At 70.4% G+C, this 57,671-nt stretch carries 51 protein-coding genes (2 of these 51 running past the window's edge); 29 read left to right on the top strand and 22 right to left on the bottom strand.

The annotated features are described in order from the left end of the window. Positions 1-1,404 carry the 5' portion of a phosphoribosyltransferase gene (locus tag OG206_RS22850; protein ID WP_327119014.1) on the bottom strand. It extends 1,101 nt beyond the left edge of the window, so only the first 1,404 of its 2,505 coding nucleotides appear in the window; the start codon lies at positions 1,402-1,404; its stop codon lies off the left edge, out of view. An 8-nt stretch (positions 1,405-1,412) separates the two neighbouring features. Continuing rightward, on the bottom strand, positions 1,413-2,573 hold the full coding sequence (locus tag OG206_RS22845) for an HpcH/HpaI aldolase/citrate lyase family protein (RefSeq protein ID WP_327119012.1): 1,161 nt from the start codon (positions 2,571-2,573) through the stop codon (positions 1,413-1,415). 210 nt (positions 2,574-2,783) lie between these two features. Here OG206_RS22845 and OG206_RS22840 point away from each other — a divergent pair, with 210 nt between their 5' ends. Beyond that, entirely contained in the window at positions 2,784-3,656 is an 873-nt protein-coding gene (locus OG206_RS22840; RefSeq protein ID WP_327119010.1) for a TerD family protein, read from the top strand. 33 nt (positions 3,657-3,689) lie between these two features. On the opposite strand, the gene OG206_RS22835 is transcribed toward OG206_RS22840, so the two are convergent. From OG206_RS22835 to OG206_RS22810, 6 genes are all read right to left on the bottom strand, one after another. Beyond that, a complete protein-coding gene (locus tag OG206_RS22835) occupies positions 3,690-4,424 on the bottom strand; it encodes a TerD family protein (protein ID WP_327122366.1) in 735 nt (244 codons plus the stop codon). A 161-nt stretch (positions 4,425-4,585) separates the two neighbouring features. Beyond that, positions 4,586-5,734 (bottom strand): DUF475 domain-containing protein, encoded by a 1,149-nt coding sequence (locus tag OG206_RS22830; protein WP_327119008.1) that lies wholly within the window; start codon positions 5,732-5,734, stop codon positions 4,586-4,588. Between the two features lie 48 nt (positions 5,735-5,782). After that, positions 5,783-6,358 carry a TerD family protein gene (locus OG206_RS22825; protein WP_327119006.1) on the bottom strand — a complete coding sequence of 192 codons (576 nt, stop codon included), beginning with the start codon at positions 6,356-6,358 and terminating at the stop codon, positions 5,783-5,785. A 148-nt stretch (positions 6,359-6,506) separates the two neighbouring features. Next, positions 6,507-7,082 carry a TerD family protein gene (locus OG206_RS22820; protein ID WP_327119004.1) on the bottom strand — a complete coding sequence of 192 codons (576 nt, stop codon included), beginning with the start codon at positions 7,080-7,082 and terminating at the stop codon, positions 6,507-6,509. A 215-nt stretch (positions 7,083-7,297) separates the two neighbouring features. Next, the gene (locus OG206_RS22815; RefSeq protein WP_327119002.1) at positions 7,298-7,765 is read right to left on the bottom strand and encodes a peroxiredoxin; all 468 of its coding nucleotides are present in this window, start codon (positions 7,763-7,765) and stop codon (positions 7,298-7,300) included. A gap of 167 nt (positions 7,766-7,932) precedes the next feature. Then, positions 7,933-8,370: a DUF3052 domain-containing protein gene (locus tag OG206_RS22810; protein ID WP_056784969.1), complete on the bottom strand. Its 438-nt coding sequence runs from the start codon at positions 8,368-8,370 to the stop codon at positions 7,933-7,935. A 482-nt stretch (positions 8,371-8,852) separates the two neighbouring features. Between OG206_RS22810 and aceE the strand changes: the two genes are divergently transcribed. Beyond that, positions 8,853-11,594 (top strand): pyruvate dehydrogenase (acetyl-transferring), homodimeric type, encoded by a 2,742-nt coding sequence (aceE, locus tag OG206_RS22805; protein WP_327118998.1) that lies wholly within the window; start codon positions 8,853-8,855, stop codon positions 11,592-11,594. Between the two features lie 92 nt (positions 11,595-11,686). Here the strand turns inward: aceE and OG206_RS22800 are convergent, their stop codons facing one another. Together OG206_RS22800 and OG206_RS22795 are read right to left on the bottom strand one after the other, a co-directional pair. Then, positions 11,687-12,115 carry a peptidase inhibitor family I36 protein gene (locus tag OG206_RS22800; protein ID WP_327118996.1) on the bottom strand — a complete coding sequence of 143 codons (429 nt, stop codon included), beginning with the start codon at positions 12,113-12,115 and terminating at the stop codon, positions 11,687-11,689. A 208-nt stretch (positions 12,116-12,323) separates the two neighbouring features. Beyond that, entirely contained in the window at positions 12,324-13,811 is a 1,488-nt protein-coding gene (locus OG206_RS22795) for an MFS transporter (protein WP_442805956.1), read from the bottom strand. Between the two features lie 238 nt (positions 13,812-14,049). On the opposite strand from OG206_RS22795, the gene OG206_RS22790 reads away from it, so the two are divergent. From OG206_RS22790 to OG206_RS22780, 3 genes are all read left to right on the top strand, one after another. Beyond that, positions 14,050-14,715: a TetR family transcriptional regulator gene (locus OG206_RS22790; RefSeq protein WP_327118992.1), complete on the top strand. Its 666-nt coding sequence runs from the start codon at positions 14,050-14,052 to the stop codon at positions 14,713-14,715. A 236-nt stretch (positions 14,716-14,951) separates the two neighbouring features. Then, entirely contained in the window at positions 14,952-16,172 is a 1,221-nt protein-coding gene (locus tag OG206_RS22785; protein ID WP_327118990.1) for an alpha/beta hydrolase, read from the top strand. Between the two features lie 97 nt (positions 16,173-16,269). Further along, positions 16,270-17,172 (top strand): DUF4429 domain-containing protein, encoded by a 903-nt coding sequence (locus tag OG206_RS22780; protein ID WP_327118988.1) that lies wholly within the window; start codon positions 16,270-16,272, stop codon positions 17,170-17,172. A gap of 68 nt (positions 17,173-17,240) precedes the next feature. Here OG206_RS22780 and OG206_RS22775 read toward each other — a convergent pair whose 3' ends face one another. Both OG206_RS22775 and OG206_RS22770 read right to left on the bottom strand, forming a co-directional pair. Continuing rightward, entirely contained in the window at positions 17,241-18,257 is a 1,017-nt protein-coding gene (locus OG206_RS22775) for an aldo/keto reductase (protein ID WP_327118986.1), read from the bottom strand. A gap of 5 nt (positions 18,258-18,262) precedes the next feature. Continuing rightward, complete coding sequence (locus OG206_RS22770; protein WP_327118984.1) at positions 18,263-18,718, bottom strand: MerR family transcriptional regulator; 456 nt, start codon at positions 18,716-18,718, stop codon at positions 18,263-18,265. A gap of 75 nt (positions 18,719-18,793) precedes the next feature. Here OG206_RS22770 and OG206_RS22765 point away from each other — a divergent pair, with 75 nt between their 5' ends. Further along, positions 18,794-19,612: a serine hydrolase domain-containing protein gene (locus OG206_RS22765; protein WP_327118982.1), complete on the top strand. Its 819-nt coding sequence runs from the start codon at positions 18,794-18,796 to the stop codon at positions 19,610-19,612. Positions 19,613-19,628: 16 nt separating this feature from the next. Here OG206_RS22765 and OG206_RS22760 read toward each other — a convergent pair whose 3' ends face one another. Beyond that, a complete protein-coding gene (locus OG206_RS22760; protein ID WP_327118980.1) occupies positions 19,629-20,300 on the bottom strand; it encodes a pirin family protein in 672 nt (223 codons plus the stop codon). A 78-nt stretch (positions 20,301-20,378) separates the two neighbouring features. Between OG206_RS22760 and OG206_RS22755 the strand changes: the two genes are divergently transcribed. The 5 genes from OG206_RS22755 to fabF all read left to right on the top strand — a co-directional run bounded on the left by OG206_RS22755 (position 20,379) and on the right by fabF (position 25,281). Further along, positions 20,379-21,578 carry a PucR family transcriptional regulator gene (locus tag OG206_RS22755; protein WP_327118978.1) on the top strand — a complete coding sequence of 400 codons (1,200 nt, stop codon included), beginning with the start codon at positions 20,379-20,381 and terminating at the stop codon, positions 21,576-21,578. A gap of 89 nt (positions 21,579-21,667) precedes the next feature. Further along, positions 21,668-22,582, top strand: coding sequence for an ACP S-malonyltransferase (locus tag OG206_RS22750; RefSeq protein ID WP_327118976.1), 915 nt, complete (start codon positions 21,668-21,670; stop codon positions 22,580-22,582). Between the two features lie 13 nt (positions 22,583-22,595). After that, entirely contained in the window at positions 22,596-23,627 is a 1,032-nt protein-coding gene (locus OG206_RS22745) for a ketoacyl-ACP synthase III (protein WP_147963269.1), read from the top strand. A 63-nt stretch (positions 23,628-23,690) separates the two neighbouring features. Then, positions 23,691-23,939, top strand: coding sequence for an acyl carrier protein (locus OG206_RS22740; RefSeq protein ID WP_028439857.1), 249 nt, complete (start codon positions 23,691-23,693; stop codon positions 23,937-23,939). Positions 23,940-24,018: 79 nt separating this feature from the next. Further along, positions 24,019-25,281: a beta-ketoacyl-ACP synthase II gene (gene fabF / locus OG206_RS22735; RefSeq protein WP_327118966.1), complete on the top strand. Its 1,263-nt coding sequence runs from the start codon at positions 24,019-24,021 to the stop codon at positions 25,279-25,281. A 200-nt stretch (positions 25,282-25,481) separates the two neighbouring features. Here fabF and OG206_RS22730 read toward each other — a convergent pair whose 3' ends face one another. Next, entirely contained in the window at positions 25,482-25,976 is a 495-nt protein-coding gene (locus tag OG206_RS22730; protein WP_327118964.1) for a DUF3145 domain-containing protein, read from the bottom strand. Between the two features lie 363 nt (positions 25,977-26,339). Here OG206_RS22730 and OG206_RS22725 point away from each other — a divergent pair, with 363 nt between their 5' ends. Together OG206_RS22725 and OG206_RS22720 are read left to right on the top strand one after the other, a co-directional pair. Continuing rightward, positions 26,340-27,251 (top strand): SGNH/GDSL hydrolase family protein, encoded by a 912-nt coding sequence (locus OG206_RS22725; RefSeq protein WP_327122365.1) that lies wholly within the window; start codon positions 26,340-26,342, stop codon positions 27,249-27,251. 5 nt (positions 27,252-27,256) lie between these two features. Beyond that, on the top strand, positions 27,257-28,255 hold the full coding sequence (locus tag OG206_RS22720) for an aldose epimerase family protein (RefSeq protein ID WP_327118962.1): 999 nt from the start codon (positions 27,257-27,259) through the stop codon (positions 28,253-28,255). Between the two features lie 10 nt (positions 28,256-28,265). Here OG206_RS22720 and OG206_RS22715 read toward each other — a convergent pair whose 3' ends face one another. Next, entirely contained in the window at positions 28,266-29,057 is a 792-nt protein-coding gene (locus OG206_RS22715; RefSeq protein ID WP_327118960.1) for an EI24 domain-containing protein, read from the bottom strand. Between the two features lie 112 nt (positions 29,058-29,169). On the opposite strand from OG206_RS22715, the gene OG206_RS22710 reads away from it, so the two are divergent. The 7 genes from OG206_RS22710 (at position 29,170) to OG206_RS22680 (ending at position 37,683) form a co-directional block, all read left to right on the top strand. Further along, positions 29,170-30,324: a mandelate racemase/muconate lactonizing enzyme family protein gene (locus OG206_RS22710; protein ID WP_327118958.1), complete on the top strand. Its 1,155-nt coding sequence runs from the start codon at positions 29,170-29,172 to the stop codon at positions 30,322-30,324. After that, positions 30,321-31,340: a zinc-dependent alcohol dehydrogenase gene (locus OG206_RS22705; protein ID WP_327118956.1), complete on the top strand. Its 1,020-nt coding sequence runs from the start codon at positions 30,321-30,323 to the stop codon at positions 31,338-31,340. The genes OG206_RS22710 and OG206_RS22705 overlap by 4 nt, the downstream gene beginning before the upstream one ends. Before the next feature lie 109 nt (positions 31,341-31,449). After that, positions 31,450-32,433: a hypothetical protein gene (locus OG206_RS22700; protein ID WP_327118954.1), complete on the top strand. Its 984-nt coding sequence runs from the start codon at positions 31,450-31,452 to the stop codon at positions 32,431-32,433. Positions 32,434-32,563: 130 nt separating this feature from the next. Beyond that, positions 32,564-33,673, top strand: coding sequence for a multiple monosaccharide ABC transporter substrate-binding protein (chvE, locus tag OG206_RS22695; RefSeq protein WP_327118952.1), 1,110 nt, complete (start codon positions 32,564-32,566; stop codon positions 33,671-33,673). A gap of 32 nt (positions 33,674-33,705) precedes the next feature. After that, entirely contained in the window at positions 33,706-35,256 is a 1,551-nt protein-coding gene (mmsA, locus tag OG206_RS22690) for a multiple monosaccharide ABC transporter ATP-binding protein (RefSeq protein ID WP_327118950.1), read from the top strand. After that, positions 35,253-36,497 carry a multiple monosaccharide ABC transporter permease gene (mmsB, locus tag OG206_RS22685; protein ID WP_327118948.1) on the top strand — a complete coding sequence of 415 codons (1,245 nt, stop codon included), beginning with the start codon at positions 35,253-35,255 and terminating at the stop codon, positions 36,495-36,497. Before mmsA ends, mmsB begins: the two co-directional genes overlap by 4 nt. Before the next feature lie 28 nt (positions 36,498-36,525). Beyond that, positions 36,526-37,683 (top strand): aldose epimerase family protein, encoded by a 1,158-nt coding sequence (locus tag OG206_RS22680; RefSeq protein WP_327118946.1) that lies wholly within the window; start codon positions 36,526-36,528, stop codon positions 37,681-37,683. A gap of 105 nt (positions 37,684-37,788) precedes the next feature. Here the strand turns inward: OG206_RS22680 and OG206_RS22675 are convergent, their stop codons facing one another. Continuing rightward, a complete protein-coding gene (locus OG206_RS22675; RefSeq protein WP_327118944.1) occupies positions 37,789-38,217 on the bottom strand; it encodes an organic hydroperoxide resistance protein in 429 nt (142 codons plus the stop codon). An 89-nt stretch (positions 38,218-38,306) separates the two neighbouring features. Then, complete coding sequence (locus OG206_RS22670; RefSeq protein WP_327118942.1) at positions 38,307-39,329, bottom strand: NADP-dependent oxidoreductase; 1,023 nt, start codon at positions 39,327-39,329, stop codon at positions 38,307-38,309. Positions 39,330-39,445: 116 nt separating this feature from the next. Between OG206_RS22670 and OG206_RS22665 the strand changes: the two genes are divergently transcribed. Then, complete coding sequence (locus OG206_RS22665) at positions 39,446-39,880, top strand: MarR family winged helix-turn-helix transcriptional regulator (RefSeq protein WP_327118940.1); 435 nt, start codon at positions 39,446-39,448, stop codon at positions 39,878-39,880. A gap of 12 nt (positions 39,881-39,892) precedes the next feature. On the opposite strand, the gene OG206_RS22660 is transcribed toward OG206_RS22665, so the two are convergent. Further along, positions 39,893-40,618, bottom strand: a complete 726-nt coding sequence (locus tag OG206_RS22660) for an SCO2400 family protein (protein WP_327118938.1) — start codon at positions 40,616-40,618, stop codon at positions 39,893-39,895. A gap of 123 nt (positions 40,619-40,741) precedes the next feature. On the opposite strand from OG206_RS22660, the gene OG206_RS22655 reads away from it, so the two are divergent. The 3 genes from OG206_RS22655 (at position 40,742) to OG206_RS22645 (ending at position 43,999) form a co-directional block, all read left to right on the top strand. After that, positions 40,742-41,314, top strand: coding sequence for a hypothetical protein (locus OG206_RS22655; RefSeq protein ID WP_327118936.1), 573 nt, complete (start codon positions 40,742-40,744; stop codon positions 41,312-41,314). Between the two features lie 132 nt (positions 41,315-41,446). Then, positions 41,447-42,484: a rod shape-determining protein gene (locus OG206_RS22650; RefSeq protein WP_327118934.1), complete on the top strand. Its 1,038-nt coding sequence runs from the start codon at positions 41,447-41,449 to the stop codon at positions 42,482-42,484. An 18-nt stretch (positions 42,485-42,502) separates the two neighbouring features. Then, entirely contained in the window at positions 42,503-43,999 is a 1,497-nt protein-coding gene (locus tag OG206_RS22645) for a sensor histidine kinase (protein WP_327118932.1), read from the top strand. On the opposite strand, the gene OG206_RS22640 is transcribed toward OG206_RS22645, so the two are convergent. Beyond that, a complete protein-coding gene (locus OG206_RS22640) occupies positions 43,977-44,408 on the bottom strand; it encodes an Lrp/AsnC family transcriptional regulator (protein WP_327118930.1) in 432 nt (143 codons plus the stop codon). The genes OG206_RS22645 and OG206_RS22640 overlap by 23 nt on opposite strands. Positions 44,409-44,676: 268 nt before the next feature. On the opposite strand from OG206_RS22640, the gene OG206_RS22635 reads away from it, so the two are divergent. From OG206_RS22635 to OG206_RS22625, 3 genes are all read left to right on the top strand, one after another. Next, the gene (locus OG206_RS22635) at positions 44,677-46,143 is read left to right on the top strand and encodes an acyl-CoA synthetase (protein ID WP_327118928.1); all 1,467 of its coding nucleotides are present in this window, start codon (positions 44,677-44,679) and stop codon (positions 46,141-46,143) included. Between the two features lie 19 nt (positions 46,144-46,162). Next, positions 46,163-47,491 (top strand): carboxyl transferase domain-containing protein, encoded by a 1,329-nt coding sequence (locus OG206_RS22630; protein WP_327122364.1) that lies wholly within the window; start codon positions 46,163-46,165, stop codon positions 47,489-47,491. A 271-nt stretch (positions 47,492-47,762) separates the two neighbouring features. After that, positions 47,763-48,551 carry a VOC family protein gene (locus tag OG206_RS22625; RefSeq protein ID WP_327118926.1) on the top strand — a complete coding sequence of 263 codons (789 nt, stop codon included), beginning with the start codon at positions 47,763-47,765 and terminating at the stop codon, positions 48,549-48,551. 40 nt (positions 48,552-48,591) lie between these two features. Here the strand turns inward: OG206_RS22625 and OG206_RS22620 are convergent, their stop codons facing one another. After that, positions 48,592-49,749: an LLM class flavin-dependent oxidoreductase gene (locus OG206_RS22620; RefSeq protein WP_327118924.1), complete on the bottom strand. Its 1,158-nt coding sequence runs from the start codon at positions 49,747-49,749 to the stop codon at positions 48,592-48,594. A gap of 318 nt (positions 49,750-50,067) precedes the next feature. Further along, complete coding sequence (locus tag OG206_RS22615) at positions 50,068-51,339, bottom strand: MFS transporter (RefSeq protein ID WP_327118922.1); 1,272 nt, start codon at positions 51,337-51,339, stop codon at positions 50,068-50,070. Positions 51,340-52,116: 777 nt separating this feature from the next. Here OG206_RS22615 and OG206_RS22610 point away from each other — a divergent pair. Continuing rightward, complete coding sequence (locus OG206_RS22610; RefSeq protein WP_327118920.1) at positions 52,117-52,566, top strand: DUF2690 domain-containing protein; 450 nt, start codon at positions 52,117-52,119, stop codon at positions 52,564-52,566. Positions 52,567-52,980: 414 nt separating this feature from the next. Continuing rightward, a complete protein-coding gene (locus tag OG206_RS22605) occupies positions 52,981-57,465 on the top strand; it encodes a golvesin C-terminal-like domain-containing protein (RefSeq protein ID WP_327118918.1) in 4,485 nt (1,494 codons plus the stop codon). Positions 57,466-57,526: 61 nt separating this feature from the next. Here OG206_RS22605 and OG206_RS22600 read toward each other — a convergent pair whose 3' ends face one another. Continuing rightward, positions 57,527-57,671: the end of an SMI1/KNR4 family protein gene (locus OG206_RS22600; RefSeq protein WP_327118916.1), read on the bottom strand. The gene runs 464 nt beyond the window's last position; the window shows 145 of its 609 coding nt (coding positions 465-609); the start codon falls outside the window, past its right edge — the gene reads right to left on this strand; the stop codon is at positions 57,527-57,529.

Here is a 57,671-nt window from a genome sequence, read left to right as displayed (position 1 = left end):
CAGCCAGCCGACGTCTTCTGCCGCGTAGGAGGAGAAGGCGGGGCCCCGGAGGGGTTCGGGCAGCATGGCGGCTTCCTGCCTGTGGGGGGTCGGCGACGGGACGTACGAGGGGACCACCGCGAGCAGTACCCGGTCGGTGTGCGCGGCGAGCGTGGCCAGCAGTCCGCCGGGGGCGTGCAGGGCCTCGGTGTCCGCGGTGGAGTCGACGACGGCGACGACCGCGTCGAAGCCGCCGCCCGCGACGTTGTAGGCGTAGCGGTCGCCGGGGCCGTCGGCCGGATCGTCGTGGGCCGGGAAGACGAGGCGGCTGCGTATCGCGTAGCCGGGGTCGTCCACGGCGAGGACGGGCGAGCGGGTGGTGGTGGAGTAGCGCACGTCGGCGGTCGTGGCGTCCTCCAGTGCGGTGCCGAGCCGCAGCGGCGCGTACATCAGCTCCTCGAAGCCGAGGACGAGCACGTCGCGGGCGTCGCCGAGCGCGTCGGCGACGCGTCCGGCCATGGCGGGCAGTGCCGCCTCCAGGGCCGCGCGGTGGGCGGGGGTGAAGCCGTGGCGTCCGCCGTCGGGTACGCCGGCCGGCCAGTCGAGACCGACGCGCACGGGCTCGGTCCGCGGCGCGGGGGCCTCGCGCGGGGCCGGCTCGGTCTCGTGTTCGGCGACGAGGCTCCGGCCCTTCTCCAGGACACCGTCCGGGAGGAGCACGGTGCCGCGGGCGCGGGCGATCAGGTCGACGCGGGCGCCGATCTCGGCGGCGAACTCGGCGAGCCGCCCCTGGTCGGCCTCGGAACGCATGTCGACCAGCGCCACGATGACGTAGCGGTCCCGCGGGAACCGCGCGTGCAGGGCGCGGATGGTGTTGAGCACGGTGTTGCCGGTGGAGAACTCGTCGTCGACCAGGACCAGCGGCGCACCGTCCTCGGTGTTCCTGAGCAGGCCCGGGTTCTCGGGCAGCAGCAGGTGGGAGGTGGCGTGGGAGTGCGACTCCTCGAAGCCGCCGGCCGGCGCGACGCCGGCGACGGGCCGGCGCGTCGAGTGGAGGTACGGGGCGGTGCCGAGCCCGTCGGCCACGGCGTGCCCGAGTCCGGTCGCCGTCTCCGCGTAGCCGAGGACGACCGCCCGGCGGGCCTCGGCCTCGCCGAGCAGGTTCCTCACCCGTTCGCCCAGCTCGAAGCCGGCGCCGTAGACGACGGACGGCCGCTGGGGCACGTGCTTGCCCAGGATGTTCGACACGAGCAGATGGGCGCGCTTCGGGTTGCGGCGCAGGGCGAGGCCCAGCAGCTCCCGGAGTTCCCCGTCGCCGACGAGCTCGATCCCGAGCCGTTCCGCGACCCAGTTGCCCGACCACTCCACGTCCACTGCGTCTTCTTCCGGTATGTGCACGGCTTCTTCCGGTGTGTGCTCGGCCATGTCCGTGATCAGTCCGTCACGCCCGCGGCCAGGAGCTCCACGAACCCGACGTCCTCCCGGGCCACACCGAAGACCTCTGCCCGCTGCAGGGTCCGTTCCGCCCAGGCGCGGTGGGGTTTCACTTCGTTCATCTTGTTCGTGTAGGCGGAGCGCAGCACCCCGCCGCCGCCCCGTTCGGGCCGCAGGATGTCCTGGGCGTCGCTGTACTCCTCGTGGCTGACGACGGACAGCGCGTGCACGGGCAGCACGTGGGAGGGGTGGATGCACGTCTTGCCGAGCAGTCCGTTGGCGCGGTCCAGCTCGATCTCCCGCAGCAGCCCGTCGAGGTCGTGCTCGATCAGGGCGGTGCGCAGCTTCTCGGCCTGTCCCACGAAGGGGCTGCGGCGCAGCTGGGGTTTGAACATCCGCTCCTGGAGCCGGAAGTACTCCCACACGGGCCCGGTGATGGTGAAGCCGGTGCCGTCCGCCCTGCCCAGGACGTTGACGACGTCGCCGATGACCGCGCCGACGATCTGGACGTCGTACGCCGTCATGTCGGGCGCGCGGCGCAGCCCGTAGGCGGAGCAGAAGTCGGTGACGCCGAGCCGTAGCGCGAGGACCCGCTCCCGGTACTTGTCGACGGTGCGCGCGATTCCCCGGAGGGTCTCGCTCCGGGTCTCGAGGTGCAGCAGCTCCGGCGATTCGAGGACGGGCATGGCGAAGAGCCGGTGCCCACTGTCCGCCTCGGCCCCGGTGAGGGCTTCGAGGAACAGCTCGCCCCGCCCTTCCGTGAACTTCGGAAGTACGAATCCGGACAACAACCGGACGGAGCTGCCGAGCCGGCGGACGAGGTCGGAGATCTGCTGCGGCTCACGGACCCTGATGAAGAGCAGCGGCACGTCGACGGCCCGCTTCTCGAGGTCGGCGAACTGCCGGACGAGGTTGGCCTCGGCGCCCACCACTTCGGCGTCGTCGATGGAATCCTCCAGGCAGAGCACCATGGAGACGACGCCCCCGCTCACCTGTTTGATGACGTCGTCGGCGAGCCTGGGCCGCGTGGCCGGGCTGTAGAGAGTGGCTCCCAGGGCGGCGGACAACACCTGGGCCGAGGAGCCCGCGGTGAAAGCGCACGGCTCTCTGAAGAACAGGCCCTCTCGGACAGCGGGCGAGATATGCCCGAAATGACGCATGCGTTTCCCCCGTACTGCCTGATAGACCGGACATCGTATGGCCGGTAATAGTACGTTCGGACAGGTGTCGCCGGTTCCCCGCGCATATGAACTTCGGGTAACCCTGGTGTATCCCGTACCCGCCCGGCGCGCCATCGTGCCGCGTACCGGCATCGCCTGGCCTACTGGTTCGTACCCCCGCGTTGTCCGGGCACCCCACCAGCAGGCAGGATGACCGCCATGACGCACGCGATGCTGAAGGGCTCGAACGTCCCCCTCGACGCCATGGCCGTACGGGCCGTGCTGCACTGGACACCGGGCACGGGCGTGCCGGACGTGGACGCCTCCGCGCTTCTGCTCGGTTCCTCCGGTCGGGTGCGTTCCGACGAGGACTTCGTCTTCTACAACCAGCCGCGGCACCCTTCCGGCCTCGTGCGGCGGCTGCCCAAGCGCAGCTCGCCCGAGGGGCTCACGGACACCATCGAGGCGGACCTCTCCGCCCTCGACCCGTCCGTGGACCAGGTGGTCATCGCGGCGTCCTGCGACGAAGCCGCTTTCGAGAACGTGCGCGACCTGCGGATATCGCTGTACGACGCGGCATCGGCGGACGGTGAGCCGCTCGCGGTCTTCGACGTGCGGGCGGAGACCGGCGAGGAGACGGCCGTCATCTGCGGCGAGCTCTACCGGCGCGGCGAGGGCTGGAAGTTCCGTGCCGTGGGCCAGGGCTACCCCACGGGCCTCGTCGGACTGGCCACCGCGTTCGGCATCTCGGTGGACGAGGCCGAGGCGGCCGCAGAGCCGGGTCCCGGGAGCGACGCGTCCGCGTCCGGCCGGACCCTGCCGGAGACCGGCACGCCCGAGCCCGACAGTCAGGCCACGGTGCAGCATCAGCAGCCCGCCTACGGCTACCCGCAGCCGGCCGCCGCGCCCCAGGGCTCCTACGGATACCCGCAGCCCTCCACGGCGGCCCAGCCCGCGTACGGCTACCCGCAGCCCGCCGCCCAGCCGGCGTACGGCTACCCCCAGCCCGCCGCGGCCGCGGCACACGCGGCAGACCCGAATTTCGTGCTGCCCCCGCAGGGCCCGCAGTTCCTCCGGTCCTGAACCGGCGCCGCGGGTGCCCTCGACGGTGCGCACTCAGGCCCGCGTCTTGTAGCCGCGCCCCCACTGCATGCCGAAGCCGTACATGCGGTCCAGCTCCGACTGGAAGCCGTAGACGAACTTGACCTCGCGCCGCACGACCAGCTCACCCTTGGTGTTGTCCACGGTGAACACCGCGCAGGAGCGGGCCTGCGGGGCGCGCTCGTCCAGCTCGATCTCGATACGCGGGCCGTTGCCCGGGTAGAGCGTCACCTTGGCGTGCGTGCGGTCGAAGGCCGGGGTCTGGTCGTAGATGTAGACGAAGAACAGCAGGCGCTTGATCTCGTCGCGCTTGTCGAGGTTCACATAGACGGTCTCGCCCGACGGCGCCCCGAACCGGTCGTCCCCGCTGAGCCGGATGTACGGCGCCGAGTTCAGGTCACCGATGAGGTTGCCCAGCGGCTGCACCACACCCTTGGTGCCGTCCGCGAGTTCGTACATGCAGCCCAGGTCCAGGTCGACGTTGACCATGCCCTGGGTGTGGGCCTGGACCACGTCGGGCTTGAAGAGCTTCAGCGGGCGCAGCAGCCGGCCGCTCTGCCGCGACCTGCCCCCGATGTCCGAGGTACGCATGCGCCACGACAGGTTGACGCGCAGATTGCCCGACAGCGCGCCCTGCTTGGTCAGCGAGACCGTCGCGTTGCGCCGGGAGAGCACGATGGAGTTCGTCGCGGAGTTACCCGACTCGAACTGCGCCGCGCGTCCCGGAAACAAGCCGTCCCAGAAGGCCATCCCAACCCCCATGCATCCGTAGTACTTCCCGACCCCGCGCCCCTACGGGCCGGGCCGCCCCGCACATCACTGCGGGGCGGCCACCGGGCCGGTTCCGGGCGCTCCCGGAACCGCCGACGTGGGCCGCCCCGCAGAGAGAGCGTTCCTCAATCCCTACCGGGTCACACCCCGGAGGAGACTTCCGCCTTGGAATCGGAGCCGCCGCCGTCACCGCCGGCCGCCTCGATCGCCTTGTTGCGCCGGACCGAGGACCAGAAGGACCAGGCGATCAGGACGACGCCGACGAGACCGGTGATGATCTCGTTGATCTCGTACTGGATGGTGACGAGCAGGATGATCGACAGGGCGCCGATCGCGTAGTGCGCGCCGTGCTCCAGGTAGACGTAGTCGTCCAGGGTGCCCTGGCGCACCAGGTACACGGTGAGCGAACGGACGTACAGGGCACCGATACCGAGGCCGAGGGCCATCAGCACGATCTCGTTGGTGATGGCGAAGGCGCCGATGACGCCGTCGAACGAGAAGGACGCGTCGAGGACCTCGAGGTAGAGGAACATGAAGAACGCGGCCTTGCCGGCCAGTGCCACCGCGGCAACCGGCTTCCCGGACTTCTTGGCCTCTTCCTCGGCCTCCTGCTCGCGCTCCTCCTCCTCTTCCAGCTTGTTCTCGAAGAACCCGGACAGGCCGCCGACCACGAGATAGGTGATCAGACCGGCGATCCCGGAGAGCAGCACGGTCGACGTCTTGTCGGCGTGCCCGCCACCGTGCTGGTGGGCGTGGGTCGCGAACGTGAGCGCGCTGATCAGCAGGACGATGAGCGCGACGCAGACCGACAGCATGTCGACCTTGCCGAGCTTGGCGAGCGGGCGCTCGATCCAGCGCAGCCACTGGATGTCACGGTCCTCGAAGATGAAGTCGAGGAAGATCATGAGCAGGAACATGCCACCGAAGGCGGCGATCGACGGATGGGCGTCCGTGACCAGTTCCTTGTACATGTCGGGGTCGTTGAACGAGAGGTCGACGGCCTCGATCGGACCCAGCTTGGCGCTGATGGCGACGATCACGACGGGGAAGACCAGCCGCATACCGAAGACGGCGATGAGGACACCGATGGTGAGGAAGATTCTCTGCCAGAAGGCATTCATCTTCTTCAGGATCCCGGCGTTGATCACCGCGTTGTCGAAGGACAGCGAGATCTCGAGGACCGACAGGATGGCGACGACGCCGAATGCCTGCCACCCCCCGTAGAACACCGCTGCGACCAGGCCGAGCGCGGTGAACGCGATCGACCAGCCGAAGGTTTTCAGAAGCACTGGCTACCCCATCGTGTATGTAACGGGTCCCCCGCGCCGTGCGCGGCTTTACGAAACGTTGACCCCGAAGTCTAGAGCGATGCCCCGGAGCCCTGACGCGTACCCCTGTCCCACGGCACGGAATTTCCACTCCCCGCCATAGCGGTAGAGCTCGCCGAAGATCATCGCCGTCTCCGTCGAGGCGTCCTCGGTGAGGTCGTAGCGCGCCAGTTCCTGACCGTCCGCCTGATTCACCACACGGATGAAGGCATTGCTGACCTGTCCGAAGGTCTGCCCACGATTGTCGGCTTCATGGATCGAGACCGGGAAAAGAATCTTGTCGCAGTGCGCGGGCACCTGCGCCAGGTTCACGAGGACGGACTCGTCGTCGCCGTCACCCTCACCGGTGAGGTTGTCGCCGGTGTGCTCGACGGAGCCGTCGGGGCTGGTGAGGTTGTTGTAGAACACGAACCACTCGTCGCCGAGGACCCGGCCCGACTGGCACAGCAGCGCGCTGGCGTCGAGGTCGAAGTCGGCTCCGGTCGTGGATCGTGCGTCCCAGCCGAGCCCGACCAGCACCTGCGTGAGATTGGGTGCGGCCTTGGAGAGGGAGACATTGCCTCCCTTGGCGAGCGTGACGCCCATGGTGTGTCCTCCCCGAGTCGATGGACAGTCGTTCTGGCGGCAGGCGCCTGCCGGACGCGGGGCGCTCTGCCCAGCGCGTCCGGCGCCGCACGTGGTGCGACGCCGGACGCGGTGGAGCCGAAGGGACCGGAGCTGCCTCCGGACCGGATCAGACGTTGACGCCGAAGTCCTGCGCGATACCGCGCAGCCCCGAGGCGTACCCCTGGCCGATGGCACGGAACTTCCACTCCGCGCCGTTGCGGTAGAGCTCGCCGAAGACCATCGCGGTCTCCGTCGAGGCGTCCTCGCTCAGGTCGTAGCGCGCGAGTTCGGTGTTGTCCGCCTGGTTCACCACGCGGATGTAGGCGTTGCGCACCTGGCCGAAGCTCTGCTGGCGGGTCTCGGCCTCGTAGATCGAGACCGGGAAGACGATCTTGTCGACGTCGGCCGGGACGCCGGCGAGGTTGACCTTGATGACCTCGTCGTCGCCCTCGCCCTCACCGGTGAGGTTGTCACCGGTGTGCTCGACGGAGCCGTCGGGGCTCTTGAGGTTGTTGAAGAAGACGAAATTACCGTCGCTGCCGACCTTGCCCTCGGCGTTCGTCAGCAGAGCGCTGGCGTCGAGGTCGAAGTCACCGCCGGTGGTCGTACGGGCATCCCAGCCCAGACCGACGATGACCGCTGTCAGGTTCGGCGCGGCCTTGGTCAGCGAGACGTTGCCGCCCTTGCTGAGGCTGACTCCCACGAGTCCTCCAAAAGTTTTGAGAGGGCCGGCAGACACCAGCACCCCGTCGTGCGTTGGCATCGGATCAACGATCGGATCCTAGTGACCGGTTCCCGGCCAAAACAGGCTTTTGGCCGGTCGCCGCCAGGAGATCCCCGGATCCGGGAGGTCACAAACCCCGGACCCGCACGTCACGGACCCCGGTCACCGCAGCGGGCGGGCGGGGGCTCCACCGGTCAGATGGAGTCGAGCGCCTTGACGTAGTCGTTCAGGTCACGCGCGTCCGGGAGGCCGTTGACGACGGTCCAGCGGACCACGCCCCCCTTGTCGATGACGAAGGTGCCGCGCACCGCGCACCCCTTCTCCTCGTCGAAGACGCCGTACGCCCGCGAGGCGGCGCCGTGCGGCCAGAAGTCCGACAGCAGCGGGTACTCCAGGCCCTCCTGCTCGGCGAAGACGCGCAGGGTGTGGATCGAGTCGTTGGAGACGGCGAGCAGCTGGGTGTCGTCGTTCTCGAACCGCGGCAGCTCGTCGCGGAGCGCACAGAGCTCGCCCGTGCAGACGCCGGTGAAGGCGAACGGGTAGAAGACCAGCACCACGTTCTTGGCGCCGTGAGAACCCTGGAAATCAGAGAGCCTCACGGTCCGCCCGTGGTTGTCCTTCAGCTCAAGATCCGGAGCCCGTGTACCGACCTCGATCGCCATGGAGACGCATCCCTTCACCGGCGTCGCGACTTCCCCGGCATGGTCCGTCCGGGTGACACCCACCCTACGCAGCGGCCCCTCGGAACCCGGTCAGGCCCCACCGGCGCGTACGAAGGCCCCCGGCGGCGTGATGCCGTCCGGGGGCCCCGGTGGTGTTGGAAGAGCCCTCAGCGCTTGGCCTTGGCCCCCTTGGGGGTGACCAGACGGCTGCCCGTCCAGTCCTTGCCCGCGCTGATGCTCTTGGTCTGGGCGAGACCAGCTGTCTGGGCAGCCTCGTTGATGTCGCTCGGTTCGACGTATCCGTCGCGGCCGGTCTTGGGCGTCAGCAGCCAGACCGCCCCACCGTCCTCGATCAGACCGATGGCATCCACCAGCGCGTCCGTAAGGTCGCCGTCCTCGTCACGGAACCAGAGCAGGACGACGTCGGCGACGTCGTCGTAGTCCTCGTCGACGAGTTCCTGGCCGATTGTGGCCTCAATGCCCTCACGGAGCTCCTGCTCGACGTCGTCGTCGTAGCCGATCTCCTGGACCACCTGTCCGGGTTCGAACCCAAGCCTCGCGGCCGTGTTGGTCCGTTCCTCCGCGTGGTCCGCGGTCGCGCTCACGGGTTGCCTCCTGATCATGTTTCGGAAAATGCTTCAGCCACGCGCGTGCGCGGGGCATTGGCCGTAGTCCACACGGGCTCGGCGAATCGCGCAAGTACCCGGCGTCCGAGACCGCCTAAACGGTGACGTTCCCTGCCACGTCGCCGCAGTGTCAGGCATGTCTCCTGCGGGCCCGGAAAAGGAGTCCGGACCCTTTACGTCCTTCCTCAGCTTATGCCGTTTCGCTCCGCCATTCGGATTCGAACGGGCTTTGGGAACGCCTGGCCGGGTCGGGCGTATGGTTGCGGTTTGGGCCGGACCGTCCCCGGGGCGCTGATACTCGTGCCCTGGACACGGCTCCAGCGAACCTTGTGTTACCCCACAGTAGAGATGACGTTTAGGTCCTCGCGGTAGACGATGGAGGCGGCGTACAGCAGCCGCCACGGGGGTACGTTCCCCGCAACCAGGCCCTGAAGAGCACCACCGAACAGCGAAGGAACAGCGTGGCTTCCGGATCAGATCGCAACCCGATCATCATTGGCGGCCTTCCGAGCCAGGTCCCGGACTTCGATCCAGAAGAGACCCAGGAATGGCTCGACTCCCTCGACGCCGCCGTCGACGAGCGGGGCCGTGAGCGGGCCCGCTATCTGATGCTCCGGCTCATCGAGCGCGCGCGGGAGAAGCGCGTCGCCGTGCCGGAGATGCGCAGTACCGACTACGTCAACACCATCGCCACGAAGGACGAGCCCTTCTTCCCCGGCGACGAGGAGATCGAGCGCAAGGTCCTCAACGCGACCCGGTGGAACGCCGCGGTGATGGTCTCCCGCGCCCAGCGTCCCGGGATCGGCGTCGGCGGCCACATCGCCACCTTCGCCTCGTCCGCCTCGCTGTACGACGTGGGCTTCAACCACTTCTTCCGCGGCAAGGACGACGGCCGCGGCGGCGACCAGATCTTCTTCCAGGGACACGCCTCTCCCGGCATCTACGCCCGCGCCTTTCTGCTGGACCGGCTCAGCGAGGCCCAGCTCGACGGCTTCCGCCAGGAGAAGTCCAAGGCCGGGCACGCGCTGTCCAGCTATCCGCACCCGCGGTCGATGCCGGACTTCTGGGAGTTCCCGACGGTCTCGATGGGCCTCGGCCCCCTCGGCGCGATCTATCAGGCACGGATGAACCGCTACATGGAGGCGCGCGGCATCGCCGACACCTCCGACTCGCACGTCTGGGCCTACCTCGGCGACGGCGAGATGGACGAGCCGGAGTCGCTCGGCCAGCTCTCCATCGCCGCGCGCGAGGGCCTAGACAACCTCACCTTCGTGGTCAACTGCAACCTGCAGCGCCTGGACGGGCCCGTCCGCGGCAACGGCAAGATCATCCAGGAGCTGGAGTCCCAGTTCCGCGGCGCCGGCTGGAACGTCATCAAGCTGGTCTGGGACCGCTCCTGGGACCCGCTGCTGGCGCAGGACCGGACGGGCATCCTGGTCAACAGGCTGAACACGACACCGGACGGCCAGTTCCAGACGTACGCGACCGAGACCGGCGCGTACATCCGGGAGCACTTCTTCGGTGACGACCCGCGGCTGCGCGACATGGTCAAGGACATGTCCGACCAGCAGATCCTGCACCTCGGGCGCGGCGGTCACGACCACCGCAAGGTCTACGCGGCGTACGCGGCGGCCAAGGCGCACAAGGGCCAGCCGACCGTGATCCTGGCGCAGACGGTCAAGGGCTGGACCCTCGGGCCGAACTTCGAGGGCCGTAACGCGACCCACCAGATGAAGAAGCTCACGGCGGACGACCTCAAGCGCTTCCGTGACCGTCTGCACATCCCGATCGCGGACAAGCAGCTCGAGGACGGCAACCCGCCGTACTACCACCCGGGCCGCGACTCGGAGGAGATCCAGTACATGCACGACCGTCGCCAGGGTCTGGGCGGTTACGTCCCGACGCGTGTCGTGCGTGCGAAGCCACTGCCCCTCCCTGATGACAAGGCGTACGCGACCGCGAAGAAGGGTTCGGGTCAGCAGTCGATCGCCACGACCATGGCGTTCGTCCGCATCCTGAAGGACCTCATGCGGGACAAGGAGATCGGCAAGCGCTTCGTGCTGATCGCCCCCGACGAGTACCGCACCTTCGGCATGGACGCGTTCTTCCCGAGTGCGAAGATCTACAACCCGCTCGGCCAGCAGTACGAGTCGGTGGACCGTGAGCTGCTCCTCGCGTACAAGGAGTCGCCGACCGGCCAGATGCTGCACGACGGCATCTCCGAGGCGGGCTGCACCGCCTCGCTGATCGCCGCGGGTTCCGCGTACGCCACGCATGGCGAGCCGCTGATCCCGGTGTACGTCTTCTACTCGATGTTCGGTTTCCAGCGCACCGGTGACCAGTTCTGGCAGATGGCCGACCAGCTCTCGCGCGGCTTCGTGCTGGGCGCGACGGCCGGCCGTACGACGCTGACCGGTGAGGGTCTCCAGCACGCGGACGGCCACTCGCAGCTCCTCGCGTCGACGAACCCCGCCTGTGTGTCCTACGACCCGGCGTTCGGGTACGAGATCGCGCACATCGTGAAGGACGGTCTGCGCCGGATGTACGGCGGCGCCCCCGAGGAGAACGAGGACGTCTTCTACTACCTCACCGTCTACAACGAGCCGATCCAGCACCCCGCGGAGCCCGCCGACGTGGACGTCGAGGGCATCCTCAAGGGCGTGCACCGCTACCGCGCGGGCGAGGCGGGCCTGATCCCGGCCCAGATCCTGGCCTCCGGTGTCGCGGTGCCGTGGGCGGTCGAGGCGCAGCGGATCCTCGCCGAGGAGTGGAACGTGAAGGCGGACGTCTGGTCGGCGACCTCCTGGAACGAGCTGCGCCGTGACGCCGTGGAGGTGGAGCGCCACAACCTGCTCCACCCGGAGGAGGAGCAGCGCGTCCCGTACGTGACGCGGAAGCTGTCCGGCTCCGAGGGCCCGTTCGTCGCGGTCTCGGACTGGATGCGCTCCGTGCCGGACCAGATCGCGCGCTGGGTCCCCGGCGCGTACCAGTCCCTGGGCGCGGACGGCTTCGGCTTCGCCGACACCCGTGGTGCGGCCCGGCGCTTCTTCCACATCGACGCGCAGTCGATCGTGCTGGCGGTGCTCACCGAGCTGGCCAAGGAAGGCAAGATCGACCGCTCGGCGCTGAAGACGGCGCTCGACCGGTACGAGCTGCTGGACGTGGCCGCGGCGGGCCCCGGCCCGGCGGGCGGCGACGCGTAACACCCCTGGCGGGGACCGGAGGGCGGCGGGGCTTCACGGCCTCGCCGCCCTCCGGCGTTCTCCCGGTCACCCGCCCCCTCCCGCGGCGCCGGTCAGCTCTCCCAGATCTTGAACGCCCTCACGGTGTACGGCGACCGGGGGACCCAGGTGCCGCTGCCCGGGTACGTCTCGAACTCGCCGGTCTCCGCGCACTCCGCCGACTGATAGGTCGTGACGGGACGACCGGTGCGGTTGACGAGCGCGTGGGCGTGACGGCCGGCCGGGAGCGGGACACAGCTCTCGATGTCGACGGTGGACAGTTCGTGGGTCTGGGTGGCTCCCGAGAAGCCCGGCCTGGTCCAGAGGCAGAGCCGCCCCGCACCGCAGGGTGCGAGCCCGGTGGGTGCGGCCTGCGGGGCGCTGCGGGAGCGCTCGTGCCCTGCGGGTCCGTGGTGGACGGCGGGCGTGACGCCCGAGGCCAGGGCCGTGGCCGGGACGAGCGCGGTGGCCGCCAGGGTGGCGGCGAGAACGGTCGTACGCATGGTGGATCAACCCCCGTGGTCGAGCGGGCCGGACGGCTCGCATGTCCGCACTCTGACCTGCGGGGCAGCGGCCCGGAAAGGGGCGGGGCCGCAGACCACCCTGATAGGCGACAGCCCCGCCGGAACCTTCCGGCGGGGCTGTCGGATGCGCTGGGTTGACGCCCGGAGACCCGGGTCCGTCCGGCGCGGGCCGGCCTGCGGCACGGCGTCAGATATGGCCTGCGCCCATGCCCGCCTCGGCGTTCGCGCCGCGCTTGGTGAGGGTGGCGACGAGCGCGGCGACCACGGCCACGATGCCCGCGACCATGAAGGCGGAACTCATTCCGGACACGAACGTGTCATGAGCGACGTCCGCGATCTTCGCCGCGATCTCCGGCGGGGTGCCCGGGGCGATCGGCGGCATGCCGACCTTGATGGCGGAGGATGCCTGGTCCAGCTGGTCCGGGGTGACCGGCGGAAGCTCCGCGGCCTTCCAGTTGTCGCCCAGCCGCGCGTCGACCCGGGACGCCATCACGGCGCCCAGCACGGCGGTGCCGAGGCTGCCGCCGACCTGCATGGCCGCCTGCTGGAGACCGCCCGCGACACCGGAGAGCTCCATCGGCGCGTTGCCCACGATGACCTCGGTGGCCCCGACCATGACCGGCGCGAGACCGAAGCCGAGGAGCGCGAACCAGAGCGACATGGTCAGCGTGCCGGTGCCGGCGGTCAGTTGCGACATGCCGAACATGGCGACGGCGACGGACACCATTCCGCCGACGAGCGGCACGCGGGGGCCGAACCTGGTGATGGCTGCGCCGGCGAGGGGCGAGCCGACGATCATCATCCCGGTCAGCGGAAGCAGGTGCAGTCCGCTGTCGACCGGGCTCATGCCGTGGACGTTCTGGAGGTAGAACGTGACGAAGAACAGGCCGCCCATGAAGGCGAACGCCATCAGCACCATCAGGACCACACCGGCCGAGAGCGGTACCGAGCGGAACATGGCCAGCGGGATCAGCGGTTCGCGCACGTTCTTCTGGGAGAGCGCGAACACGACGAACAGCACCAGGGAGGCGCCCAGGAAGCCGAGGGTCTTCGGATCCCCCCAGCCCCACTCGGAGCCCTTGATCAGCGACCAGATCAGGCAGAACATCGCCTGGGACAGCAGGACGATGCCACCGATGTCGAAGGACCTCGGCGCGTTGGCGGCACGGTGGTCCCTGAGGATCACGAGTCCGAAGACGAGTGCGATCACGCCGACGGGCACGTTGATGAAGAACACGGACTGCCAGCTGACGTGCTCCACGAGCACGCCGCCGAGGATGGGTCCGCCCGCGGTCGAGGCGCCGATCACCATGCCCCAGATGCCGATCGCCATGTTCAGCTTCTCGGCGGGGAAGGTGGCCCGCAGCAGGCCGAGTGCCGCCGGCATCAGCAGCGCGCCGAACAGGCCCTGCAGCACGCGGAAGACGATCACCAGGAGCACACTGTCGGAGAGGCCGATGGCCGCGGACGCGGCGGCGAATCCGGCGATTCCTATCAGGAACGTCTGGCGGTGGCCGAAGCGGTCGCCGAGCTTGCCCGCGGTGATCAGGGAGACCGCGAGGGCGAGCATGTAGCCGTTGGTGATCCACTGGACGTCGGCGAGCGAGGCGCCGAGGTCCTGCTGGATGACGGGGTTGGCGATCGCGACGATCGTGCCGTCGAGCGCCACCATCATCACGCCGATGGCGACGGCGAAGAGCGTCAGCCAGGGGTGGCCGCGCAGCCCTTTCGCCGGTGCGGGGACAAGGGCGTCCTGAGGCTCCCGCGGCGCCTTTTCGACTGTGGTCTGACTGGTCATGCGCAGGAGATTATGTCAGCGACTGACAGTCGACAAACCAATTCACAGGACAGTAACCGTCATGTAGCGCACAGGTAGGCTGATCTGCGCAAAGCAGTGGAAAGAGGTCCAGCACGTGACACGCAGGCAGACATCGGGTCCCGCCCCCGGGGCTCCGGCCGGATTGCGCGAGCGCAAGAAGCAGCGCACCCGCGAGGCTCTGCTGCGGGCCGCCCTCGGACTCTTCGCCGCCCAGGGGTACGACTCGACCACCGTCGACGAGATCGCCGACGCGGTCGAGGTCTCCCAGCGCACCTTCTTCCGCTACTTCGCGAACAAGGAGGCGGCCGCCTTCGCCGTGCAGGACGCGATCGAGGCACGCTTCCTCGTCGAACTCCGTCAACGGCCCGCCGCGGAGACCCCTTTCGAGGCGATGCGCCGCTCGATCCTGATCGCCTGGAACACCGTCCCCGAGGCGGCCGGGAGCGACGAGACGGCCGAACTCCGGATCCGCACCTACCGGATGATCGAATCGACCCCGTCGCTGCTCGCCGCCCACATGCGGCGGAGCGTCGGCCTGGAACGGCAGACCACCCTGGTGATCGCGGAGCGTGAGGGCCTGGATCCGGAGGCGGACCCGCGCCCCCGGGTCGCGGTCGCGGCGTTCGCCGGGGTGATGCGCCTGACCGGCCAGCTGTGGAGCGGCAGGCAGGACGGCGGCCTGGAGGCACTCGGGGAGCTGACCGAACTCCACCTGGATCACCTCGGACCTGCGCTCTCCGAGAGGTGGCGCGCCGCGTAGGATCACGCTTACCCGAAGCTCACACATGTGCCGGACACCTCATCGCGGCAGCATGGCCGAACTCACAACGCTCGGAGCTTATCGGGCATTTCGGACACTAGATCACAGCTGAGGGCGTCTCAGTGTGCGGCCGCTGCGCACGGAGCGTGAGAGACGGGTAGTCAATTCCCCGCGCACGAGTGATCCGTGTCACCCCTGCCACGACCTCGGGTGCGCGTCTCCTAGGGTGGGGCGCAGTGACTTCCTTCGACTCCTCCCCCACGCTCACCGCATGGCGCGCGCTGCTCGCCATCGCGGTCGTGTTCGTGATGCTGGCGACCACCGGATGGACCGCCGTGCGTCACCAGCACGCAGCCGCACCGCGCGAGATCGCGCTCGCCTCCTGGGCGAAGGACCGTATAGCCGGTCACGCACTGCCGGACCCCGGAGCCCCCGCCTACCGGCTGGCCCACTTCTTCGCGACGCTCACGGCGGGCCAGCAGGTCGCCCTCGCCGACAAGTACCCGCTCGTGGTGGGGAACCTGAACGGCGCGCCGTCCGACCTGCGCTACCGGGCCAACCGGCACGCCCTGGCGGACGCCGAGACGGCGGAGCAGCAGCGCGCGAAGGACCTGCGGCTCTCGCCGGACGGGCGCCGGCAGGCCGTGCTCCGGCTGGAACGCTTCCGTTCCCTCCTCACGGGGGACCGCCAGATCCTGGCCTTCGACCCCTCGGGGCGCGGCCGGGCGGCCGAGGTGTTCGGCGACCTCGACCGGGCCGACCGGGTCTCGGTCGTGGTGCCGGGGGTGGACACGAATCTGCTGACCCTGGAGCGCACCGGCCCCAAGACGAACGCGGCGCCCGTCGGCATGGCGCGGTCGCTGTACGGCGCGGAGCGCTCGGCACGCCCCGGCTCCCGCACGGCCGTCATCGCCTGGGCGGATTACACGGCGCCCGCCGGCATCGGCATGGACGCGGTGCTGGGAGGGCTCGCCAAGGAGGGTGCCAAGCGGCTGAACGCGCTGGTGAGCGGGCTGCCGGGGCTCTCGCACGTCACGCTGGTCTGCCACAGCTACGGCTCCGTTGTGTGCGGGGTCGCCGCCCGCGGCCTGCCGTCCAGGGTGTCCGACATCGCGGTCGCGGGAAGCCCGGGGATGCGCGCGGACAACGCGGCCGCACTCCACACCCGGGCGAGGGTCTGGGCGATGCGGGACAGCGGCGACTGGATCGCCGACGTGCCCAATCTGGCGGTCGGCGGACTGGGCCATGGTGCCGATCCGGTCGATCCGGACTTCGGTGCGCGGATCGTGTCCGCGAGCGGCGCGACCGGGCACAGCGGCTACTTCGAGCCGGGCACGGAGAGTCTCGACAACTTCGCCGCGATCGGCGTGGGCGCCTACGACTCCGTCAGTTGCGCGAATACCGATCAGGCGTGCCACCGGGAAATCTCCGGTGACGCGGACGGCCGACGCGCGTAGAAACTCGTCCGAAGCGCGTGAAGACGGCGAACGGCCTGCCCGATTTCGCCTGTACCGAGGGGGGACGTGCGGGGCCGTGCCACATACGATGAGGCACATGGGTGATGTGCTGGCCGGAATTCATGCCACCTGGGAGTTCGACACGGACTCCTTGCTCATCCGCTTCGAACGGGGGATCCGCGCGCCGAGGCTCTATCAGAGCCTGCGTGAACGCCGCATTCCGTACGCGGCGTTGTCGTCGGTGACGCTGACCCCCGGCAAGCGGAGCACGGTGGTTCTGCACGCGGTGCCGAGACCTGGTGCCGATCCGCTGCTGGAGGCCGCGGCCGGGCAGCTGAAGGAGGGCTGCGACCCCTACCGCCTGGTGCTGCCCGCCGAGCGGGAGACGCTCGCCGACTACTACGCCGACGAACTGCGGTCCCTGCTGGGCCCGGAGGCCTCCCTGCCCGCGGAGCACTTCATGGTGACGGCCCCCGAGGCGCCCATGCACTTCAAGGCGTACGACGGCCGGGCGGGGTTCGACGGGACCCTGGTCTCCTTCCGCTGGTACTGGACGGGTGCGTCCAGCGCCAAGTGGAAGGCGGGCGACCAGACGTTCCCGGTGGCTGACCTGGGCGGGATCGAGTGGCGCTCCCCCGAGGCGTTCGAGGGGTATCTCCGGCTGGTGCCGCGCGGCGCCCTCGCGGACGCCTCCGGGGTGGACACGGCTCCCCACCCGGCCGCGCCGCGCGTGCAGCCGGACCAGGACCCGGCCTCCGTGGTGTTCGGCCTGGGGTACGGGCAGGTCCACGAGTCGCTGCCGTTCGCCGCCGCGGTCCTGGAGTCCGTCCGCCGGACCCAGTCGGTGCCGGTCACGACGGCGCCCGTACCCGTGGGCGGCCGGCGCGACCCGGCGGACATCGCGGAGCGGATACGCCACCTCGGCGACCTCCACCGGGCGGGTCTGGTCACGGATGCCGAGTACACCGCGAAGAAGACGGAACTGCTCGCCGACCTGTAGAGCGCCCGACGGGCTTCGGGAGTCGAACTCCCCGCCCGGCGGCGCGGGGCCGGAATCAGCCGGGCAGGCTACTCGCGCGCGGTGGCCGTGCTGCTCATGTCCGGGTAGCGGTCGCCCGCCACCCGGCCCGCGAGGGGCTCCAGCGACTGGAGTTCCTGCTCGGTCAGGTGCAGCCGGGTCGCTCCGACGTTCTCCAGCAGGCGGCTGCGCTTGCGCGTGCCCGGGATCGGCACGACGGACAGGCCGTGCACCTCGGCCCGCTGCTGCACCCAGGCCAGGGCGACCTGCGCGGCCGTCGCGCCGTGCGCGGCCGCGATCTTGTGCACCGGCTCCAGCAGGGCCGCGTTGGCCTTCGCGTTCTCGCCGGTGAAGCGGGGCTGGTGCCTGCGGAAGTCGCCCTCGCCCAGCTCCTTGCCCGCGTCCGCGAACGCCCCGGTCAGGAATCCCCGGCCGAGCGGGGAGTACGGCACGAGGGTCAACCCGAGCTCGGCGGCCGCCGGGACGGCGCTCCGCTCGACGTCCCGGCTGAAGAGCGACCACTCGGACTGCAGGGCGGCGATCGGGTGCACCGCGTGCGCCTCGCGCAGTTCCGCCCCGGTCACCTCGCTCAGACCCAGCTGCCTGACCTTGCCCTCCCGCACCAGTTCCGCCATCGCGCCGACCGATTCGGCGAACGGGACGAGCGGGTCGCGGCGGTGCATGTAGTACAGGTCGATGGCATCGGTGCCCAGCCGGCGCAGGCTCGCCTCGACGGCCCGGCGGATGTACGCGGGATCGTTGCGCACCCCGCGGTAGTGGGGGTCGTCGGTCCGCTCTATCGCGAACTTCGTGGCCAGCGTGATCTCGTCCCGGTGCGCGGAGACGAAGGGCGCGAGGAACGTCTCGTTGGCACCGCGGCCGTAGACGTCCGCGGTGTCGAACAGGGTGACGCCCGCTTCCAGGGCGGCTTCCAGGGTGTCCCGGGCCGCCGCATCGTCGGTGTCCCCGTAGAACTCGCTGATCCCCATGCAGCCGAGACCCTGCACCCCGACCTGCGGGCCTCCGGAACCGAGCTCCGCGGTCGCGATCCTTCCGGTGTCACTCATGTCGTTCAGACCCCTTCCGACGCCGTGCGGGCGCCACCATAAAAGTCGATCTTGAAGTCGAGCACGGCGAGGGTGCCCTGGAGTTCCGCGATGCGCGCCCGCACGTCGCGCCGGGTCGACTCCAGCAGCTCCTGCCGCTCGGTGAAGGTGTGGTCGCCCTCGCGGACCAGTTCCGCGTACCTGACCATGTCGGCGACCGGCATTCCGGTCAGCCTGAGCTTGCCCACGAAGGCCAGCCAGTCCAGGTCGCGGTTGGTGAAGCGCCGCTGGCCCGTGTGCGAGCGGTCGACGTGCGACAGCAGCCCGATCCGCTCGTACCAGCGCAGCGTGTGAGCGGTGAGCCCGCTGAGGGCGACGACCTCGCTGATGGTGTAGCGGTCCCGGCCCTCGGGGCGCGGATGCGCCTCGGGGGCGGAAGCGCAGGTGTCCGTCCGTGCGGAAGTGCTCTCCATCACCGTCATGCCCCCACGCTAGAACCTTGGAGTGCACTCCAGGCAAGCGCGGTCGGGTGGCGTCCTGCGTTTAGGCTCATACGCATGCAGAGCCTCGCGATGATCGAGAACTGGCCCGTACCCACCGCGGCCGCCGCCGTCGTCACCGCGGACGGCACCACGGTGGGCGCCCACGGCCCCACCGCGCACCGCTTCCCGCTGGCCTCGGTCAGCAAGCCGCTCGCGGCGTACGCGGCGCTGGTGGCCTACGAGGAGGGCGCCGTCGAGCTGGACGAGCCGGCCGGGCCCGAGGGCTCCACGGTGCGCCACCTCCTCGCACACACCAGCGGCCTCGCCTTCGACGAGCACCGGGTCACGGCGGCGCCCGGCACGCGACGCCTCTACTCCAACGCGGGCTTCGAGGTGCTGGGCGACCACATCGCGAAAGCGACCGACATCCCGTTCCCGGAGTACGTGCGCCAGGCGGTGCTCGAGCCGCTGGGCATGACGGCGACGGCGCTGGAGGGCTCGCCCGCCAAGGACGGCGTCTCGACCGTGGACGACCTGGCGCGCTTCGCCGCGGAGGTGCAGGCCCCGCGGCTCCTCGACCCGCGCACGGTGCTCGCGGCGCAGAGCGTCGTCCACCCCGGCCTCAAGGGCGTGCTCCCCGGTTACGGACACCGGAACCCCAACGACTGGGGGCTGGGCTTCGAGATCCGCGACTCCAAGGCCCCGCACTGGACCGGGTCCTCGTCCTCCCCCGCCACCTTCGGGCACTTCGGCCAGTCCGGCACCTTCCTGTGGATCGACCCGGCGGCCGGCGCGGCCTGCGTCGCGCTGACGGACCGGGCCTTCGGGCCGTGGGCCGCGGAGGTCTGGCCGGAGTTCACCGACGCGGTGCTGGCGGAACTCGCCTCCCGCTGAGGGGGCGGTGCCGCCCTCACACCTCGGCGAGCTCCCAGACCAGGGTCTCGGCCCGCTCCAGCGCTTCCAGTTCCAGGCCGTTCGACCCGGTGATCCGCGCCGAGTCGCCGGGGCCCAGTTCCTCACCCCCGAGGAGCACCCGCCCCCGTACGACATGGACGTAGACGCCCACCGCGTCGGGCACGGCGGTGCGTTCACCCTCGCACTGGCGGCGGACGTGGAGCATCGCACCCGCCTCGGGTAGGGCGTACGGAGTGGAGTCGGCTATCCCGGCCACATGGGTGTACGCGGGTTCCCCGCCGGGCTCCAGAGGTGCCAGCCACATCTGAATGAACGTCAGCGGAAGTGCGCCGTCGTTGCGTTCGACGTGACGCACCCCGCCGGCCGAACTGAGGTGCTGGACGTCACCGGGGCGTACGACGGTGGCGTGCGCGGCCGAGTCCCGGTGGGTGAGTTCGCCCTCCACCACCCAGGTGACGATCTCGGTGTGGCTGTGCGGATGCTCGTCGAAGCCGGCACCCGGGGCGAGACGCTCCTCGTTGCATGCCAGGATCGGCCCGAAGCGCAGGTTGTCCGGGTCGTAGAACCGCCCGAAGGAGAAAGCGTGCAGCGTCTCGATGCCCGCGGAGTCACCCGTGGCCGGGTCCCCGCCGCGGAAGCGGTCGCCGGAGCGGCGTACGTCCATCACGTCCCCACGGTATCCCCGGTGAGCGGTCGGCCGCCCCGCCCCTCCGGGTTCGTGGCCCGATAAGGCAGTCTTGTGTGCGTGCCCCGACCCGATCCTGAGCAGCCCGCCGCGAACGACGCCCATCTCCACGCCGCGACCCTGAAACGCCTGGAGCAGTCCTCCGGCAGGCTGGCCGCCAACGCCATCGCCCGCATGGACGAGGCGCTGCCGTGGTACCGGGCGATGCCCCCCGAGAACCGGTCCTGGATCGGCCTGGTCGCCCAGGCCGGCATCGCCGCGTTCACGGAGTGGTTCCGTCACCCGGAGACACCGCAGGCGATCTCCACCGACGTGTTCGGCACCGCGCCACGCGAGCTGACCAGGGCCATCACCCTGCGGCAGACCGTGGAGATGGTGCGTACGACGATCGAGGTCATGGAGGCCGCGATCGACGAGGTCGCGGCACCCGGCGACGAGTCGGTGCTCCGTGAGGCCCTGCTCGTCTACGCGCGCGAGATCGCCTTCGCCACCGCCCAGGTGTACGCGCAGGCCGCCGAGGCCCGCGGCGCGTGGGACGCCCGTCTCGAGTCGCTCGTCGTGAACGCGGTGCTGTCGGGCGAGGCGGACGAGGGTGCCGTGTCCCGGGCGGCCGCGCTCGGCTGGAACTCCCCCGAGCATGTCTGCGTCGTGCTCGGCACCGCCCCCGAGGGCGACAGCGAACTCACCGTGGAGGCCATCCGGCGGGCCGCGCGGCACGCGAAGCTCCAGGTCCTCACCGGCGTGCTCGGTCACCGCCTGGTCGTGATCGCCGGTGGCAGCGACAACCCCCTGAACGTGGCGAAATCGCTGATCGGCCCATATGCCGCCGGTCCCGTCGTCGCCGGGCCCGTGGTGCCCGACCTGCTCGCGGCCACCCGGTCCGCGCAGGCGGCCGCAGCCGGCCTCAAAGCTTGTTCGGCGTGGCAGGACGCGCCGCGCCCCGTGTTGTCGGACGATCTCCTTCCGGAGCGCGCGATGGCGGGTGACCCTGCCGCACGCGATCAACTGGTGGAGGAGATCTACAGACCGCTCGAAGAAGCGGGCTCGGCACTTCTGGAGACGTTGAGTGTGTATCTCGAGCAGGCGAGCAGCCTGGAGGGCGCTGCCCGGATGCTGTTCGTGCACCCCAATACCGTGCGCTACCGGCTGCGACGTGTGACCGACGTCACCGGATGGTCACCCTCGGACGTGCGTTCCGCGTTCACGCTGCGGATCGCCCTCATCCTGGGACGCTTGGCCGACGGCGACTCCCAGCTCTAGACTTTTGTCGAACTTCAACAATTCCCCTGACGGTTCTTCGTCCCTGTCCCCACGGGCGTCCGGGGCCGTCCACAAGAGAGAGTGTGAGGGTGCTCGTACTCGTCGCTCCCGGCCAAGGCGCTCAGACGCCCGGCTTCCTGACTCCCTGGCTCGAACTCCCCGGTGCCGCAGACCGCATCGCGGGCTGGTCCGAGGCCATCGGGCTCGACCTCGCCCACTACGGCACGAAGGCGGACGCGGACGAGATCCGCGACACGGCGGTGGCCCAGCCGCTGCTCGTCGCCGCCGGTCTCCTCTCGGCCGCCGCCCTGGACGCCTCCCCCGATCTCGTCGCGGGCCACAGCGTCGGTGAGATCACCGCCGCCGCCCTCGCCGGCGTCCTCGAGGACGAGGCGGCGCTCCGTTTCGTCCGCACGCGGGGGCTCGGCATGGCCGAGGCCGCCGCGATCACCGAGACGGGCATGGCCGCGCTCCTCGGCGGCGACCCCGAGGTGACGGTCCCGCACCTGGAGAAGCTGGGGCTCACCCCGGCCAACGTCAACGGCGCCGGCCAGATCGTCGCCGCGGGCACCGCGGCACAGATCGCCGCCCTGCTCGATGACATGCCCGAAGGCGTGCGCCGGGTGGTCCCCCTCAAGGTGGCGGGCGCCTTCCACACGCGCCACATGGCTCCGGCCGTGGACAGGCTGCGTGACGCCGCCGCCTCCCTGAAGGTCACCGACCCGAAGGTGACGTACGTGTCGAACGCCGACGGGAAGACGGTCGCCACCGGCGACGAGGTCATCTCGCGGCTCGTCGGCCAGGTCGCCAACCCGGTCCGCTGGGACCTGTGCATGGAGACCTTCAAGGCCCTCGGTGTCACAGCCGTCGTCGAGGCCGCGCCCGGTGGCACGCTGGTCGGGCTCGCCAAGCGCGCACTGCCCGGCGTGAAGACCCTCGCGCTCAAGACCCCCGACGACCTCGACGCCGCCCGCGCGCTCATCTCCGAGCACGCGGGTGCCTAAGGAGCCCGCGAGCATGTCGAAGATCAAGCCCAGCAAGGGCGCCCCGTACGCACGGATCATGGGTGTCGGCGGCTACCGCCCGACCCGTGTCGTGCCCAACGAGGTGATCCTCGAGACGATCGACTCGTCCGACGAGTGGATCCGCTCCCGCTCCGGCATCGCCACCCGGCACTGGGCCTCCGACGAGGAGACCGTGTCGATGATGTCCGTGGAGGCCTCGGGCAAGGCGATCGCGGACGCCGGGATCACTCCCGAGCAGATCGGCGGAGTCATCGTCTCCACCGTCTCGCACTTCAAGCAGACCCCTGCCGTCGCGACCGACATCGCGCACCGGATCGGCGCGGGCAAGCCCGCCGCCTTCGACATCTCGGCCGGCTGCGCGGGCTTCGGCTACGGCCTCACCCTCGCCAAGGGCATGATCGTCGAGGGCTCGGCCGAATACGTACTCGTCATCGGTGTCGAGCGGCTCAGCGACCTCACCGACCTGGAGGACCGCGCGACGGCCTTCCTCTTCGGCGACGGCGCGGGCGCGGTCGTGGTCGGCCCGTCACAGGACCCGGCCATCGGCCCCACGGTCTGGGGGTCCGAGGGCGACAAGTCCGAGACGATCAAGCAGACCGTGGCGTGGAACGACTTCCACATCGGCGACGTCTCGAACCTGCCGCTCAACGAGCGGGGCGAGGTCAAGTTCCCGGCCATCACGCAGGAGGGCCAGGCGGTCTTCCGCTGGGCCGTCTTCGAGATGGCCAAGGTCGCCCAGCAGGCGCTGGAAGCGGCCGGGATCTCGCCGGAAGACCTGGATGTCTTCATCCCGCACCAGGCCAACATGCGGATCATCGACTCGATGGTGAAGACACTCAAGCTGCCGGAGCACGTCACGGTCGCCCGTGACGTGGAAACCACCGGCAACACGTCGGCCGCCTCGATTCCGCTCGCTATGGAGCGGCTTCTGGCGACCGGCCAGGCAAAGAGCGGCGACACGGCGCTCATCATCGGCTTCGGGGCGGGTCTCGTCTACGCCGCGACGGTCGTTACCCTCCCCTAGGCACACCGGACCTTTCGGTCCGCACGCCCGAACCCTGCAGAAACACATCGAAGGAGCGCCAACATGGCCGCCACTCAGGAAGAGATCGTCACCGGTCTCGCCGAGATCGTCAACGAGATCGCCGGTATCCCGGTCGAGGACGTCCAGCTGGACAAGTCCTTCACCGACGACCTGGACGTCGACTCGCTGTCCATGGTCGAGGTCGTCGTCGCCGCCGAAGAGCGCTTCGACGTCAAGATCCCCGACGAGGACGTCAAGAACCTCAAGACGGTCGGCGACGCCGCCGAGTACATCCTGAAGCACCAGGGCTGATCCCAGCCCGTTCCGTGTGTCGCCACCCGGCGGTGGCGCCGCTGATTCACGACCCTCTACACGTGGAGAAGATTTTCCAGTGAGCCCGACCAATCGCACCGTGGTCGTCACCGGTATCGGCGCAACCACTCCGCTGGGTGGCGACTCCGCATCGACCTGGGAAGGTCTGATGGCCGGCCGCTCCGGCGTCAAGCCTCTCGAGGGCGAACGTTTCGCCGAACTGCCTGTCCGGATCGCCGCCCTCGCGGCCGTCGACCCGAGCGAGGTTCTGCCCCGCCCGCTCGCCCGCAAGCTGGACCGCTCGGCGCAGTTCGCGCTGATCGCGGCCCGCGAGGCGTGGGCGGACGCCGGCTTCACCGGCAAGGCCGGTGAGGACGAGAAGATCCAGCCCGAGCGTCTGGGCTCGGTCATCGCCTCCGGCATCGGCGGCGTGATCACCCTGCTCGACCAGTACGACGTGCTGAAGGAGAAGGGCGTACGCCGCGTCTCCCCGCACACCGTGCCCATGCTCATGCCGAACGGCCCGGCGGCAAACGTCGGCCTGGAGGTCAATGCCCAGGCGGGCGTCCACACGCCGGTCTCGGCCTGCGCGTCGGGTGCCGAGGCCATCGGGTACGCCGTCGAGATGATCCGCACCGGCCGCGCCGACGTGGTCGTCGCCGGCGGCACCGAGGCGGCGATCCATCCGCTGCCGATCGCCGCGTTCGCCAACATGATGGCGATGTCCAAGAGCAACGACGAGCCGGAGAAGGCCTCCCGCCCGTACGACACCGGCCGGGACGGATTCGTCCTCGGCGAGGGTGCCGGCGTCGTGATCCTGGAGTCCGCGGAGCACGCCGCCGCGCGGGGTGCCCGGGTCTACTGCGAAGTGCTGGGCCAGGGCCTGTCGGCCGACGCCCACCACATCGCGCAGCCCGAGCCCAGCGGGCGCGGGATCGCCGCCGCGATGCGCAACCTGCTGGACTCCACGGACCTGAAGCCGTCCGAGGTGGTCCACCTGAACGCGCACGCCACGTCCACGCCGCAGGGCGACATCGCCGAGATCAAGGCGCTGCGCCAGGTGCTGGGCGAGGACCTGGACCATGTCGCGATCTCCGCCACGAAGTCGATGACGGGTCACCTGCTGGGTGGCGCGGGCGGTATCGAGACCGTGGCGACCGTGCTGGCGCTGCGGAACCGGATGGCGCCGCCCACGATCAACGTCGACGACCTCGACGCGGACGTCGACGCCGACATCGTGCGTGGTGAGCCGCGCGCGCTGCCGGAGGGTTCGATCGCCGCGATCAACAACTCGTTCGGTTTCGGCGGCCACAACGTGGTGCTCGCGTTCCGCTCCGTCTGACCGCGCGATCCGTGTAAGGCCTGCTCCCCAGGAACCGCCAAGCTCCCGGGGAGCGGGCCTTTCGCGCACCACGGACACTGCCGGGGGTGTACGAGGATGGACTCCGTGTCCGGGCGAAGGCCGGAGGGCGTCCGCCGGCGCGGGGCCGAGCACGCGCGCGACCGGCGGGACGGGCGACGGGCGGAGCCACGCAGGCCGGGTCAGACGACCTGGTGCAGCCAGCGGACCGGGGCGCCCTCACCCGCGTGCCGGAAGGACTCCAGTTCGTCGTCCCAGGGCTTGCCCAGGAGCTTGGCCACCTCGGCCTCCAGGTCCGTCTCGCCGCTCACCGAGCGTGCCAGGGCGGCCCGCAGCCGGTCCTCGGGGACCAGGATGTCGCCGTGCATGCCGGTCACGGCGTGGAAGATGCCGAGGCCGGGCGTGGAGCTGTAGCGCTCGCCCTCGGCCGTCGGGCAGGGCTCGGCCGTCACCTCGAAGCGCAGCATGTCCCAGCCGCGCAGGGCGGAGGCCAGCTCCGAGGCGGTACCCGCGCGGCCCTTCCAGGAGAATTCGGACCGCCATGTGCCGGGCGACGCCGGCTGTCTGATCCAGTCGAGCTGGACCCGCACACCGAGCACACCCGCTACCGCCCATTCGACATGCGGGCACAGCGCGCGCGGTGCGGAGTGAACGTACAGGACTCCACGTGTCGTCACCGGGACCTCCAGTGTGGGACGAGGTTCGCCTTCCCCAGCGGCCTCGCGCCCGTACCGCCTCTTCCCGGCCGGCTCCCGAGGTTGTCTTCAGTAAACAGCATCGGGAGTGAATCTCCTGAAAAGGGACAGTATGTGACGTGAGATAACTTACCGGACCCCGCCGATTCATACGCGGGCCGGTCGGGCGCCACTGGTTCGACGGGGAAAAGCTACCGTGCGCCGGGGCCGGGCGTGTGACGTACCGTCGGTCCCGGGCCCATGATTCCCACAGCATTCACCCGCGAGGGCGCGCGGGCCCGCCACCTGGGGCTGTCCGGTTGTGCCAGGGGCACAATCACCCGTGTGACCGGAGGGAAGACTCTGATGCCCGAGCGTTCGTCCCGCCGTCGTGTCCGCGGCGGCGGTGCCACTCTGACGGCGGTCGCGGTCGTCGCGGGCGTCGCGCTCACGGGATGCTCGTCCTCCGGTCAGGGCGGCGGCGCACCGGGCGCTGCGGGGCCGCGCAGCCCGTCGCCCTCGCCGGCGTGGGACGCGAGCCCCGCATCCGTCGCGGCCGTCGGGGACTCCATCACCCGGGGCTTCGACGCCTGCTCGGTGCTGGCCGACTGCCCCGAGGTGTCCTGGGCGACGGGGACCGACGCCGGGGTACGGAGCCTCGCCGTACGCCTGCTGGGGACGTCGAAGGCGCCGACGCACAGCTGGAACCACGCGGTGTCCGGCGCACGGATGGCGCAGCTGCCGGAGCAGATGGCGCTGGCCGCGAAGGAGGACCCCGCACTCGTCACCGTGATGATCGGCGCGAACGACGCATGCCGTGACTCGGTGCGGCTGATGACGCCCGTGGCGGATTTCCGGGCGTCGTTCGAGGCCTCGGTGCGGCAGCTTCGCTCCGCCGCACCGAAGGCGCAGCTGTACGTCTCCAGCGTCCCGGACCTCAAGCGGCTCTGGTCGACCGGGCGCGCGAACCCGCTCGGCAAGCAGATCTGGAAGCTGGGGATCTGCCGGTCGATGCTGGGCGACGCGGACGACATGGGCGCGGCCGCCGTCGCGCGGCGCGACGCGGTGCGGGAGCGGGTCGTCGCGTACAACGAGGTGCTGCGGGACGTCTGCGCCGGGGACGAGCTGTGCCGTGACGACGGCGGCGCGGTCTTCGACTACCGCTTCACCGGGAAGCAGCTCAGCGAGTGGGACTGGTTCCATCCGGGCCGCAACGGCCAGGCCAGGCTGGCGGAGATCGCTTACCGCAAGGTCACCGCGTCCGGGCCGCCCGCGTAAAGTCCTTGATCGTGACGACGGGTACAGCGGTACGCAGCGAAGACTTCTCCGCCCTCGCGGACGGCACGCCGGTCCGGCGCTGGACGCTGGAGCGCGGGAGCACGCGGGTGCGTGTGCTGACGTACGGCGCCGTGGTGCAGTCGGTGGAGGTGCCCGGCAGGGACGGCGGCCGGGCGGAGGTTGCCCTGGGGATGCCGGACGTCAAGGGCTACGAGACGCACACGGGACCCTACTTCGGTGCCGTGGTCGGCCGGTACGCGAACCGGATCGCGGGCGGCTCCTTCGTCCTGGACGGGCGGACGCACCGGATCTCGCGCAACGAGGGCCGCAACACCCTGCACGGCGGCGGGCGCGGCTTCGACAAGCGCGTCTGGGGCGCCGAGGAGGTGCCGGACGGTGTGCGGCTCTCGCTCGTCGCGGAGGACGGCGAGGAGGGCTTCCCGGGGCGGCTCGCGGTCACCGTGACGTACACCCTGGACGCGGACGGCGCCCTGCGGATCGGCTACCGGGCGACGACGGACGCGCCGACCGTGCTGAACCTGACGAACCACACCTACTGGAACCTGGCCGGTGCGGACAGCGGCAGCGCCCTGGGACACCAACTGCGGCTGGCGGCCGGGCTGATCACGCCGGTGGACGCGGAGTCCGTCCCCACGGGGGAGTTCGCGCCGGTGGACGGCACGCGCTTCGACTTCCGTGAGCCGAAGCCGGTGGGCCCGCACTACGACACGAACTACGTGCTGGAGGAGACCGGCGGGGAGCCGGTCGCCGAGCTGTACGACCCCGCGTCCGGTCGTCTGCTGACGGTCCGCACGACGGAGCCGGGACTCCAGCTGTACACCGCGGACCACCTCGGCGGTGACCCGTTCGGGCCGTGCGCCGGGATCGCCCTGGAGACGCAGCACTTCCCGGACTCCCCGAACCGCCCGGAGTTTCCGGGCACCGTGCTGCGCCCGGGCGAGGAGTTCGTCTCGACGACGGTGTACGGCTTCTCGGTGCGCTGACGCCGGGGCCTCAGCCCTTGCGCAGCGAGTGCGGGGCCGGCGCGGGCTGGGGCTCGGGGAGGGAGGGCGGAGCGGTGAGGTCACGGGCCAGCAGCGTCGCCCCGGCGACGGCTCCGGGCATCAGGAACACGGCGACGAGCGGGACCACGAAGGCGAGGGCGAGCGGGACGCCGAAGCCGAGTGCCATCATCCTGCGGCCGCGCAGCAGCACGAGCCGGTCCTTCAGGACCATGCCGCGGCGCTGGAGGGCGACGGCGGTGAGCTCCTCGGCCAGGAAGTAGCCGGTGACGCAGAAGCCGAGCACGGGGATCACGGTCTGCCCGATGACGGGGACGAACCCGAGGGCGAAGAGCAGCACCCCGTAGAACGCGACGCGCAGCAGGACGCGGACGGAGTCGCGGGCGGAGATCCAGAGCTCGCGCCAGAGGGGCAGGCCCGACTCGGGCACGTCGCCGCCCTCGCTGCGGTCGACCTCCTCGGAGAGCGACTCGTAGAACGGCTGACCCACCAGGAGGGTCACGGCGGTGAACGTGACGACCGCGAGGAACAGTCCGAGGACGAAGACCAGGACGACCAGGGTGTTGCGCAGGAGACCCTGCCAGGGTGAGGACCAGTCGTCGGCGAACGGGGTGACCCAGCCGGCGAAGTCGTCGGCTCCGTAACCGAGTCCGACGAGGGCGCCCGCGTAGACGACGAGGGTGATCAACGCGGGCAGGAGACCGAAGCCGAACCACCGGCCGTGCCCGAAAGCCCAGCGCTGCCCCTTTATCAAGTAGCCGAAACCCGCCCCGAGATCGCTCATGGCGTCAGCGTACTTGCGCGAACCATTGACACCGCCCCTGGCCCGTCATTACGGTCACGCCAGCATTTCGAACGTGTGACGAAATACCGAACACCCAGGAGAGGCAACACCCGTGCGCATCACCGGAATCAGCACGCATGTCGTCGGCACGCCGTGGCGGAACCTCACCTACGTCCAGGTCCACACCGACGAGGGCCTCACCGGTGTCGGCGAGACCCGGATGCTGGGCCGCACCGACGCACTGCTCGGCTATCTGCGGGAGGCCACGGCCAATCACATCGCCGGGTCCGACCCGTTCGCGGTCGAGGACCTCGTCAAGCGGATGAAGTACGGCGACTACGGGCGGGCCGGGGAGATCGTGATGTCCGGCATCGCGGTCGTCGAGATGGCCTGCTGGGACATCAAGGGCAAGGCGCTGGGCGTCCCGGTGTGGCAGCTGCTCGGCGGGAAGGTCACCGACCGGGTCAAGGCGTACGCCAACGGCTGGTACACCACGGAGCGCACCCCGGAGGCCTACCACAAGGCCGCGCAGGGCGTCGTGGAGCGTGGCTACCGGGCGCTGAAGATCGATCCCTTCGGCACGGGCCACTTCGAGCTCGGCCAGGAGGAGACGCGGTACGCGGTGTCCCTCATCGAGGCCGTGCGGGACGCCATCGGGCCGGACACCGAGCTGATGCTGGAGATGCACGGGCGGTTCAGCCCGTCGACGGCGGTGCGGATCGCCCGCGAGATGGCACCGTTCAACCCGGCGTGGCTGGAGGAGCCTGTGCCGCCGGAGAACCTCAAGGCGCTCGCCAAGGTCGCGGAGAAGGTCGACCTGCCGATCGCGACCGGTGAACGCATCCACGACCGGATCGAGTTCCGCGAGCTGTTCGAGTCCCAGGCGGCCGACATCATCCAGCCGGACGTCGGTCACATCGGCGGCATCCTGGAGACCCGCAAGCTCGCGGCGACCGCGGAGACCCACTACACCCTGATCGCACCCCACAACGTGGGCGGTTCGGTACTGACCGCGGCCAGCCTCCAGGTCGCCGGATGCACCCCCAACTTCAAGATCCTCGAGCACTTCAACGACTTCGCGGACGCCGACATCAAGAAGGTCGTCAAGGGCGCTCCCGCCGTCGATCCCGCCACCGGCTGCTTCGAGCTCTCCGACGCCCCCGGGCTCGGCGTCGAGCTGGACGTGGACGCGGCGGCGGAGTTCCCGCAGCAGCAGGCGCGGTTCGACCTGTGGGCGGACGGCTGGGAGAAGAGGCAGCCCAAGTGAGCCGCGTATCCCGCTCGTTGGTCGTGGAGCGGCCCGGCAGCCACCGGCTGTCCGAGGGGCCAGTCCCGCAGCCGGGCCCCGGTGAGGTCCGGGTGCGGGTCGCGGCGGCCGGGATCTGCATGAGCGACCGCGAGCTGTACGACGGCCACCGCGACCCGGCCTACGTGCGCTACCCCGTGGTGCCGGGCCACGAGTGGTCCGGGACGGTCGAGGCCGTGGGCGAGGGCGTCGATCCCGCGCTGGAAGGACGGCGCACGGTCGCCGAGGGCTTCCGGGCCTGCGGGCACTGCGAGCGGTGCAGATACGGCGAGACCTCCCTGTGCACGACGGGCTACGACGAGACGGGGTTCACCCGGCCCGGCGCGTTCGCCGACCACGTGGTCGTCCCCGCCCGGCTGCTCCACCCGCTGGCCGACGACGCGGACCTGCGGGCCGCCGCCCTGCTGGAGCCGGCCGCGGTGATCGCGGCAGCGGTGCGGGCCGGTGCCCCGGAGCCGGGTGAGCGGATCGCCGTGCTGGGCGCGGGCACACTCGGGCTGCTCGCGGTCCAGTTGCTGGCCGCGGTGTCGCCCGCCGAGCTCACGGTGATCGACCCGAGGGAGCAACGCGCTTCCCGGGCCATGGACTTCGGGGCGGGCCAGGCCCTCGGCCCCAAGGAAGCGGAGGAGGTCCGGGGACGCTACGACCTGGTCGTGGAGACGGCCGGGGCGCCGTCCACCGCCGCGGACGCGTGCCTGCTGGCGCGGCGCGGGGGGCGGGTGGTGCTGACCGGGATGTTCACCCCGGGAGCCAGGGGGATCGACCCGGTGCACCTGTCGCTGAGTCAGCTGACCGTGCGCAGTGTGTTCGGGGCGCCGTCGGCGGCCTGGTCGCACGCGGTGCGGGCGTTCACGGCCGGGCTGCTCGATCCGGCGCCGCTGATCACGCACGAGTTCCCGCTCGAACGGTTCGCCGAAGCGGTGGCGCTGGTGGGCAGTGGGGCTCCGGACACCGGGAAGGTGCTGCTGCGGCCCTGACCGGGCCCTCCTTGATCCGTGCGCCGGTACGGCGTCCTGACCGCTTCCGTACCGGCGCACACCCCGAGACCCGAATGTCGTCCGAAATACCGAACATGAAGGACCTGTCGTGAACGACGCGCTTGCCCCCACCCCCGGCACGGCCGGCCCCCGCCGCCCCGGCGACGCCGTGCTCCCCGCGCTGGGCCTCGGCCCGGCGCCCCTGTCCCCGGCCGACGCCTCACCGCACGCCTTCCCCGACGGAGGGGGCTGGCGCACGGAGGTGCCGTCCGTGGAGGGCCCGGAGGCCCTCGGCGTCGTACTCAAGGAGTCCGCAAGGCTCGACGTGCCCGTGCACCGCATCAGCCAGGGCAGTGGCATCTGGATGCTGACCGACACGGAGATCACCGACATGGTGGAGGGCTGCGCCGAACGGGACATCGAGCTCTGCCTGTTCACGGGACCGCGGGGCACCTGGGACACCGGCGCCTCGGTGCGCACGGACTCCGGTGGCGCGGGCCTGCGGGCACGCGGCCACGACGCCCTGGCCGGCTGCGTCGAGGACGCCCTGCGCGCGACCGGGCTGGGGGTGAAGTGCCTGCTCGTGGCCGACGAGGGGGTGCTCTGGACCCTGCACCGGCTCCGCGAGCAGGGGGCACTGCCCGCGGACACCACCTTCAAGGTGTCGGCGCTGATCGGGCCGGTGAACCCGGCCTCGTACGCCGTGTTCGAGGGACTGGGCGCCGACTCGGTCAACGTGCCGTCCGACCTGACCCTCGCTCAGTTCACCGAGATCCGCCGGGTTTCGGCGGCGCCGATGGACGTCTACATCGAGGCCCCGGACGACCTCGGGGGCTATGTACGGATGTACGAGGTCGCCGAACTGATCCGGCGAGGCGCGCCGCTGTACCTGAAGTTCGGCCTCTCCAGGGCGCCCGGGATCTACCCCTACGGCCAGCACCTGCGGGAGCTGGCACTTGCCACCGCCAAGGAGCGGGTGCGGCGCGGCCGGCTCGCCCTGGACCTGCTCGCGCGGCACGGGGCGGACGGGGGCATGGCCGCCCTCGGCACCCGTCTGCCGGGCTCGCTCAACCGCTTCGAGATCTCGTCATAACGTTCCGGAAACAGCCTCCCCAAAAGACGACACAGCCGCGCACAATCCCACACACCCCTTCTCGGCAGATCCGCTCCCAGCCATCCGGGACCTCCGGACCGGGCACTGACCCACACCAAGGATGATGACTATGCGCAACCGCAGAGCCGCACTTGCCGCCATCGCCTCCGCCGCCTCCCTCGCCCTCACCCTGACCGCCTGCGGCCAGAACAGCGAGGGCGGCAGCGACGAGAACAAGGGAGGCAGTGACGGCGCCACCATCGGCATCGCGATGCCGACCAAGTCCTCCGAGCGCTGGATCGCCGACGGCGCCAACGTCGTGAAGGAGCTGAAGGGCAAGGGGTACAAGACCAAGCTCGCCTACGGCGAGGACGACCCGGACCAGCAGGTCTCGCAGATCGAGAACATGATCACGCAGGGTGTGGACGCCCTGATCGTGGCCGCGATCGACAACAAGTCCCTCGCCAACGTGCTGCAGCAGGCCAAGGACGCCGACATCCCGGTGATCTCCTACGACCGGCTGATCCTCGGCTCTCCGAACGTCGACTACTACGCCTCGTTCGACAACGAGAAGGTCGGCGAGCTGCAGGGCACGTACATCGTGGACAAGCTCGGCCTGGGGAGCGGCAAGAAGGGCCCCTTCAGCATCGAGCTGTTCGCCGGTTCCAACGACGACAACAACACCAAGTACTTCTTCCAGGGCGCGATGAACGTCCTCAAGCCTTACGTGGACAAGGGCGAACTGGTCGTCAGGTCCAAGCAGACCGCCCTCAACCAGGTCACCACCCTGCGCTGGGACGGCGGCACCGCGCAGAAGCGCATGGACGACCTGCTGACGTCCAGCTACCGCAGCGCCAGGGTCGACGCCGTGCTCTCGCCGTACGACGGCATCTCCATCGGCATCCTCTCGGCCCTGAAGTCGGACGGCTACGGCACCAAGGCCAAGCCGATGCCGGTCGTCACGGGTCAGGACGCCGAGGTCGCCTCGGTGAAGTCGATCATCACGGGTGAGCAGACCCAGACCGTCTACAAGGACCTGCGCCAGCTCGCCAAGGTCGCCTCGAACATGGTCGACGCGGTCCTGAACGACAAGAAGCCCGAGGTCAACGACACCAAGTCCTACGACAACGGCGACAAGGTCGTCCCCGCCTTCCTGCTGCAGCCGGTCAGCGTCGACAAGGCCAACTACAAGGAAGTCCTGGTCGACGGCGGCTACTACACCGAGAACGACCTCAAGTAACCGGGCCCCCTCAAGGATTGGAAGGCAAGACCATGGCGGGACCCGTCCTGGAAATGCGCTCGATCGTCAAAACATTCCCCGGCGTCAAAGCGCTTTCGGACGTCACACTGACCGTCCGGCAGGGCGAGGTCCACGCCATCTGCGGGGAGAACGGCGCCGGCAAGTCGACCTTGATGAAGGTCCTCTCGGGCGTCCATCCGCACGGCAGCTACGAGGGGGACATCCTCTTCGAGGGCACGACCAGCCGGTTCAAGGACATCCGGGCGAGCGAGCAGCACGGCATCGTGATCATCCACCAGGAACTGGCACTGGTGCCGTACCTCTCCATCGCCGAGAACATCTTCCTCGGCAACGAGCACGCCAGGCGCGGGCTCATCAACTGGAACGACACCCTCAGGCACGCGGGTGAACTGCTGCGCCGGGTCGGTCTCGACGAGCACCCGGAGACCCGCGTCGCCGACATCGGCGTGGGCAAGCAGCAGCTGGTGGAGATAGCCAAGGCGCTGTCCAAGAAGGTGAAGCTGCTCATCCTCGACGAGCCGACGGCGGCGCTCAACGACGAGGACAGCGGCAAGCTCCTCGACCTGATCCTGCAACTCAAGGAACAGGGCATGACCTCGATCATCATCTCGCACAAGCTGAACGAGATCCGCCGGGTCGCCGACTCGGTCACGATCATCCGCGACGGGCGCTCCATCGAGACGCTCGACGTGGCGGCGGCGGAGACGACCGAGGACCGGATCATCAGCGGGATGGTCGGCCGCGACCTCGAGCACCGGTTCCCGGAGCGCACCCCGCACCATCCGGAGGAGGGGTCCGCCCCCGCCCTGGAGATCCGCAACTGGACCGTGCACCACCCCATCGACCAGCAGCGCAAGGTCGTCGACGACGTCTCGATCGAGGTGCGGCGCGGTGAGATCGTCGGGATCGCCGGGCTCATGGGCGCCGGCCGCACCGAGCTGGCGATGAGCGTCTTCGGCCGCTCCTACGGCCGGTACGCGGGCGGCACGGTCCTCCGGGACGGCACCGAGATCCGTACGAAGTCCGTCCCCGAGGCGGTGAAGCACGGCATCGCGTACGCCACGGAGGACCGCAAGCACTACGGCCTCAACCTCATCGACACCATCAACCGGAACATCTCGCTGACCGCCCTCGGCAAGGTCGCCAGGCGGGGTGTGGTCGACGAGCACGGGGAGCGGCAGGTCGCCGAGGACTTCCGCAGGTCCATGAACATCAAGGCCCCCACCGTCTTCGAACCGGTGGGCAAGCTGTCCGGCGGCAACCAGCAGAAGGTCGTCCTCAGCAAGTGGATCTTCGCGGGTCCCGAGGTGCTCATCCTGGACGAGCCCACGCGCGGCATCGACGTGGGCGCCAAGTACGAGATCTACACGGTCATCGACCAACTGGCCGCCCAGGGCAAGGCGGTCGTCTTCATTTCCTCCGAGCTGCCGGAGCTGCTCGGCATGTGCGACCGCATCTACACGATGGCCGCGGGCCGGCTGACGGGCGAGTTCTCTCGGGCCGAGGCCTCGCAGGAAGCGCTGATGCGTCAGATGACGAAGGACAACGAGGTAACCCGATGAGTACGGACCTGACCGACAGGACCCCGGCCCCCGCGCCGGCCGGCAAGGGCGGACCGGCATCAGGCGACGGCCTGATGCAACTGGTGCTCGGCGGCATGCGCCGCAACATGCGCCAGTACGGCATGCTGATGGCCCTGGGCCTGATCGTGGTGCTGTTCGCGGTGTGGTCGGGCGGCGACCTGCTGCTGCCACGCAACGTGTCCAACCTGGTGCTGCAGAACAGCTACATCCTGATCCTCGCGATCGGCATGATGCTCGTCATCATCGCGGGTCACATCGACCTCTCGGTCGGCTCGCTGACCGCGTTCATCGGCGCGATGGCCGCCGTACTGATGGTCGAGCACGATCTCCCCTGGCCGCTCGCGGTGGTGCTGTGCCTGGCCATCGGCGCCGTCGCGGGCGCGGCGCAGGGCTTCTTCATCGCCTATCTCGGCATACCGTCGTTCATCGTGACCCTGGCGGGCATGCTGCTGTTCCGCGGCCTCACCGAGATCTTCCTGAAGGGCCAGACCCTGGGCCCCTTCCCGAAGGACCTGCAGGAGATAGCCAACGGCTTCCTCCCCGAGGTCGGCCCCACCACCAACTACCACAACCTCACCCTGCTGCTGGGCTTCGCCCTGATCGCCTTCGTGGTGTTCCAGGAGGTCCGCGCCCGCAAGCGGCAGCAGGAGTTCGCCCTCGACGTGCCGCCCGCCAAGCTGTTCCTGCTCAAGCTGGTCGCGCTGGTCGCGGCCGTCCTCGTGGTCACCCTGCTGCTCGCCAGCTACAAGGGCGCCCCGGTCGTGCTGCTCATCCTCGGTGTGCTCGTCGTCGGGTTCGGCTACCTGATGCGCAACGCGATCATCGGCCGCCACGTCTACGCCATCGGCGGCAACCTGCCCGCGGCCAAGCTGTCGGGCGTGAAGGACAGGAAGGTCACCTTCCTGGTCTTCCTGAACATGGGCATGCTCGCGGCCCTGGCGGGTCTGGTCTTCGCCGCCCGCTTCAACGCCGCCTCGCCCAAGGCAGGCCTCAACTTCGAACTGGAGGCCATCGCCGCCTCGTTCATCGGCGGCGCGTCGATGAGCGGCGGTGTCGGCACGGTGCTCGGCGCGATCATCGGTGGTCTCGTCCTGGGCGTGCTGAACAACGGTATGAACCTCGTCGGCATCGGCACCGACTACCAGCAGGTCATCAAGGGTCTCGTCCTGCTGGCCGCGGTCGGCTTCGACGTCTGGAACAAGCGCAAGGTCGGCTCGTAACACTTCGCCTTCGAGAAGGAGTTGTTTCATGACCGGTACCAGCAGACGCACCGTTCTGGCGGCCACGGCCGCCGCCGGACTGGCGGTGGCGGCGGGCTCTCCGGCCGCCCACGCCACGTCCGGGGGACGCACCCCGTCCAGGGAGCACTTCGGCACGCTCGCCGACGGGACGAAGGTGTACCGCTGGACCCTCGCCAACGGCGGGACCCGGCTGAAGGTCCTCTCGTGGGGCGGTGTCGTCCAGTCCCTGGAGACACCCGACCGCAGGGGACGCACGGCGAACATCGCGCTGGGCTTCGGCGGCCTGCCGGACTACGTGGCGAAGTCGCCCTACTTCGGCGGCCTCATAGGCCGGTACGGCAACCGCATCGCCGAGGGACGCTTCACCCTCGACGGGGTCACCCACCAACTCCCTCTCAACGACGGCCCCAACAGCCTCCACGGCGGCGACCAGGGCTTCGACAAGCGGATCTGGCACATCGAGCCCTTCACCTCGCGAGGTGAGGTCGGGCTGGTCCTGACCCGGACCAGCCCGGACGGCGAGGCCGGCTATCCGGGCGCGCTCGCCGTCCGTGTCGTCTACGCCCTCACCTCCCGGGGCGAGTGGCGCATCGACTACACGGCCACGACGGACCGGGCGACCGTCCTCAACCTGACCAGCCACACCTATTTCAATCTGGGCGGCGAGGGCAGCGGCAGCGTCGACGGGCATCTGCTGGAGCTCGCGGCGGCGCGCTACACACCGGTGGGCGCGACCCTCATCCCGACGGGCGAACTCGCCCCGGTGGCACGGACGCCCTTCGATTTCCGGCGGGCCCGCGCCATCGGCGACGCCGTCCGCACCCCGCACGAACAGATCGGTCACGGGCAGGGGGTCGACCACAACTTCGTGCTGGACAAGGGGATCACGTCCCGCCCGGAGTACGCGCTGACGGTGACCGACCCCGGTTCGGGACGCGTCATGAGGATGTACACGACCGAGCCGGGCATGCAGGTCTATACCGGCAACTTCCTCGACGGCACGCTCACCGGGACCTCGGGGCGGGTCTACCGGCAGGGCGACGCGTTCTGCCTGGAGTCCCAGCACTTCCCCGACTCACCCAACCAGCCGTCGTTCCCCTCGACGGTACTGCGCCCCGGCGGGACCTACCGGTCCACGACCGTGCACGCCTTCTCGGCGCGCTGACCGCGTTCGGGGCGCGCGCCTCGGGAGTCGCGGTCACGGCCGAGGGCCGCACCCCGCTTCGGAGCGGGGTGCGGCCCTCGGACACGTACGACCGGGCTTGTCCGGTCAGGCGACGGACAGCTCGACCTTGATGTTGCCGCGGGTGGCGTTCGAGTACGGGCACACCTGGTGCGCCTTCTCGACGAGCGCCTGGGCGGTGGCCCTGTCGACGTTCGGGATGGAGGCGCTGATCGCGACCTCCAGGCCGAAGCCTCCGGCCTCCGTCTTGCCGATGGAGACCGAGGCGGTCACCGTCGAACCCGAGATGTCGGCCTTCTCGTTGCGGGCGACGACGCCGAGCGCACCCTGGAAGCAGGCGCTGTAGCCGGCCGCGAAGAGCTGCTCGGGGTTGGTGCCCGCGCCGCTGCCGCCCATCGCCTTCGGCGGGTTGACGACGACGTCGAGGTTGCCGTCGTCGGAGGAGACGCGGCCGTCACGGCCGTTCTCCGCTGTGGCGACGGCGGTGTAGGCCACGTCTATGTGCTGGATGGTCATAACGGTGATTCCTCCTGCTGATGCGCCGCGACTCGCGCCCACGACCGCGACGGCCTGGACCGAGCCTAACGGGTGACGGTCCGGGGCGGTCAGGCGTCCAGCGAGACGATCATCTTTCCGGTGTTCTCGCCCCGCAGCAGGCCGACGAACGCGTCGTAGGCGTTCTCGATGCCCTGGACCTTCGTCTCGTTGTACTTGAGCTCGCCGGAGGCGAGCCAGCCGGCCACGTCCTGGACGAACTGCGGCTGGAGCGCCGCGTGGTCGCCCACGAGCATGCCCTGCAGGCGCAGGCGCTTGCCGATGACGAGGGCGAGGTTGCGCGGGCCCGGGGTGGGCTCCGTGGCGTTGTACTGCGCGATCATCCCGCAGATGGTGGCGCGGCCGTGCACGTTGAGCGAGGAGATCGCGGCTTCCAGGTGGTCACCGCCGACGTTGTCGAAGTAGACGTCGATGCCGTCGGGCGCGGCCTCGGCGAGCTGCTCCCTGACGGGGCCGTTCTTGTAGTTGAAGGCGGCGTCGAAGCCGTACTCCTCGACGAGGAGCTTGACCTTCTCGTCGGAGCCGGCCGAACCGATGACCTTGGACGCGCCCTTGATCTTCGCCATCTGCCCGACCTGGCTGCCGACCGCTCCGGCCGCGCCGGAGACGAAGACGGCGTCCCCCTCCTTGAAGGAGGCGACGTCGAACAGGCCGGCGTAGGCGGTGAGGCCGGTCATGCCGAGCACACCGAGGTAGGCGGACAGGGGGGCCAGGGAGGCGTCGACCTTGACCGCGTGCTTGGCGGGGACGTCGGCGTACTCGCGCCAGCCGAGGCCGTGCAGGACGTGGTCGCCGACGGCGAAGCCCTCGGCGTTCGACGCCACGACCTCGCCGACCGCGCCACCTTCCATGGGGTGGTCGAGCTTGAAGGGCGGGGTGTACGACTTCACGTCGTTCATGCGGCCGCGCATGTAGGGGTCGACGGAGAAGTGCAGGTTGCGGACGAGGACGCGGCCCTCGCCGGGAGCGGTCACCGGCGCCTCACGCAGCGCGAAGTCCTTGGCCTCGGGCCAGCCGTGCGGACGGGCGACGAGGTGCCATTCACGGCTTGACGTGGGAAGTGCTGCAGACATGGGCTCGGGTTCTCCTCGATGTCGTACGGTGCGGGAAGCCGAAGAAGCTTCAGGACATGAAACAACCATGCGTCGTGATATTTCACCTTGTCAAGTAATTCGGTACGCTGGGTGTCATGGCCACCTCGCACACGGACCCCGTGACCCTCGATGTCATCCAGCTCATCGGCGGCGTCGTGGCGCGCTATCACGAGGAGTACGACCGGGCTGCCGCCGCACACGCCCTCACCGGCGCGCAGGCGCGGGTGCTCGGGCTGCTCTCGCTGGAGCCGATGCCCATGCGCAAGGTCGCCCGGAAGCTGAAGTGCGAACCGTCCAACATCACCGGGATAGTCGACCGGCTGGAGCTCCGGGGCCTGGTCGAGCGGCGGCCGGACCCGGCCGACCGGCGGGTGAAGCTCGCCGCACCGACCGAGGAGGGCGTCCGGACGGCCGCTCAGCTGCGGGACGCCCTGGACTTCGCCCGGGAGCCGCTCGCCGAGCTGTCGGAGACGGAGCGGACCGTCCTGCGCGACCTGCTGCGCAGGATGCTCGGCGAGGAGACCGCCTGAGGCCGGGATGCCTCAGACGCACCACCAGAGCCACGGCGTGCACGTCTCGGAGGGGGACGGAGTGGGCGTGGGGTCGTCGCTGGGCGCCGGGCTCGTCGGCTCCGCCGTCGGCCCCGTGGAGTGCGAGGGGTCCGAGGGCCCCTCGGTACCTGCGGGCCCGTCCGGATCGGACGACGAGGCGGACGGGGACGGGCTCCCGGGGCGGGTGGCCGAAGCGGAAGCCCCCGGCGTCGCGGAGCCGTCGCCCCCGTCCCCGTCCTTGCCCTCGGTTTCGCCGGAGCGGGAGGCGGTCACCGGGACGACGGTGGGCGCGTCCACCGGCCCGGCGTCGTCCGGCTCCACTCCGGAGGACGCCACTGGTGCGCTCCCGGTGGCCGTGTCCGTGGCCTCGCTGACGTATTCCGCCGCGCCGCTGTCGCCGCCGGGCTCGATGGCGAGCTCGGCAAGGCTCAGGGCGCCGACGGCCAGCACGACTCCGGTGGCCGTCAGCAGCAGCGTGCGTCCGCGACGGCGGTGACCACGGCGTCCCCGGCGGCGCGGGGGGACTTCCGGGGCACGACGGCGGTGTCCGGTGGCCTCGGAGGCAGCGGAGGTCTCTCGCGCGGGCCCTTCGTCGCGGCCGGGACGGGCCGGGGCCGCGGAGACCGCGTAAGGGGCCAGCGCGTCGGCGGGTGTCCCGCAACCGGCACAGGCCAGAGCCCCGTTGAGGTGCCGTTGGCACGGGTGGCAGTAATCCATCGCGCCCGCAGACTAAACGCGTGGGGAACGGCACAGGAAGCCGCACAGGTGAGGATCCTGTGTGGAATCCCGAAGTCCGGGGCACGCCGTCCGATACGCGTGACACGCGGCAGGATGGGCCCCATGACCGCTCCCGCCCCGTTCGGGCCGCTCCAGTTCCAGCTCGTCCTGCTGCGCCGCATGGCCGACCACCGGCCCGGCCTCGTCGAGGACGCGCGCATCGAACTGGGGGCCTCCCTGGCCGAGATGCGGGAGGCGAACCGCCGCTGGCAGGCCATGCTGCACGCCCCGCGCGGCCGGGGCGCGCTGCGTCGCTACCGCTCGGTGCTGGGCGAGCCCGAGACGTCCGTGCGCCGCACCGTCGGCGACCTGGAGTGCGACGCTCTGCTGTGGCCGCTGCCCCTCTGGCCGGACCTGCGGTTCGAGGTGATGGCGGGCCCCGGCGGGGCCGTGTGGAACGAGTGGCTGGTGCGCGCGCCCGGTGTGCCGGGACCCGAGCTGAGCGGCGCCGCGGACCTGCTCCCGTGGTCCTGCACGGTCGACGAGGTGGCCAGGGCCTTCGCCCCCGTCAGACCCATGGAGGGCAGTGCACCGACTCGCTGGGCCCTGTCCTTCACCGACCCGGCCGACGGCCGGCCGCAGGTCGCCGAGTTCACCTGGGGGCTGTTCCAGCGTCTGCTTCCGGGCCGGTCCTGACACCTGTCGTGCCGTCAGCTCCTGGTCCCCCCTACGGCTCACCCAGCGCGCGCCGGGCCCCCGGCGGCGCGACGATGCCAGGAGAGCCGGCTGCCGCCGGTGCCCCCGCCAGCGCTCTCGGGAGACCCTGCCGTGACCGTCAGTCTCGATCAGTTGCGCCGTTGCCATGTCGCCGTCGATCTCGGGGCCGCGAGGACCCGTGTGTACATCAAGGGAGTGGGGCTCGTCGTGGACGAGCCCAGTGTCGCCGCCGTGAACACGCGCACCGGCTCGCTGATCGCCGTCGGTGCCCTGGCCGAGCAGATGACCGGCCGTACCCCCGCGTACATCCGGGTGGCCCGCCCGGTGTCGGGCGGCACCGTCGTGGACATCGACATGGCCCAGCGCATGCTGCGCCATCTCCTCGGCGAGAAGCTCCGCCGCCAGCTGCGCCGCAAGCCCCGGCTGCGGGCCGCCGCGTGCACCCCGCACGACGCCGATCCGCTGGCCCAGCGTGCGACCGTCGAGACCCTCGTCGGGCTCGGGGCGCGGCGCGTCGAGCTGGTCGACACCCTGATCGCGGCCGCCGTCGGCTGCGGGCTCCCCGTCGAGCAGCCGACCGCCACCATGATCATGGTCTGCGGGGCCGCCACGACCCAGATCGCGGTGCTCTCGCTCGGCTCGATCGTGACGGCCGTACGCATCCCCATCGGCGGGGAGGCCATCGACCACGCGGTGATCCAGCACCTGCGCCAGCACCACGAGCTGATGCTGCCCAGCCAGTCCGTGCGTCCCCTCCAGCTGGCGCTCCGGGGCAACGGCCTCACGCTCAACGGGCCGGCGATGACCGAGATCCACGGCCGGGACGTGGCCACCGGCCTGGCCCGCTCGGTGCAGGTCGACACCGCCGCCGTACGCCAGGCGATCCACACCCCGCTCACCGCGGTGCTCGACGGACTGGGCAAGGTGCTGCGCGACTGCCCGCCCGACCTGGTGGCCGACATCGCGGACTCCGGGATCATGATGGTCGGCGGCAGTGCCCTGCTGCCGGGCCTCGACCAGATGCTGCGCGAGGCGACGGGCGTGCCGGTGCACATCGCGGAGCGGCCCGACGTGTGTTCGGTGCTCGGGCTCGGTGCGATGCTGGACGGCATGGTCCAGCCGCTGGTCCTCGCTCCGATCGCCGGCTGAGAACCGCGGGACTCGCCGGTGGCGGAGACGGGGCTCGACCTGCGGACCACTCTCCAGCACATCGTGGACACCGCGACGGCGCTGGCCGGGGCGCGTCACGGCGCCCTGGCCCTCCTCGACCGGGAGGACCGCCACGTCACGGACCTGTTCACCAGCGGCATGACCGACGCCGAACGCCTGGCCGCGGGTCCGCTCCTCGACGGCCGGACCGGATTCCTCGGGGTCCTCGTCGACGACGCCCAGGCGGTACGGGTCGACGACCTGCCGCCCCGCCCCGCCTCCGACGGTCCGCCGCACCCGGTGCGCTCCTTCCTCGGGGCCCCGGTCCGGGTGCGCTCCGACGTGCTCGGCAGCCTGTGCCTCACCGCGGAGGAGCCCGGGCGGTTCTCCGACACCGATCTGGCACTGCTGAGACTGCTCGCCTCCCAGGCCGCCGCCGCGATCGGCGGCGCCCACCTCTACCGGGCGGCCCGGCAGCGGGAGCGCTGGATCGAAGGGGCCGCCGCCGTCACCCGGGCGCTGCTGACGGGCGCCGGTACGACCGACGCCCTGACCACGGTCGCCGAGCGGGCCCGGGTGCTGGCCGGTGCGGCGGCCGGGGTGATCCTCCAGCCGACCGACGACGGCGGGATGGAGATCGTCGCCGCCTCCACCCTCGACGATCCCGCGGGCCTCGTCGGTACCGCCATCGCGCCGGGCTCCCCCGTCCTCGTCCAGCTGCTGAGCGGCGAGGAGGTCTTCATCGACGACTCGGCGACGGACCCCCGCATGACGACCCCGGTACGTTCGCGGTTCGGCCCCAGCATGATGCTGCCGCTGCAGAGCGGTGGGCGGCTCATCGGAACGCTCGCCCTGCCCCGGCGCAGGGGCGGGCTTCCGTACACGGACATGGACCGGCTGCTGGCCTCGCAGTTCGCCTCCCAGGCCGCGCTGGCCCTGGTGATGGCGGACGCGCAGCACTACCGGGAGCAGCTGGCGGTCTACGAGGACCGTGACCGCATCGCCCGTGACCTGCACGATCTCGTCGTACAGCGGTTGTTCGCGACGGAGATGATGCTGGAGTCGACCCGTCGCAAGGACCTCGAGGGCGACGCGGAGACCGCCGAACTGCTCACCAGGGCCGTCGACGAGCTGGACTCCACCATCCAGGAGGTCAGGACGGCGATCTTCGCGCTCCAGCAGCCGCCGGCCGAGGCCCCCGCCACTTTCCGGGGCCGGGTGCTGCGTGAGACCGGTGGCGCCGCGGCGGTGCTCGGCTTCCAGCCGTCGGTGCACTTCGCGGGTGCGGTGGACACCCTGGTCGTGGAGCCGGTGGCCGGCCGGCTGCTCGACGTCCTGCGCGGGGCACTGGCGACCGCGCACCGCCGGGCGGCCGTGTCGGCCATCGAGGTGGAGGTCGACGCGACGGCGCGTCAGCCCGACGGGCGCGCGGCGGTGCGGCTGGTGGTGGCGGACGACGGGCGCGGCGAGGACGGCGCACGGTCACCCACCGTCATTTGGCAGGTGCCGCTCTGAGCGCGATGCGGGTGCTGGAGTGGGCGACGCCCGCGTCCTTCTTCAGCCGGCGCAGCAGGGCGTCCAGCGAACCGGGGTCGGCTGCCGTGGCGCGTACCAGGTAGTCGTGGCCTCCCGTCACGTGCACCACCTCGGTGATGCCGGGCAGGGTGAGCACCGCGCGTTCGAACTCCTCGTTGGTCGTGTCGAGGCGCAGGGACACGTCGATGAAGACGACGAGACCCGAGCGGGTGTCGGCGGCCGGGTCGACGATGACGGTGAAGCCGCGGATGACCCCGTCGCGCCGCATACGGCGCACACGGTCGCCCGCCGCGTTGGCGCTGAGCCCCACGCGTACACCCAGATCGCGGTACGAGATCCGGGCGTCCTCCTGGAGGATTCCCAGGATCTCTCTGTCCAGCCGGTCCATGGACACGAGTGTGGCAGCCGGGGACCGGAAGCGACCGCCGAACGGTGCCCGGGCCAGCCGTCGGGGCTCCTTGGCCCTAGGGGCGTCTACGCCGGAGGGGCTTACCCGAATGGCCCAGTCCACCGCGCCCCACCGGCGGGTCCGCCCTTGGCACGCGGTGTGGACAACCATCGGCGAGGCCCCTACCCGGACCGGCCCGGGCCGGTCCACCGCCGCGTAGTGCCCGGCTCCAGGGACGGTCCAGCGCCTACCGCCTAGGCTGCACCGGGTGACCTCTCTTCTGCCCGCGCTGAGCGGAGCGTCCCGCAGGCCGGACTCCCCCGAGGCTGTCCGGTTCGGGGAACACGTCCTGACCTACGCACAGTTGGACGAGGCCTCCGCCTCCCTGGCCGCCCGGATCGCGGGTGCGGAGCGGGTCGCCGTCTGGGCCACCCCGACGCCGGAGACCGTGGTCGCCGTGGTGGCGGCCCTGCGCGCCGGGGTGCCCGCCGTCCCGCTCAACCCGAGGACGGGCGAGCGGGAACTCGCGCACATCGTCGCCGACAGCGCGCCCCGGTGGGTGCTGGCCGGGGCTGACGACGAACTGCCGCCCGCGCTCAGCGGCACGGAGCGGCTGGACGTCGAGTTGGCCGGGACGGCCGACGGGCGCGGGGAGCCGGCTCCCCCCGAACCCTCCGCCGACTCCCCCGCCCTGGTCGTCTACACCTCGGGCACGACCGGCCCGCCCAAGGGCGCCGTCCTGCCGCGCCGGGCGATCGCCGCCTCGCTGGACGCGCTGGAGGACGCCTGGCAGTGGACGGGTGAGGACGTCCTGGTCCACGCCCTGCCGCTGTTCCATGTGCACGGTCTGATCCTGGGTGTCCTCGGCCCGCTGCGCCGGGGCGGTTCCGTACGCCACCTGGGCCGGTTCTCCCCGGAGGGGGTGGCACGCGAGCTGCTGTCCGGGGGCACGATGCTGTTCGGGGTGCCCACGATGTACCACCGGCTGGCCGGCGCGCTGGAGGACCCCGCGGTCTCCGCCGGCCTCCGGAAGGCCCTGGCGGGTGCCCGGCTGCTGGTCTCCGGCTCGGCGGCGCTGCCTGTCCACGACCAGGAGCGGATCGCGTCGGCCACCGGCCGCCGGGTCATCGAGCGGTACGGGATGACGGAGACCCTGATGAACACCGGGGTGCGCGCGGACGGCGTACCGCGTGCCGGGACGGTCGGCCCGCCGCTCCCGGGGGTGGACCTCAGGATCGTCGAGGAGGACGGCAGCGTGATCGAGGACCCCGCCGCCATCGGCGAGATCCAGGTGCGCGGCCCGAACCTCTTCACCTGCTATCTGAACCGGCCGGACGCCACGGCGGCCGCCTTCACCGGGGACGGCTTCTTCCGCACGGGCGACATGGCCACCGTCGACCCCGACGGATACGTGCGGATCGTCGGGCGCAAGGCCACCGACCTGATCAAGAGCGGCGGCTACAAGATCGGGGCGGGCGAGATCGAGAACGCCCTGCTGGAGCATCCCGGTGTGCGGGAAGCGGCAGTCACCGGGGAGCCGGACGCGGATCTCGGCGAGCGGATCGTCGCCTGGGTGGTGCCGGCCGACCCCGGGTCACCGCCGGGGGCGGCGGAGCTGGCGGACCACGTGGCGAATCTGCTGGCCCCGCACAAACGCCCGCGAGTGGTGCACCAACTCGACGCGCTGCCCCGCAACGAGCTGGGCAAGATCATGAAGAGATCGCTCGGTGTCTGACACCCACGGCGACGGCCGCATGTCCGCCCGGGACGCCCTCGCCGCCGTCGCCGAGCGCTTCACCGAGCACCACCCGGACCCCCGCCCGGCGGCCCCGGACGGACCGCTCGGCTGGTCCGGCTACGCCGAGTCCAGGGCGCGTGCGGTCGAGAGGACCGGCGAGGAGGAGTCCGTCGTGTACGGGACCGCCGAGGTCGGCGACCGGGAATGCGTCCTGGTCTCCTTCGAATTCGGCTTCCTGGGCGGCTCGTTGGGCGGTCGGACCGGAGACCGGCTGGAGGCGGCCTACGCGCTGGCGCGGGAGCGGCGCCTCCCCCTCGTCTCGCTCGTCGCGACCGGGGGCAGCCGGATGCAGGAGGGCATGATCGCGCTGATACAGCTGCAGCGCGTGGCCCGGGCCTCCACTGCGCTGAGGGCTGCGGGACTGCCGCAGATCGCGGTGCTGCGGGACCCGACGACCGGGGGCGGCTGGGCGACCGTCGGTGCGGGCGCGGACGTGGTCCTGGCCCTGCCCGGGGCGCAGATCGGATTCGCGGGCTCCCGGGTGCGCCCTGCCGACGCCGATCCGTACGCGTACACCGCCGAGGGGCAGTTAGCGGCGGGGGCGGTCGACGCCGTCGTCGCGCCGGACGAACTCCCCGGGGTGCTGAACCGCTGGCTGACGGTGCTGACCGTGCCGGCCCCGGCCGGGGCGGCCCCCGTCCCCCGCGCGCTGTCGGCCACCGCGCTGCCCTCGACCGGCTGGGACGCGGTGGAGCAGGCGCGTTCCGCCGGCCGCCCGCGGGCCGGGGCCTATCTGGACGCCTACTTCGCGTACCGGCTGCCGCTGACCGGCGACCGTTGCGGGGGAAGAGACCCCGGTCTGCTCGCCGGCGTCGGCCTGCACGACGGGCGACCGGTGGCGTACGTCGCCCAGTGCGGCACGGCGACCCGCCCGGCGGGCTACCGCACGGCGGCCCGGGTCGTCCGGCTCGCGGACCGGCTCGGCCTGCCGGTGCTGACGCTCGTGGACACGCCGGGCGCGGCCAACGACGCCGAGGCCGAACGGGCGGGCGCCGGTGCGGCCATCGCCGACGCCTTCGCCGCGGTGGCAGCGGCCGAGGTGCCCGTGACCACGCTCGTGATCGGCGAGGGCGGCTCGGGTGGTGCACTGGCCCTGGCCGCTCCGGGCAACACCCACGTCACCTCGGACAGCTACTTCTCGGTGATCGCGCCGGAACTGGCGGCGGCGATCCTCAAGCGCGGCCCCGACGAGGTGCGGTCCACCGCCGACCAGTTGCGGCTGCGCCCCCAGGACCTGGTGGACCTCGGGGTGGCGCGCTCGGTCGTCGGCCCGGCAGGCGCCTGACGTCCCTGCGACGCGACGGCGCCCGGGGGCGGCCCGCACGCCGGCCGAACGGCTGCTGGCCAAGGGCTGTCCCGTCATCCCTGGCGGGCGCACGACGACAGCTAGGCACCTCGCCGCGTTGTCGGAACGCCCGAATACATCCAGTACGCGGACGTCGCTCCGCCTTGCGATGCACCGCATCCGACGCCGCGCGCTGATCCACCGGGAATGACGGGACAGCCCTTAGCGTGACGGGAAGGAACCATCCACCGAGTGAAGAAAGGTCCGAGTCATGGCCGCAGAAACCGAGGGCACTCCGTGCTGGGCCGACGGGACGTTCGGCGACCTCGAGGGGGCGAAGCGCTTCTACGGTGAGCTCCTGGGATGGTCGTACGGCGACTCGATGCCCGAGTACGGCAACTACACGCAGGCCTACGCCGACGGCAAGGCGGTCGCCGCCCTGTCGCCGCCCATGCCCGGCCAGGAGGTGCCGTCCGCCTGGTGTCTGTACCTCGCCACGCAGGACGCCGCCGCCGTCACCGGGAGGATCCGCGAACACGGCGGCCAGGTGCTGGTGGAACCCATGCAGGTGGGTGACTTCGGGACGATGGTGCTCGCCCTCGACCCCGGCGGGACGCCGTTCGGGGTGTGGCAGAAGGGCACCCATCAGGGGTTCGAGGCCCAGGCTGTGCCCGGTGCCTACTGCTGGGCCGAGGTCTACACCCGCGAGCCGGAGAAGGCGGACGCCTTCTTCTCCGCCGTCTTCGGATACGGCGTGAAGCACCTGGAGGACGACGCCGTCGACTTCTCGCTCTACGACCTGGGCGCGGACCCGGTGCTGGGCAGGATGGGGATGACCGAGGACTTCCCGCCCCAGGTGCCGGCCCACATGAACGTCTACTTCACCGTCGCCGACTGCGACGCCGCGGTGGAGAAGGCGAAGTCGCTCGGTGCGGAGCTCCGGTTCGGCCCGATGACGATCCCGTTCGGCCGGTTCGCCACCCTGACGGACCCGCAGGGCGCGGTGTTCTCGATGATCGACGTCACGACGACCGCGGGCGAGATGCCGAAGGTCTCGTAGGCACGCTGACGGGGCCCCGGGGCAGGGGCAGGCCCGGTCGTCACGACGACGCTCGCGCCCCTGCCCCCTCGTCCCCGCCTGCCCCTGCCGCCGCACCTGCCCCCGCCCCTGCCACCAGCGCGCGCAGGCGGGGTGCGACCTCCTCGCCCACCCGGTACGCCTCCTCCAGGTGGGGGTAGCCGGAGAGGATGAACTCGTCGATGCCGAGGCGGTGGTACGCGAAGAGCCGCTGGGCGACCTCGTCGTGCGAACCGACGAGTGCCGTGCCCGCCCCCTCCCGTACGAGCCCTATGCCCGCCCAGAGGTTCGGGGCGACCTCCAGGTCCGTCGCGTCGGCGGATCCGCCGTGCAGCGCCGCCATCCGGGCCTGCCCGGTCGAGTCCATGCGGGCGAAGCGCTCCTGGCTGGCGCGTACGGCCTCCGGGTCGAAGCCCGCCAGGATCCGGTCCGCCTCCGCCCACGCCTCCGCGGCGGTGTCGCGGCTGATGACGTGCAGCCGGAGCCCGAAGCGCAGCGCCGGGGCGGTGGCACGCAGGCGGTCGATGCGCTGGGCGAGGGCGGCGGGCGGCTCGCCCCACAGGAGCTGTACGTCGGCGCGGCGGGCCGCGACCGCTTCGGCGGCCGGGGACGCACCCCCGAAGTAGAGGGGGACGGGGTGCTGGAGGGCCGGTTCGTGGAGCTGGGCGTCCTCGATCCGCAGGTGCTCACCGCTGTGGTCGACGCGCTCGCCCCGCAGGAGGTCCCGCAGGACGGCCATCACCTCGTCGGTGCGCGCGTAGCGCCGGTCGTGGTCCAGATCGTCTCCGTACGCGCGCTGCTCGGCCGGATCGCCGCCGGTGACGACGTTGAGACGGAGGCGCCCGCCGGCGAAGCGCCGGAAGGCGTCGGCCTGTTGGGCGACCAGCGTCGGGCTGGCCAGTCCGGCACGGAAGGCGACCAGGAACCCGATCCGGTCGGTGTGCTGGGCGAGGGCGGAGGTGAGGATCCACGGATCGACGCAGCCGAGCCCGACGGGGGTGAGCAGCGAGTGGAATCCCGCCTGCTCGGCAGCGCGCGCCACCTGCGTCAGATAGCCGACGTCGGCGGGACGGCGGGTCGCGGCGGACGTCCTGCCCTGCACGGCGGTGACCCCGCCGGGGTCGCGGCCGTCACCGCCCGTGGGCAGGAACCAGTGCAGCAGAAGCGGCTCTTCGGGCATGGGTCATCCTCGGGGGACGGCAGCGGGGAACTCACCACGGGCGTACGCATGCACAAGTGCAGCGGCAGGCCGGGAGGTCAGGGACGCGAAGGCGTCAGGGGCCGACGGCGAGGCCGGCCGGAGTGCCGGGTCAGCAACAGGTCTGACAGCGGCGGGAATCGGCCCGACACAGCATGGCCGAGACACGCAGGAGATCCACGTGACGACGCGGTACGAGGGCAGGGGCCATGCGGGCATCCTGGCGGCGCCATGGGCGTGACGACAAGCCCTGCCCGTATGCCGGACAGGCTCGTACCGGTGAATGGACGACGTGCGTCCTCAGGGCCGGGGGTCGAGCGCGTCGTACCGTGCGAAGCCGCGCCAGCGCAGCCCCAGCAGGCAGACCGTCAGGACACAGGCGAGTCCTCCCCCGGTCACGGCCACGACCGGCGACGTCAGATCGGCCACGGAACCGGCCATGAGGTCGCCGAGCCGCGGGCCGCCCGCCACGACGACGATGAACACGCCCTGCAGCCGGCCGCGCATCTCGTCGGGCACGGCCGCCTGGAGCATGGTGTTGCGGAAGACCATGGAGATGGAGTCCGCGCATCCGGCGAGGGCGAGCAGGACCAGACCCGGCCACAGCTGCCGGGTGAGCCCGAACACGGCGATGGCGGCGCCCCAGCAGGCCACCGATATCAGCACCGCGAGCCCGTGCCGGCGGATCCGGCTCAGCCATCCGGAGAAGACGCTGCCGAGCAGGGCACCGAACGCGGGCGCGGCGACCAGGAGTCCCGTGGTCCTGGCGTCGCCTCCGAACCACACGACGGCGACCACGGGGAACAGGGCGCGCGGCTGCGCCAGCACCATCGCGCTCAGGTCGCTGAAGAAGGTCATCCGCAGGTTGGGCCTGGTACCCAGGAAGCGCAGACCGTCCAGCACGGAGGCCCTCCCGGCCTTCCCCTGCTCCCCCTCCTTGCGGTCGGGCAGCATCGAGGGCAGCCGCCACATCGCGTACAGCGAGGCGGTGAAGGTGACGGCGTCGACGGTGTACGCCGCCCGGTAGCCCCACCAGCCGACGATGATGCCGCCGAGCATCGGTCCGGCGAGGCCGCCCGTGGTGGAGGTCATCGCGTTGAGCGCGTTGGCCGCCGGGAGCTGTCCGGCGGGGAGCAGCCGGGCGATCATCGAGCTGCGGGCCGGTGAGTTGAGCGCGAAGCAGACGGCCTGGAGCGCGACGACCGCGTAGAGCAGCCCGACGTGCTCGACCCCGGCGAAGGTCACGGCGGCCAGTGCGACGGAGAGCAGGAACGAACCGCCGGCACTGAACAGCCCCAGCTTGCGGCGGTCGACGGTATCGGCGACGGCCCCGCTGTACAGACCGAGGAGCACCAGGGGGACGAGCGAACAGAGACCGATCAGGCCGACGGAGAACGCGGATCCGGTGATGTCGTAGACCTGCAGGGACACGGCGAGCGCCGTCATGCCCTGCCCGATCCAGGACACGGTGTTCCCGAACCAGAGCCGCCGGTAGTCGGGGGAGGTCCGAAGGGGCGTCAGGTCGGCGAGTATGTGCGTGCGGGATACACGCGGTTCGGCTGTTTCGGTCACAAGGGATGGTAACGGCCCCTGTCCGGGGCACAGAGGGCGGACGTCCGGGGGCGGCGGACGGCACCGCCGCGAGCCCGGCGGGGAAGTGCTCCCGCACCTTTCCCGAGGGCCATTATCGGCGCCCGCCACAGGATTTCCCTTGAAGCGTCAAGGATGAAAGGATGGCGGCGAATACATCGACGCACACGGCCCCTTCGCCCGAAGTTTTCCTCACTCGAGGAGAGGCGGAGGGCGAGGCATTCGAGCACGCGCGGGATGGGCACACGGGGAATCGCGAAACCCGCTCCGCCGCAGGCCTCCGGGCCCCCGACCGGAGCCTCCCGGCCGAGGCTCAGGCGCGGGAGCCCTGGCGGCGAGCCGCACTCCCCCGCCCGACCTCGTGGGCGATTTCAGGACACTGAATCAATTCCAGCCAGACATTTGCCATTTCTGTGCAAATTCCGTGCACGCACCATCTTCCTTGCCCTGATAAATCTGCACATGCCCAAAACATATTTACTGGTCGGGTCGACGGCGCCGCACTAAGGTCAGCCGCGGACGTCGGGGGGATCACGGGCGTCCACCGCTCCATGGGGCGGTTCACGGGGGAAGGCGACACGCGGTTCACCGCGCCCTCCGCGGCATGCCCGCCAACGGCGACGGGTGCGCGCCGCGGACAGGCAGGTGCCCGCTCCTCACCGCATCGGTGGGTCGGCCGGCTCTCGCGAGGACTGGTCCGCTCATCGCCGGTCCGGGGGCTCGCGCCCGGCACGGGGCCGGCTCGCCCAGGAGAGACACATGAAGACCGCAGTTACCCGTTTCGCCACCATTTCCGCCGCCACCGTCGCGCTCGGCCTCATCCCGCTCGCCGGCACGTCCTACGCGGCGAGCTGCAGCGGCACCGGCTGTGACAACCAGGGACCCCGCGCGACCGGGTGCGAGACCGCCAGCGTGACCACCCAGCGCACGATCACCAACAACTCGCGCAAGGCCGAGCTCCGCTGGTCCGGCGGCTGTTCCGCCGCATGGGTGCGGGTCACCGACGACTCCGGCAACTCGATCTACAACTCGTTCGGCTACATCGAGAAGTACGACTCGGCCGGCAAGCTGATCCGCTCGCTGAACGTCGAGATCCCGCACAACGGCAGCGACTGGTCCAACATGCTCGGCGGTGCCTCCTACTACTACCGGGTCTGCGTCAAGTTCCAGGGCAACGAGTACCCCATGACCTGCAGCACCAAGTTCTGACCGGTCCTCAGACCTGCTGATCCCCGGGGGCCGCACGCGTCGCGGCCCCCGGGAGCCCCTGCACCATGCCCGTCCCCGGCCCCGGTGAGCACTCCCGGTCCGGCTCCCGTCTCCCAGCCCCCGATCCGCGCGAGCGGTCCCGCACCCGTGGTTCCGGCAGCGCCAGGACCTCGCACGTCCGGGCCATGCGCGTGTCGGCGCCGAGTGCACGAACGCGTCCGACAGGCCCCGCTCGTAGGGCCGTGCGGCCGTCAACTCCGAGCGCGGAGTGGGGCGGTCCGCGATGGCGCTCGTGACCGGAAACCGGGCTGGACGACATGGGCCGGCAAGGACGGCCCGGTCCCGGTTCCGAAGATCCACGTCGACGAGTTCTACCCCGTCGCCGACCGGAAACAGCGAAGGGAAACGTTTACTGTGCGTGCAAGACAAGGGATACGCGCGGCGGTGATGGTGGCGTCGACGGCGCTTCTCGCCTCGTCGCTGTCCATATCCGCGCAGGCTCAGGGGCCGAAGGTCCCCGACAACGCCGTCCAGGGCGGCAAGAGTCTGCCCAGCGCGACGAGCAAGCCCCGTGAGGTTCGCAAGCAGGACCGTGCCGCCGTCCTGGGAGCGAACCACGCCTCTTCCCAGGATGTGGCCTTGTCCACCTCCGGCGACGGAACGGGCTTCCATCTCCTGACGGGCAGGGAGACGGGCGGCTACGAGTTCACCACTGCGGCCACCCTGCGCGAGGACGGATTCGACGCCGACGCCTGGGTCGGCAACGCGTGCGTGACCGGATCCGGGAAGTACGCGGCTGTCGCCTACGCGCCCCGGGCGTTCACCAACAACCCGGAGCTGATGGTGCGCGGTGCCTTCACCGCCGTCGTCGACCTGGGCAGTGGCCGGGTCACCAAGCTGCCGTTCACCGCCTCGCTGGCCTATTTCTCCCCCGGCTGCGGCACCGGGGACGATGTGGTTTTCACTCAGCTGACCTACGACGGGGACAAGGAGCAGAAGACCCGCCTGATCACCGTGGACGCGGCGACAGGCGAGCAGTCCCGGCCGGTCGCCTTCCCCGGTCAGGTCACATCGGCCGTCCCGACCCGGCACGGCCTCGTGGCCGGCCACGGCAACAAGCTCGTCCGCATCAACGGGCGGAGGGAGACCGTCCTCGCCGTGACGAGGCATGTGCCGTTCCAGATCGCGGCAGACAGCGGCGACGGCGTGACCTTCATCGACCGGGAGGCCGACACCAGGAAGGCCGACGCGAGGTCCTGGGCCAAGCGCCTGGACGCCACGCAGGTCCGGGGCGGGAGGACCAGCCCGAAGACGGTGGCCGAAGGCAAGCTCACGGACTGGGATCTGTCGGCCACATCCGGCGGCACGGTCTTCCTCACGGGTGAGGCCCGGAGCAAGGGGGCTCTCCCGGCCCCGGTGAAGAACCCCGGGCATCTCGCCAAGGGTGCCCGTATGTCCAGTCTGGGCCACGTGGGCATCTCCACTTCCTGGGCGGACGGCAGGACCAGCCTGATCACACCCGAGGAGGCCGAGCAGGTCCGTGACGCGCGGATCGCTCTGGATGTGGTCGCCACCGGCAAGCACACCGAACTGGACGCCACACCTCAACTGTCCGCCGAGCGGGCCGAAGCCGGAAGCCGGCTCTCCCCGGCACTCGGCGTCGCGACGCGGAGGAAGTCGTCCACCAAGCCGTCGGCCGACGACAGCGACGGTCTGTCGACGCAGTCGGTTCGCTCCGGGGTGCTGGCGGCGTCGCCGAGCGGTCCGAGCGAGGGCACCGATGAGCGTTACTGCGCGGTGGCTCGCAACGACGTGAAGAAGCAGGCGTTCCAGCCGACCCCACGGCAGGTCGAATGGGCCGTGGACCAGGCCGTCGTCGGTGAGCTGGGCGTCGGCAGGCCGGCGAACTGGAAGAACACCGGCATGGACTCCTACAGCCCGCAAGGGCTGTTCCCCCCGATCACTCTTGCCGGTGACCCCAACGGAACCCTCGACAACGAGGACCCGGACGTCACCGACCGCTGGCACGTTCCCTCGCAGGTGATGCTCGGCATCACCGCGCAGGAGTCCAACATGTGGCAGGCGACCCGGTTCGCTGTGCCCGGCGTCACGTCCAACAGCCTGATCGGCAACTACTACGGGACGCAGTACACGTCCGACGGTACCCAGGCCGACCCGTGGCGCATCAACTTCTCCGAGGCCGACTGCGGCTACGGCATCACCCAGGCAACCGACGGCATGCGGCTCGCGGGCAAGACCAAGGAGGGCGAGACGGCGCTGCCGCCCTCCACGCAGGAAGCCGTCGCTCTGGACTACGCCGCCAACATCGCCTACGGCGTGACGATCCTGTCCCGCAAGTGGAACGATCTCCACGGCCAGGACATGATGATCAACAACGGTCACCCGCAGTGGATCGAGAACTGGTTCCTCGCCCTGTGGGCCTACAACTCGGGCTTCTACGCGGCCGCCGACTCCGCCGGGCACAAGGGGGTGGGCTGGACCAACAACCCTGCCAACCCGCTGTGGAAGGCGAACAGGGTCCCGTTCCTGCAGCACGCCGTCGATCCGCATCTGGACGACTACTCCCATGCCGCGCACCCGCAGGACTGGCCGTACGAGGAGAAGGTGCTGGGCTGGGCCGCACGCCCGATCTCCGCGATGTTCGCGCCCGGCGACTTCCGGCCCGGCTACCTGGCCGCCTGGTGGAACAGCGACCTTGAGCGAGCAGCGGTGAAGCCGCCGCTGGACACCTTCTGTGACACGTCCAACTACTGCGACCCGTCCAAGGTCACGGACACCGACTCCAACGACCCCGGCATGGGGGCCTGCGCACTGGACGCCGGCGACAGTGACACCAATGCACACTGGTTGCACTGCTGGTGGGGCAAATCCGCTGAATGGAAAGACTGTGACACCGGGGCCGAATGCGGCCACCAGGTCCACAGGTTCAACACGTCGTACCCGGAACAGGCGGACGCCAACTCCTACCCGCCGCGGTGCAGCAGCGGTCTGCCGTCGAACGCGCTGATAGTGGACGATCTTCCCGCCGGCACGACCCCCGCGGGTTCGAGCTCACGCGGATGCGGGGCCGCGAAGTCGGACGGCACGTTCACCCTGACCTATCAGCCCTCCGACATCGTCGACTCCGAGACCGGGCAGACGGTCACCACGTACCCCGGCAAGATCGACACCCATCAGATCGGCGCCGGCTACGGCAACCACTTCTGGTTCACCCACACCCGCTCTCCCGAGTCGTACCCGCCACCGGGCGACCGGATGAAGGTCACCGGCACCTGGAAGCTCGGAAGCAAGATCACCACACACGCAGGCCAAGCCGAGGTCTTCGCCCACGTTCCGGACCATGGAGCGCAGACGGGTGCCGCCAACTACAAGATCACGACGGCCTTCGGAACCGTCACCAAGACGATCTCCCAGAAGGACAACCAGTCCAACAAGTGGGTGTCTCTGGGCTCCTACCGCTTCAACGACACGACGCCGCAGGTGAGCCTCGACAACTTCAACGGTGGCGACGGGACTGCTGACATCGCCTTCGACGCACTCGCGTTCGTACCGGGTGACCACGACGGACTGAACGCCATCATCTTCCCTGAAGCGGACCCGAATGTTCCCGATGTCGACTTCGCTGCCGCGCAGAAGGCCAAGGATGTCAGTGTCACGGGGATGTCGTCGCTCATGTCCTCGTCACTCAGGGGCATAGCCGGAAAGGAGTCGTGCTCGACCGGCGGCGACGGCGTCACCCTGTGCGCCGCCTACGAACCACTCAGCGACACGAACGAGGAGGACGCCGAGCCGCAGGGAGCGGCCAAGTCGTCCTTGGCCGCAGCGGCGGCGGGTCCCGTGGGGTGGTGCAAGAACATCAACGGCGCGGCGATGCAGACGAGAACGGAAGGGTGCATGCGTGGACTCCTTCCTCTGACCGCGACACGCGACGGCGCTCCCGTCGGCAATGCGACCATCAAGGTCATCCAGGAAATCACTCTGAATCCGAAATCCAATCAGTTCACCACGTGGACAGAACTCTCGCTGGTCAACATGACCGGAATCACCTCCACCACGATGACCTCGTTCCTGGAGGATTGCTGGTCCACCACGGACTGCACCGAGAGCAACGGCGCCTGGATCGGCGGCACCACCTGGACAACGGGAGACCCCCACGTAGCCACGCGTACCAATACGTACACGTGGAACAAGGTCACCGGCGGGGAGAAAGTGCTCGACTTCACGTGGGAGACAAGCTGGTCCACTCCGCAGTCGGCAGTCCAGGCCGTTCCCAAGTGGAGCAACAGGGGCTTCGACGTCCGGTGCGACAACAAGGTGGGGGGAAACACTGGATGCGTCTTCCCCAAGTACACTCCGACGCTCCCGCTCAGCACGAAGAAGTACCCTGCCGCAGCCGCGTACTACTGGGTTCTCATGGAAAAGTTGGCATCGCACCCGGGCAGCGAAGAACATAACAAGCCGCTGCACCGACTCGCCGACGACTCGAAGGCAAAAGAGAATCGGGACAAGATGTGCATGCTCGCCGTGGCGGAGTGGAAACCCAACACGGCAGCGGACGGCGAAAGCTGCGATGAATATCCGTTCGCAAAGTCCCGCGAAAGCGGCGGAATGACGCTCACGTCCGGAAAGTACTGCGTCCAGATGTACGCGGACAAGCAGACCGACGGTACGTGGATGCTCGAACTCGACAACAACTACACGTATCCGAGCTGGAACGAGCCCTGCGGGCGAGCAGCGGTTCCGGCCAGGCAGAACACCGACGCGGGCGGTGACCTCGGACGGTTCACGACGGAGGTCCGGCTCCTGGACAGTGACGCCTACTTCGTCCAGACCGGATACGAGGGCTGCGACCTCAGCTCCGTCTGCAACATCACCTAGAGGGCAGAGGCTCCGAGTGGCCCGCCGGACCCACGTGGTCCGGCGGGCCACTCTTTCTCCTTCAACCGGTGACCCACTCCAGCATCCGGTTGTCGTGAACAGATGGAGAACGTCTCACGGCGGGGAGTTGCGTCATACCTTCCACCGCATTGCAGAGGTCGTCGAGCATCAGACTCAGAGAGGGCCACAGCCTCACATACTCGGGG

This window comes from Streptomyces sp. NBC_01341 (genome assembly GCF_035946055.1).
In the GTDB taxonomy this organism is placed as follows: domain Bacteria; phylum Actinomycetota; class Actinomycetes; order Streptomycetales; family Streptomycetaceae; genus Streptomyces.
The sequence above is the reverse complement of the archived record's forward strand: the minus strand, read 5'-3'. Positions and strand labels throughout refer to the sequence as shown.

What these genes read in the sequence shown, in the direction of transcription:
- OG206_RS22845 (WP_327119012.1), bottom strand. Translation starts at nt 2,573, where the DNA reads ATGCGTCATTTCGGGCATATCTCGCCCGCTGTCCGAGAGGGCCTGTTC.
- OG206_RS22840 (WP_327119010.1), top strand. Translation starts at nt 2,784, where the DNA reads ATGACCGCCATGACGCACGCGATGCTGAAGGGCTCGAACGTCCCCCTC.
- OG206_RS22835 (WP_327122366.1), bottom strand. Translation starts at nt 4,424, where the DNA reads ATGGCCTTCTGGGACGGCTTGTTTCCGGGACGCGCGGCGCAGTTCGAG.
- OG206_RS22825 (WP_327119006.1), bottom strand. Translation starts at nt 6,358, where the DNA reads ATGGGCGTCACGCTCGCCAAGGGAGGCAATGTCTCCCTCTCCAAGGCC.
- OG206_RS22815 (WP_327119002.1), bottom strand. Translation starts at nt 7,765, where the DNA reads ATGGCGATCGAGGTCGGTACACGGGCTCCGGATCTTGAGCTGAAGGAC.
- OG206_RS22800 (WP_327118996.1), bottom strand. Translation starts at nt 12,115, where the DNA reads ATGCGTACGACCGTTCTCGCCGCCACCCTGGCGGCCACCGCGCTCGTC.
- OG206_RS22795 (WP_442805956.1), bottom strand. Translation starts at nt 13,811, where the DNA reads ATGATGGTGGCGCTCGACGGCACGATCGTCGCGATCGCCAACCCCGTC.
- OG206_RS22780 (WP_327118988.1), top strand. Translation starts at nt 16,270, where the DNA reads ATGGGTGATGTGCTGGCCGGAATTCATGCCACCTGGGAGTTCGACACG.
- OG206_RS22775 (WP_327118986.1), bottom strand. Translation starts at nt 18,257, where the DNA reads ATGAGTGACACCGGAAGGATCGCGACCGCGGAGCTCGGTTCCGGAGGC.
- OG206_RS22770 (WP_327118984.1), bottom strand. Translation starts at nt 18,718, where the DNA reads ATGACGGTGATGGAGAGCACTTCCGCACGGACGGACACCTGCGCTTCC.
- OG206_RS22765 (WP_327118982.1), top strand. Translation starts at nt 18,794, where the DNA reads ATGCAGAGCCTCGCGATGATCGAGAACTGGCCCGTACCCACCGCGGCC.
- OG206_RS22745 (WP_147963269.1), top strand. Translation starts at nt 22,596, where the DNA reads ATGTCGAAGATCAAGCCCAGCAAGGGCGCCCCGTACGCACGGATCATG.
- OG206_RS22740 (WP_028439857.1), top strand. Translation starts at nt 23,691, where the DNA reads ATGGCCGCCACTCAGGAAGAGATCGTCACCGGTCTCGCCGAGATCGTC.
- OG206_RS22725 (WP_327122365.1), top strand. Translation starts at nt 26,340, where the DNA reads ATGCCCGAGCGTTCGTCCCGCCGTCGTGTCCGCGGCGGCGGTGCCACT.
- OG206_RS22715 (WP_327118960.1), bottom strand. Translation starts at nt 29,057, where the DNA reads ATGAGCGATCTCGGGGCGGGTTTCGGCTACTTGATAAAGGGGCAGCGC.
- chvE (WP_327118952.1), top strand. Translation starts at nt 32,564, where the DNA reads ATGCGCAACCGCAGAGCCGCACTTGCCGCCATCGCCTCCGCCGCCTCC.
- mmsA (WP_327118950.1), top strand. Translation starts at nt 33,706, where the DNA reads ATGGCGGGACCCGTCCTGGAAATGCGCTCGATCGTCAAAACATTCCCC.
- mmsB (WP_327118948.1), top strand. Translation starts at nt 35,253, where the DNA reads ATGAGTACGGACCTGACCGACAGGACCCCGGCCCCCGCGCCGGCCGGC.
- OG206_RS22680 (WP_327118946.1), top strand. Translation starts at nt 36,526, where the DNA reads ATGACCGGTACCAGCAGACGCACCGTTCTGGCGGCCACGGCCGCCGCC.
- OG206_RS22675 (WP_327118944.1), bottom strand. Translation starts at nt 38,217, where the DNA reads ATGACCATCCAGCACATAGACGTGGCCTACACCGCCGTCGCCACAGCG.
- OG206_RS22670 (WP_327118942.1), bottom strand. Translation starts at nt 39,329, where the DNA reads ATGTCTGCAGCACTTCCCACGTCAAGCCGTGAATGGCACCTCGTCGCC.
- OG206_RS22665 (WP_327118940.1), top strand. Translation starts at nt 39,446, where the DNA reads ATGGCCACCTCGCACACGGACCCCGTGACCCTCGATGTCATCCAGCTC.
- OG206_RS22660 (WP_327118938.1), bottom strand. Translation starts at nt 40,618, where the DNA reads ATGGATTACTGCCACCCGTGCCAACGGCACCTCAACGGGGCTCTGGCC.
- OG206_RS22655 (WP_327118936.1), top strand. Translation starts at nt 40,742, where the DNA reads ATGACCGCTCCCGCCCCGTTCGGGCCGCTCCAGTTCCAGCTCGTCCTG.
- OG206_RS22640 (WP_327118930.1), bottom strand. Translation starts at nt 44,408, where the DNA reads ATGGACCGGCTGGACAGAGAGATCCTGGGAATCCTCCAGGAGGACGCC.
- OG206_RS22630 (WP_327122364.1), top strand. Translation starts at nt 46,163, where the DNA reads ATGTCCGCCCGGGACGCCCTCGCCGCCGTCGCCGAGCGCTTCACCGAG.
- OG206_RS22625 (WP_327118926.1), top strand. Translation starts at nt 47,763, where the DNA reads ATGGCCGCAGAAACCGAGGGCACTCCGTGCTGGGCCGACGGGACGTTC.
- OG206_RS22620 (WP_327118924.1), bottom strand. Translation starts at nt 49,749, where the DNA reads ATGCCCGAAGAGCCGCTTCTGCTGCACTGGTTCCTGCCCACGGGCGGT.
- OG206_RS22610 (WP_327118920.1), top strand. Translation starts at nt 52,117, where the DNA reads ATGAAGACCGCAGTTACCCGTTTCGCCACCATTTCCGCCGCCACCGTC.